60 protein-coding genes, 1 tRNA gene and 1 pseudogene are annotated in these 54,602 nt (G+C 66.8%); 36 read left to right on the top strand and 26 right to left on the bottom strand.

The window, feature by feature from the left end; translation table 11 throughout:
• On the top strand, nt 1-270 hold a 270-nt coding region (locus Q0316_RS07975), incomplete at its 5' end, for a tyrosine-type recombinase/integrase (protein ID WP_298671129.1).
• Nucleotides 271-564: 294 nt separating this feature from the next.
• Here the strand turns inward: Q0316_RS07975 and gshB are convergent.
• From gshB to rsmI, 3 genes are all read right to left on the bottom strand, one after another.
• Nucleotides 565-1,515, bottom strand: a complete 951-nt coding sequence (gene gshB / locus Q0316_RS07970) for a glutathione synthase (RefSeq protein WP_298671128.1) — start codon at nt 1,513-1,515, stop codon at nt 565-567.
• 180 nt (nt 1,516-1,695) lie between these two features.
• Nucleotides 1,696-2,052: a YraN family protein gene (locus Q0316_RS07965; RefSeq protein ID WP_298671126.1), complete on the bottom strand. Its 357-nt coding sequence runs from the start codon at nt 2,050-2,052 to the stop codon at nt 1,696-1,698.
• Entirely contained in the window at nt 2,049-2,891 is an 843-nt protein-coding gene (rsmI, locus tag Q0316_RS07960; RefSeq protein WP_298671124.1) for a 16S rRNA (cytidine(1402)-2'-O)-methyltransferase, read from the bottom strand. Before rsmI ends, Q0316_RS07965 begins: the two co-directional genes overlap by 4 nt.
• Here rsmI and Q0316_RS07955 point away from each other — a divergent pair.
• Nucleotides 2,890-4,080, top strand: a complete 1,191-nt coding sequence (locus Q0316_RS07955; protein ID WP_298671122.1) for a penicillin-binding protein activator — start codon at nt 2,890-2,892, stop codon at nt 4,078-4,080. The two genes, rsmI and Q0316_RS07955, sit on opposite strands and share 2 nt — an antisense overlap.
• 243 nt (nt 4,081-4,323) lie before the next feature.
• Here the strand turns inward: Q0316_RS07955 and hemW are convergent, their stop codons facing one another.
• Nucleotides 4,324-5,475 (bottom strand): radical SAM family heme chaperone HemW, encoded by a 1,152-nt coding sequence (gene hemW / locus Q0316_RS07950; protein WP_298671120.1) that lies wholly within the window; start codon nt 5,473-5,475, stop codon nt 4,324-4,326.
• 18 nt (nt 5,476-5,493) lie between these two features.
• Here hemW and Q0316_RS07945 point away from each other — a divergent pair, with 18 nt between their 5' ends.
• The 6 genes from Q0316_RS07945 (at nt 5,494) to pdeM (ending at nt 12,807) form a co-directional block, all read left to right on the top strand.
• Complete coding sequence (locus Q0316_RS07945; protein ID WP_298671119.1) at nt 5,494-6,063, top strand: CAP domain-containing protein; 570 nt, start codon at nt 5,494-5,496, stop codon at nt 6,061-6,063.
• A 50-nt stretch (nt 6,064-6,113) separates the two neighbouring features.
• The gene (locus Q0316_RS07940) at nt 6,114-7,034 is read left to right on the top strand and encodes a helix-turn-helix domain-containing protein (protein WP_298671117.1); all 921 of its coding nucleotides are present in this window, start codon (nt 6,114-6,116) and stop codon (nt 7,032-7,034) included.
• A 154-nt stretch (nt 7,035-7,188) separates the two neighbouring features.
• The gene (locus Q0316_RS07935; RefSeq protein ID WP_298671115.1) at nt 7,189-9,606 is read left to right on the top strand and encodes a ligase-associated DNA damage response DEXH box helicase; all 2,418 of its coding nucleotides are present in this window, start codon (nt 7,189-7,191) and stop codon (nt 9,604-9,606) included.
• A gap of 42 nt (nt 9,607-9,648) precedes the next feature.
• Nucleotides 9,649-10,587 carry an aspartyl protease family protein gene (locus Q0316_RS07930; protein WP_298671113.1) on the top strand — a complete coding sequence of 313 codons (939 nt, stop codon included), beginning with the start codon at nt 9,649-9,651 and terminating at the stop codon, nt 10,585-10,587.
• Between the two features lie 62 nt (nt 10,588-10,649).
• The gene (locus Q0316_RS07925; RefSeq protein ID WP_298671112.1) at nt 10,650-12,047 is read left to right on the top strand and encodes a M20/M25/M40 family metallo-hydrolase; all 1,398 of its coding nucleotides are present in this window, start codon (nt 10,650-10,652) and stop codon (nt 12,045-12,047) included.
• A gap of 97 nt (nt 12,048-12,144) precedes the next feature.
• On the top strand, nt 12,145-12,807 hold the full coding sequence (gene pdeM / locus Q0316_RS07920) for a ligase-associated DNA damage response endonuclease PdeM (RefSeq protein ID WP_298671110.1): 663 nt from the start codon (nt 12,145-12,147) through the stop codon (nt 12,805-12,807).
• A gap of 7 nt (nt 12,808-12,814) precedes the next feature.
• Here the strand turns inward: pdeM and Q0316_RS07915 are convergent, their stop codons facing one another.
• Complete coding sequence (locus Q0316_RS07915; RefSeq protein WP_298671109.1) at nt 12,815-14,029, bottom strand: UbiH/UbiF/VisC/COQ6 family ubiquinone biosynthesis hydroxylase; 1,215 nt, start codon at nt 14,027-14,029, stop codon at nt 12,815-12,817.
• Nucleotides 14,030-14,148: 119 nt separating this feature from the next.
• Here Q0316_RS07915 and Q0316_RS07910 point away from each other — a divergent pair, with 119 nt between their 5' ends.
• Entirely contained in the window at nt 14,149-16,422 is a 2,274-nt protein-coding gene (locus Q0316_RS07910) for a DNA translocase FtsK (RefSeq protein ID WP_298671107.1), read from the top strand.
• 8 nt (nt 16,423-16,430) lie between these two features.
• Here Q0316_RS07910 and Q0316_RS07905 read toward each other — a convergent pair whose 3' ends face one another.
• Together Q0316_RS07905 and Q0316_RS07900 are read right to left on the bottom strand one after the other, a co-directional pair.
• The gene (locus tag Q0316_RS07905) at nt 16,431-17,132 is read right to left on the bottom strand and encodes a dienelactone hydrolase family protein (protein ID WP_298671105.1); all 702 of its coding nucleotides are present in this window, start codon (nt 17,130-17,132) and stop codon (nt 16,431-16,433) included.
• A gap of 2 nt (nt 17,133-17,134) precedes the next feature.
• Nucleotides 17,135-17,587, bottom strand: a complete 453-nt coding sequence (locus Q0316_RS07900) for a methylated-DNA--[protein]-cysteine S-methyltransferase (RefSeq protein WP_298671103.1) — start codon at nt 17,585-17,587, stop codon at nt 17,135-17,137.
• A gap of 51 nt (nt 17,588-17,638) precedes the next feature.
• Here Q0316_RS07900 and Q0316_RS07895 point away from each other — a divergent pair, with 51 nt between their 5' ends.
• Genes Q0316_RS07895 through Q0316_RS07870 form a run of 6 tightly spaced genes read left to right on the top strand, consistent with a single transcriptional unit; the run spans nt 17,639 to nt 23,153 of the window.
• Entirely contained in the window at nt 17,639-17,872 is a 234-nt protein-coding gene (locus Q0316_RS07895) for a DUF6489 family protein (RefSeq protein ID WP_298671102.1), read from the top strand.
• The gene (gene mnmE / locus Q0316_RS07890; protein ID WP_298671101.1) at nt 17,872-19,149 is read left to right on the top strand and encodes a tRNA uridine-5-carboxymethylaminomethyl(34) synthesis GTPase MnmE; all 1,278 of its coding nucleotides are present in this window, start codon (nt 17,872-17,874) and stop codon (nt 19,147-19,149) included. Before Q0316_RS07895 ends, mnmE begins: the two co-directional genes overlap by 1 nt.
• Nucleotides 19,149-20,870 carry a tRNA uridine-5-carboxymethylaminomethyl(34) synthesis enzyme MnmG gene (mnmG, locus tag Q0316_RS07885; RefSeq protein ID WP_298671100.1) on the top strand — a complete coding sequence of 574 codons (1,722 nt, stop codon included), beginning with the start codon at nt 19,149-19,151 and terminating at the stop codon, nt 20,868-20,870. Before mnmE ends, mnmG begins: the two co-directional genes overlap by 1 nt.
• On the top strand, nt 20,867-21,481 hold the full coding sequence (locus Q0316_RS07880) for an RsmG family class I SAM-dependent methyltransferase (protein WP_298671098.1): 615 nt from the start codon (nt 20,867-20,869) through the stop codon (nt 21,479-21,481). Before mnmG ends, Q0316_RS07880 begins: the two co-directional genes overlap by 4 nt.
• Complete coding sequence (locus Q0316_RS07875; RefSeq protein WP_298671097.1) at nt 21,478-22,260, top strand: AAA family ATPase; 783 nt, start codon at nt 21,478-21,480, stop codon at nt 22,258-22,260. Before Q0316_RS07880 ends, Q0316_RS07875 begins: the two co-directional genes overlap by 4 nt.
• Nucleotides 22,257-23,153: a ParB/RepB/Spo0J family partition protein gene (locus Q0316_RS07870; protein ID WP_298671096.1), complete on the top strand. Its 897-nt coding sequence runs from the start codon at nt 22,257-22,259 to the stop codon at nt 23,151-23,153. Before Q0316_RS07875 ends, Q0316_RS07870 begins: the two co-directional genes overlap by 4 nt.
• Before the next feature lie 4 nt (nt 23,154-23,157).
• Here the strand turns inward: Q0316_RS07870 and holA are convergent, their stop codons facing one another.
• Genes holA through Q0316_RS07850 form a run of 4 tightly spaced genes read right to left on the bottom strand, consistent with a single transcriptional unit; the run spans nt 23,158 to nt 27,658 of the window.
• Nucleotides 23,158-24,183 (bottom strand): DNA polymerase III subunit delta, encoded by a 1,026-nt coding sequence (gene holA / locus Q0316_RS07865; RefSeq protein WP_298671094.1) that lies wholly within the window; start codon nt 24,181-24,183, stop codon nt 23,158-23,160.
• Complete coding sequence (gene lptE / locus Q0316_RS07860; RefSeq protein ID WP_298671092.1) at nt 24,180-24,680, bottom strand: LPS assembly lipoprotein LptE; 501 nt, start codon at nt 24,678-24,680, stop codon at nt 24,180-24,182. Before lptE ends, holA begins: the two co-directional genes overlap by 4 nt.
• The gene (leuS, locus tag Q0316_RS07855) at nt 24,677-27,181 is read right to left on the bottom strand and encodes a leucine--tRNA ligase (RefSeq protein WP_298671091.1); all 2,505 of its coding nucleotides are present in this window, start codon (nt 27,179-27,181) and stop codon (nt 24,677-24,679) included. The genes lptE and leuS overlap by 4 nt, the downstream gene beginning before the upstream one ends.
• A gap of 42 nt (nt 27,182-27,223) precedes the next feature.
• A complete protein-coding gene (locus tag Q0316_RS07850) occupies nt 27,224-27,658 on the bottom strand; it encodes a DUF3576 domain-containing protein (RefSeq protein WP_298671089.1) in 435 nt (144 codons plus the stop codon).
• Between the two features lie 216 nt (nt 27,659-27,874).
• Between Q0316_RS07850 and Q0316_RS07845 the strand changes: the two genes are divergently transcribed.
• Nucleotides 27,875-28,573: a hypothetical protein gene (locus Q0316_RS07845; protein ID WP_298671087.1), complete on the top strand. Its 699-nt coding sequence runs from the start codon at nt 27,875-27,877 to the stop codon at nt 28,571-28,573.
• Between the two features lie 72 nt (nt 28,574-28,645).
• On the opposite strand, the gene Q0316_RS07840 is transcribed toward Q0316_RS07845, so the two are convergent.
• Entirely contained in the window at nt 28,646-29,119 is a 474-nt protein-coding gene (locus Q0316_RS07840) for a thiamine phosphate synthase (RefSeq protein WP_298671085.1), read from the bottom strand.
• Between the two features lie 58 nt (nt 29,120-29,177).
• On the opposite strand from Q0316_RS07840, the gene Q0316_RS07835 reads away from it, so the two are divergent.
• The 4 genes from Q0316_RS07835 to ribA are packed head-to-tail and all read left to right on the top strand — an operon-like array spanning nt 29,178 to nt 32,374.
• Nucleotides 29,178-29,858 (top strand): YggS family pyridoxal phosphate-dependent enzyme, encoded by a 681-nt coding sequence (locus tag Q0316_RS07835; protein WP_298671083.1) that lies wholly within the window; start codon nt 29,178-29,180, stop codon nt 29,856-29,858.
• The gene (locus tag Q0316_RS07830) at nt 29,855-30,517 is read left to right on the top strand and encodes an HAD family phosphatase (protein ID WP_298671080.1); all 663 of its coding nucleotides are present in this window, start codon (nt 29,855-29,857) and stop codon (nt 30,515-30,517) included. The genes Q0316_RS07835 and Q0316_RS07830 overlap by 4 nt, the downstream gene beginning before the upstream one ends.
• A gap of 28 nt (nt 30,518-30,545) precedes the next feature.
• Nucleotides 30,546-31,328, top strand: coding sequence for an exodeoxyribonuclease III (locus Q0316_RS07825; protein WP_298671078.1), 783 nt, complete (start codon nt 30,546-30,548; stop codon nt 31,326-31,328).
• The gene (gene ribA / locus Q0316_RS07820) at nt 31,325-32,374 is read left to right on the top strand and encodes a GTP cyclohydrolase II (RefSeq protein WP_298671076.1); all 1,050 of its coding nucleotides are present in this window, start codon (nt 31,325-31,327) and stop codon (nt 32,372-32,374) included. The genes Q0316_RS07825 and ribA overlap by 4 nt, the downstream gene beginning before the upstream one ends.
• A gap of 174 nt (nt 32,375-32,548) precedes the next feature.
• Here ribA and Q0316_RS07815 read toward each other — a convergent pair whose 3' ends face one another.
• The 6 genes from Q0316_RS07815 to hemE form a co-directional block, all read right to left on the bottom strand.
• Nucleotides 32,549-33,151: an outer membrane lipoprotein carrier protein LolA gene (locus tag Q0316_RS07815; protein ID WP_298671074.1), complete on the bottom strand. Its 603-nt coding sequence runs from the start codon at nt 33,149-33,151 to the stop codon at nt 32,549-32,551.
• Between the two features lie 68 nt (nt 33,152-33,219).
• Entirely contained in the window at nt 33,220-33,936 is a 717-nt protein-coding gene (locus tag Q0316_RS07810; protein WP_298671131.1) for a TerC family protein, read from the bottom strand.
• Between the two features lie 91 nt (nt 33,937-34,027).
• Nucleotides 34,028-35,179 carry a CoA transferase gene (locus Q0316_RS07805; RefSeq protein ID WP_298671072.1) on the bottom strand — a complete coding sequence of 384 codons (1,152 nt, stop codon included), beginning with the start codon at nt 35,177-35,179 and terminating at the stop codon, nt 34,028-34,030.
• Nucleotides 35,180-35,387: 208 nt separating this feature from the next.
• On the bottom strand, nt 35,388-36,644 hold the full coding sequence (gene rho, locus Q0316_RS07800) for a transcription termination factor Rho (RefSeq protein ID WP_298671070.1): 1,257 nt from the start codon (nt 36,642-36,644) through the stop codon (nt 35,388-35,390).
• A 163-nt stretch (nt 36,645-36,807) separates the two neighbouring features.
• Nucleotides 36,808-37,266 carry a CopD family protein gene (locus Q0316_RS07795; protein ID WP_298671068.1) on the bottom strand — a complete coding sequence of 153 codons (459 nt, stop codon included), beginning with the start codon at nt 37,264-37,266 and terminating at the stop codon, nt 36,808-36,810.
• Nucleotides 37,266-38,285: a uroporphyrinogen decarboxylase gene (hemE, locus tag Q0316_RS07790; RefSeq protein ID WP_298671066.1), complete on the bottom strand. Its 1,020-nt coding sequence runs from the start codon at nt 38,283-38,285 to the stop codon at nt 37,266-37,268. The genes Q0316_RS07795 and hemE overlap by 1 nt, the downstream gene beginning before the upstream one ends.
• Nucleotides 38,286-38,591: 306 nt before the next feature.
• Here hemE and Q0316_RS07785 point away from each other — a divergent pair, with 306 nt between their 5' ends.
• From Q0316_RS07785 to Q0316_RS07735, 11 genes are all read left to right on the top strand, one after another.
• Nucleotides 38,592-39,422: a pyruvate, water dikinase regulatory protein gene (locus tag Q0316_RS07785; protein ID WP_298671064.1), complete on the top strand. Its 831-nt coding sequence runs from the start codon at nt 38,592-38,594 to the stop codon at nt 39,420-39,422.
• Nucleotides 39,419-40,009, top strand: a complete 591-nt coding sequence (locus Q0316_RS07780; protein WP_298671062.1) for a nucleoside triphosphate pyrophosphatase — start codon at nt 39,419-39,421, stop codon at nt 40,007-40,009. Before Q0316_RS07785 ends, Q0316_RS07780 begins: the two co-directional genes overlap by 4 nt.
• The gene (aroE, locus tag Q0316_RS07775) at nt 40,006-40,818 is read left to right on the top strand and encodes a shikimate dehydrogenase (protein ID WP_298671060.1); all 813 of its coding nucleotides are present in this window, start codon (nt 40,006-40,008) and stop codon (nt 40,816-40,818) included. The genes Q0316_RS07780 and aroE overlap by 4 nt, the downstream gene beginning before the upstream one ends.
• On the top strand, nt 40,815-41,399 hold the full coding sequence (gene coaE / locus Q0316_RS07770; protein ID WP_298671058.1) for a dephospho-CoA kinase: 585 nt from the start codon (nt 40,815-40,817) through the stop codon (nt 41,397-41,399). Before aroE ends, coaE begins: the two co-directional genes overlap by 4 nt.
• Nucleotides 41,400-41,415: 16 nt before the next feature.
• Nucleotides 41,416-42,108 (top strand): DNA polymerase III subunit epsilon, encoded by a 693-nt coding sequence (dnaQ, locus tag Q0316_RS07765; RefSeq protein ID WP_298671056.1) that lies wholly within the window; start codon nt 41,416-41,418, stop codon nt 42,106-42,108.
• A gap of 56 nt (nt 42,109-42,164) precedes the next feature.
• On the top strand, nt 42,165-42,749 hold the full coding sequence (raiA, locus tag Q0316_RS07760; protein ID WP_298671130.1) for a ribosome-associated translation inhibitor RaiA: 585 nt from the start codon (nt 42,165-42,167) through the stop codon (nt 42,747-42,749).
• Nucleotides 42,750-42,768: 19 nt separating this feature from the next.
• Nucleotides 42,769-43,239 carry a PTS sugar transporter subunit IIA gene (locus Q0316_RS07755; RefSeq protein ID WP_298671054.1) on the top strand — a complete coding sequence of 157 codons (471 nt, stop codon included), beginning with the start codon at nt 42,769-42,771 and terminating at the stop codon, nt 43,237-43,239.
• On the top strand, nt 43,217-43,681 hold the full coding sequence (locus Q0316_RS07750) for a PaaI family thioesterase (RefSeq protein WP_298671052.1): 465 nt from the start codon (nt 43,217-43,219) through the stop codon (nt 43,679-43,681). Before Q0316_RS07755 ends, Q0316_RS07750 begins: the two co-directional genes overlap by 23 nt.
• On the top strand, nt 43,678-44,007 hold the full coding sequence (locus Q0316_RS07745) for a DUF1491 family protein (protein WP_298671050.1): 330 nt from the start codon (nt 43,678-43,680) through the stop codon (nt 44,005-44,007). Before Q0316_RS07750 ends, Q0316_RS07745 begins: the two co-directional genes overlap by 4 nt.
• 240 nt (nt 44,008-44,247) lie before the next feature.
• Nucleotides 44,248-44,808 carry a cell wall hydrolase gene (locus Q0316_RS07740; protein WP_367179660.1) on the top strand — a complete coding sequence of 187 codons (561 nt, stop codon included), beginning with the start codon at nt 44,248-44,250 and terminating at the stop codon, nt 44,806-44,808.
• Between the two features lie 37 nt (nt 44,809-44,845).
• Nucleotides 44,846-45,340 carry an MmcB family DNA repair protein gene (locus Q0316_RS07735; protein WP_298671046.1) on the top strand — a complete coding sequence of 165 codons (495 nt, stop codon included), beginning with the start codon at nt 44,846-44,848 and terminating at the stop codon, nt 45,338-45,340.
• Between the two features lie 24 nt (nt 45,341-45,364).
• Here Q0316_RS07735 and Q0316_RS07730 read toward each other — a convergent pair whose 3' ends face one another.
• Nucleotides 45,365-45,961 carry an ankyrin repeat domain-containing protein gene (locus Q0316_RS07730; protein WP_298671044.1) on the bottom strand — a complete coding sequence of 199 codons (597 nt, stop codon included), beginning with the start codon at nt 45,959-45,961 and terminating at the stop codon, nt 45,365-45,367.
• A gap of 62 nt (nt 45,962-46,023) precedes the next feature.
• Here Q0316_RS07730 and Q0316_RS07725 point away from each other — a divergent pair, with 62 nt between their 5' ends.
• From Q0316_RS07725 to Q0316_RS07715, 3 genes are read left to right on the top strand one after another with little or no spacing between them, the layout of a single operon-like run.
• The gene (locus Q0316_RS07725; RefSeq protein ID WP_298671042.1) at nt 46,024-46,602 is read left to right on the top strand and encodes an SCO family protein; all 579 of its coding nucleotides are present in this window, start codon (nt 46,024-46,026) and stop codon (nt 46,600-46,602) included.
• Complete coding sequence (locus Q0316_RS07720) at nt 46,599-47,030, top strand: YcgN family cysteine cluster protein (RefSeq protein WP_298671040.1); 432 nt, start codon at nt 46,599-46,601, stop codon at nt 47,028-47,030. The genes Q0316_RS07725 and Q0316_RS07720 overlap by 4 nt, the downstream gene beginning before the upstream one ends.
• Nucleotides 47,027-47,743: a YgjP-like metallopeptidase domain-containing protein gene (locus tag Q0316_RS07715; RefSeq protein WP_298671039.1), complete on the top strand. Its 717-nt coding sequence runs from the start codon at nt 47,027-47,029 to the stop codon at nt 47,741-47,743. The genes Q0316_RS07720 and Q0316_RS07715 overlap by 4 nt, the downstream gene beginning before the upstream one ends.
• Here the strand turns inward: Q0316_RS07715 and Q0316_RS07710 are convergent.
• From Q0316_RS07710 to Q0316_RS07680, 7 genes are all read right to left on the bottom strand, one after another.
• The gene (locus Q0316_RS07710; protein WP_298671037.1) at nt 47,677-49,824 is read right to left on the bottom strand and encodes a transglycosylase domain-containing protein; all 2,148 of its coding nucleotides are present in this window, start codon (nt 49,822-49,824) and stop codon (nt 47,677-47,679) included. The two genes, Q0316_RS07715 and Q0316_RS07710, sit on opposite strands and share 67 nt — an antisense overlap.
• 65 nt (nt 49,825-49,889) lie before the next feature.
• The gene (gene msrB / locus Q0316_RS07705; protein ID WP_298671035.1) at nt 49,890-50,285 is read right to left on the bottom strand and encodes a peptide-methionine (R)-S-oxide reductase MsrB; all 396 of its coding nucleotides are present in this window, start codon (nt 50,283-50,285) and stop codon (nt 49,890-49,892) included.
• A 37-nt stretch (nt 50,286-50,322) separates the two neighbouring features.
• Nucleotides 50,323-50,847 carry a CAP domain-containing protein gene (locus tag Q0316_RS07700; RefSeq protein ID WP_298671033.1) on the bottom strand — a complete coding sequence of 175 codons (525 nt, stop codon included), beginning with the start codon at nt 50,845-50,847 and terminating at the stop codon, nt 50,323-50,325.
• A gap of 84 nt (nt 50,848-50,931) precedes the next feature.
• On the bottom strand, nt 50,932-51,537 hold the full coding sequence (locus tag Q0316_RS07695; protein WP_298671031.1) for a L,D-transpeptidase family protein: 606 nt from the start codon (nt 51,535-51,537) through the stop codon (nt 50,932-50,934).
• Between the two features lie 43 nt (nt 51,538-51,580).
• Nucleotides 51,581-52,210, bottom strand: a complete 630-nt coding sequence (locus Q0316_RS07690) for a PEPxxWA-CTERM sorting domain-containing protein (RefSeq protein ID WP_298671029.1) — start codon at nt 52,208-52,210, stop codon at nt 51,581-51,583.
• 298 nt (nt 52,211-52,508) lie between these two features.
• Nucleotides 52,509-52,595, bottom strand: a tRNA-Leu gene (locus Q0316_RS07685).
• A 94-nt stretch (nt 52,596-52,689) separates the two neighbouring features.
• Nucleotides 52,690-53,466 (bottom strand): zinc-ribbon domain-containing protein, encoded by a 777-nt coding sequence (locus tag Q0316_RS07680; RefSeq protein ID WP_298671027.1) that lies wholly within the window; start codon nt 53,464-53,466, stop codon nt 52,690-52,692.
• A 194-nt stretch (nt 53,467-53,660) separates the two neighbouring features.
• Here Q0316_RS07680 and ftsE point away from each other — a divergent pair, with 194 nt between their 5' ends.
• Both ftsE and Q0316_RS07670 read left to right on the top strand, forming a co-directional pair.
• Nucleotides 53,661-54,368, top strand: a complete 708-nt coding sequence (gene ftsE / locus Q0316_RS07675) for a cell division ATP-binding protein FtsE (RefSeq protein ID WP_298671025.1) — start codon at nt 53,661-53,663, stop codon at nt 54,366-54,368.
• 2 nt (nt 54,369-54,370) lie between these two features.
• A pseudogene (locus Q0316_RS07670) lies at nt 54,371-54,602 on the top strand (permease); the annotation flags it as partial.

Below are 54,602 nucleotides of genomic sequence, written 5' to 3'. Positions count from 1 at the left end.
GTCGTCCGCGTCGCGGTGCGCGCGGCGCGCGGGCGGCTCGGGCTGTCGGAACGCACCACGCCGCACGCGCTGCGCCACAGCTTCGCGACGCATCTGCTCGGGCGCGGCGCCGATCTGCGCGCGCTGCAGGAGCTGCTCGGCCACGCGAGCCTAAGTTCGACGCAGGTTTATACCGCCGTGGATGCCGCGCATCTGCTCGATGTGTACCGGAATGCGCACCCACGGGCGGACGCAGGCCTGGTCGTTAACGACCGGGCCGATGCGCCCTAGGCGCAGCGTCCGCCCCGGCCGGCGGGCGTCCCGCGCCCGTCCGACGGCGCGGCTTCGCCGCGGCGGGCCAAGGCTCCGCCGTCATTCCCGCGAAGGCGGGAATCCAGATGCGCTATCGCGGCGACTCTATCGCCAGGGCCAGTATGAATGGATTCCCGCCTTCGCGGGAATGACGGTGAAGGGGCGTGGCGGTCTGGCGGTGGCCCGACGCGGCCAAGCCCGTGTCGTCGGACGGGTTCGCTCGCGCGACCCGCCGTCCGGATCGAGCGCCGCGATCGAGCACCAGCTCGCGCTTCAGCGGGCGAGCCTGCGCTCGATCGCGTCCCAGATCATCGCGCTCACGTCCGTCCCGTCGAATCGCTCGATCGCGACGATCCCGGTCGGCGAGGTGACGTTGATCTCGGTCAGCCATTCGCCGCCGATCACGTCGATGCCGACGAAGATCAGCCCGCGCTTCTTCAGCTCCGGCCCGAGCGCGGCGCAGATCTCGCGCTCGCGCGGTGTCAGTTCGGTCCGCGCCGCGGTGCCCCCGGCGGCAAGGTTCGAGCGGAACTCGCCCGCGCCCGGCAGCCGGTTGATCGCGCCCGCGACTTCGCCATCGACCAGCACGATCCGCTTGTCGCCCCCCGAAACCGCCGGGAGGAACGCCTGCACGATGAACGGCTCGCGCCAGCTTTGCCCGAACAATTCGACCAATGCGGCGAGATTGCCCGCGTCGCGCCCGATGCGGAACACCGCCGATCCGGCGAAGCCATGGACCGGCTTGATGACGATCTCGCCATGTTCGGCAAGGAAGGCGCGCGCCTCATCCAGGCTGCGCGTCACCAGCGTCGGCGGCATGAATTGCGGATAATCGAGCACGAACAGCTTTTCGGGCGCATTGCGCACGCTCGCCGGATCGTTGACCACCAAGGTGCGCCCGGCGATCCGATCGAGCAGATGCGTCGCGGTGATATAGCCAAGGTCGAACGGCGGATCCTGCCGCATCAGCACCACATCCGCCTCCTCCCCCAGATCGAGCCGCACAGGCTCGCCGAAGCGGAAATGATCGCCCACCACGCGCTGCACCGTCACCGGGCGGGCGCGCGTCCACAAATGCCCGTCGGACCAGTTGAGATCGCCCGGCGCATAATGAAACACACGGTGCCCGCGCGCCTGCGCGGCGAGCATCAGCGCGAAGCTCGAATCGCCCGCGATATTGATCGTTTCAATGGGGTCCATCTGGACGGCGACGGTGAGGGTCATGCGATTATCCCAATGAGCTGCGGGCGAAGGGCGATGTAGGCAGTCTGATCCTCTGCGTCACCCCGCATGGCGCCCCGCCGCGGGCGAAGCCCGCGTCGTCGGACGGGTTCGCTGGCGCGATCCGCCGGCCGGGCTGGGCGGTCTCGCGGATAGCCTTGCTATCCGCGTGCCGCCTGCGCCTCACCCGATCCACGCATTCTCGATATGCCGTGGCCGTTGCCCCGGCGCGAGGAGGATCACGTCGACGCGGATATCCTCGCCATCGGTGGCATAGGCCGGCATCAGATATTCCGCCGCCGCCGCCACCCGCGCCAGCCGCCGTGCGTCGATCGCGAAATCGAGATCGGCGGCGTGCGCCCGCATCTTCACCTCAACGAAGGCGACAAGGCCCGCGCGCTTCGCCACCAGATCGACCTCCCCCGCCGGGGTGCGCACGCGCCGCGCCACCACTTTCCAGCCCTTGAGGCGAAGCCACCACGCCGCCAGCCGCTCCCCACGCCGCCCGGCGGCCTCGGCGGCGGCGCGCGTGTCGCTCACCCTTTAAGCTCCATCGCCCGCGCATAAAGCGCCTTGCGATCCAGCCCGAGCCGCTTCGCCACTTCCCCCGCCGCCTTCGATACCGGCAGGCGGGTCAGCGCCTCGGCCAGCGCGGCATCGGCATCTTCGGCGCTCGCGGGCGGCGCCTCGCCCGGCGGGCCGACGACGATGACGATCTCGCCCTTGGGCGGGGCATCGGCATAACGCGCGGCGAGCGTGGCGAGCGTGCCCGTCACCGCTTCCTCGAATTTCTTGGTGATCTCGCGCGTCACCGCCGCCTCGCGATCGCCCAATCCGTCGGCCAGCGCGGCGAGCGTCGCGGCGAGGCGCGGCCCGCTTTCGTAGAACACCAAGGTCGCGCGGATCGCCGCCACCTCCGCGATCGCCGCCGCCTTCGCGCCCTGTTTGGCGGGGAGGAAGCCCATGAACAGGAAGCGATCGGTCGGCAGCCCGGCCAGCGTCAGCGCGGCGATCGCGGCGCACGGGCCGGGGATCGTCACCACCTGATGCCCCGCCGCGCGCGCATCGCGCACCAATTTGTATCCCGGATCGGAAATCAACGGCGTCCCCGCGTCGGAAACCAGCGCGATCGCCTCGCGCCCCATCCGCGCGATCAGCGCGGGGCGCACCGCATCGGCATTGTGATCGTGATAGGCCTGCATCGGGCGCTTCGCCGCGATATGGCGCAACAGCGTGGCGGTGACGCGGGTATCCTCCACCGCGATCAGATCGGCCTGCGCCAGCACCTGCGCGGCGCGCGGGGATAGGTCAGCAAGATTGCCGATCGGGGTCGCGACGATGTAGAGGCCGGGGGATAGTGAATTCACGAGGGGTTTCATGGCAGAAGCGATGACCATGCCGCAACGGGCACGCGGCATATTCCGCGTGGCGGCGATTGCCGGCGCGCTGCTGCTCGGCGCGTGCCAGACGGTGGTGCCGCGCGGCCCCGCCCCGCCGCCGGTGCAAAAGGCCCCGCCGCCGCCTGCCGAAACCGAGGTGCAGGCCGGGCTTCCGCATGACACCGCGCGCAATCGCGTCGCGCTGCTCGTGCCGCTCACCGGCACCAACGCGGGCGTGGGCAAGAGCCTTGCCAACGCCACCCAGCTCGCCCTGCTCGATTCGCGCAACGACAAGGTGCGGATCACCAGTTACGATACCGCGACCGGCGCCGCCAATGCCGCCAGGCGCGCGATCGCCGATGGCGCGCAGCTCATCCTCGGCCCGCTGCTGGCGGAGGATGTGCGCGCGATCACCCCGATCGCGCGCGCGGCGAAAATCCCCGTGCTGTCCTATTCCAACGATGTCTCGGTGGCGGGCGATGGCGTCTATCTGATGGGCTATACACCGGGCCAGTCGATCGAGCGCGTCGTCGCTTATGCGCGCAGCCGCGGCGTCACCAATTTCGGCGGGCTGATCCCCAATTCGCTTTACGGCACGCGCGCTTCCACCACCTTCCTGCGCGCGGTGGAGAGCAGCGGCGGCAAGGTGCTCTCGCTGCAAACCTATGATCGCTCGGGCGCGGCGATGACGGCGGCGGTGGGGCGGATGGCGAAGGATGCGCCGTTCGATGCGGTGCTGATCGCCGACAGCGGCAACGCCGCCGCCGCCGGTGCGCCGCTGGTGCGCCGGCAAAGCCCGTCGGTGCGCATCCTCGGCACCGAATTGTGGAATTCCGACAATGGCCTCGCCGGGCGCGGCGGGCTGGATGGCGCGTGGTTCGCCAGCGTGTCGAACGGGCTGTATCGCCAATATGCCACCAAATATCGCGCGCGCTTCGGCACCGCGCCGTATCGCCTGTCGAGCCTTGGCTATGATTCGGTGCTGCTCACGGTGCGGATCGCGCGGGATTGGCGGATCGGCGCGCCCTTCCCCGAAGCGCGGCTGCGCTCGGGCGAGGGCTATGCCGGGATCGACGGCGCCTTCCGCTTCGGGCGCGATGGCGTGGCGGATCGCGCGCTTGAGGTGCAGGAGATCAAGGACGGCGGCACGATCGTCGTCTCGCCCGCGCCCACCGGCTTCGACAAATAAGCGCACCGATCCGCGCCACCCGCTTCCTCTGGCCTAGGGCCGGTGCCGCCGGGCGGGGCAGGCACCGCGTCTGCGGCGCGCGGCACAAGGCCGGGGGCAATTCGCCCGACCCCTGGGGCCGGTCGCGTTCGGGCCGGATCGCGCCGAAAGCGGTGGCTTCTCGCGGCCCCGGTTCGCGACACATCAGAAACACGAAAAGCCGCCATTTGCGGGCTGGCACGGGTCCAATGGCGAGGCGCGCGCTCAGGCCTCCCCCGCGCGCACGATCGCGGGCAGGATCGCGTCGAGCAGCAACATGCCCGCCGGCAGCACGGCCAGCCGGTCGCCCTCATGCGCCACCATCCCCGCCAGCCGCGCCACCGCGTCCAGATCGACCAGTTCCGCGATCGGTCGCCCGCCCAGCCGCGCGATGCGGGCGAGGTCCACCCCTTCCGCCAGCCGCAGCCCCATCAGCAGCGCCTCCTGCGCCTGGATCGCGGGGGGGAGCGCCTCCTCCTGTTCGATGCCATGGCCGTTGCGCGCGATCGCGGTGAGCCAGTTCTCGGGCTTGCGCCGCCGCTGCGTCGCGGTGCCCAGTCGCCGCCCGTGCGCGCCCGGCCCGATTCCCGCGTAATCGCGATAGCGCCAGTAAGCGAGATTGTGGCGGCTCTCAGCCCCGGCGCGCGCGTGGTTCGAGATTTCGTAAGGGGGCTGCCCGGCGGCGGAGGTCAGCGCGCGGGTGAGGTCATAAAGGTCCGCCGCCGCATCGCCATCGGGGATCGTCAGCCGCCCTGCCGCCGCTTCGGTCGCGAAGCGCGTCCCCGGCTCGATCGTGAGCTGATAGAGCGAGAGATGCTCGGTGCCGAAGGCGAGCGCACGGGCCAGTTCGCGCGCCCATTCGTCCATCCCCTGCCCCGGCCGGGCATAGATCAGATCGAAGCTCACCCGCGCGAACGCGCGCTGCGCGGTATCGAGTGCGTTGAGGCCTTCGTCCACGTCATGCGCCCGTCCGAGGAAACGCAGCGCCGCATCATCGAGCGCCTGCAGCCCGAGCGAGACGCGATTGACCCCGGCGCGCGCGATATCGCCGAACCGCGCCGCCTCCACCGATGAGGGGTTCGCCTCCAGCGTGATCTCCGCGTCGGCCTCCAGCCCCCATGCCGCGTCCGCCGCGTCGATCACCGCCGCCACCGTTTCGGGCGGCATCAGCGATGGCGTGCCCCCGCCGAAGAAGATCGAGCTGACGCGCCGCCCCGGCAATGCCGCCGCCTCATGCGCGAGATCGGCGAGCAGCGCCGCGCGCCATGCCGCCTGATCCACGCGTGCGCGGACATGGCTGTTGAAATCGCAATAAGGGCATTTGGAAACGCAGAACGGCCAGTGGACGTAAAGCGCGAGGGAGTTGTCGTCGGCCATGCGCGGGGCGATATGGCGATGATGCCAGCCAAAGGCCACCTTTTCGCGCTCCCCCTGCTGCTCGCCCTCGCGCTCGCCGCCTGCGATCATCGCCCGCCGCGCATCGTGGAGCCGCGCATTTCCGACGTTCCCGCCGAGCGCGGGCCGGCGCTGCTCAAATCCGTGATGCTGGGCGGGCACAATCGGGAACGCGCCGCGCTTCGCCTGCCGCCATTGGTGTGGGACGACGATCTCGCCGCCGCCGCGCGCGGCTATGCCAATGAAATGGCGGCCACCGGGCGCTTCGCCCATGCCGAACAGCCGCAGGGGCCGGGGCGGCAGGGCGAGAATCTGTGGACCGGCACGCGCGCGGCCTATCGCTATGACGAGATGCTCGGCCATTGGCTGGGCGAGCGCCGTTACTACGTCAACGCCGCCACCCCCGGCTTCAGCACCACCGGGCGCTGGCAGGACGCATCGCACTACAGCCAGATCGTCTGGCGCGGGACACGCCGGATCGGCTGCGCCATGGCGTCAAACCGCCGCGATGATTTCCTCGCCTGCCGCTATTGGCCGCCCGGCAATGTGGTGGGGCAGACGGCTTATTGAGCGCGCGCACCCGATTGCCGCACACGGGAAAAAAGCATAGTGATTGAAGCATGGGTCGCAACCCGCGCACCGCCACTTCGCATGACGGGCATCCGCTGTTGCTCAGCCGGACCCCGCCCGCCGATCTCGCCCGGTTCGTCGCGCGGTTTTTCCTGCTCATCATCGAGCGCGCGGACGATTCGCCATTCGAAAGCTTCCTGCTCCAGGAAACCGGCTATATCCGCGTGCCGGTGGTCGGCCGGTGGGAAAGCCAGGCCGGCGGCCAATGGACCCCGTGCGAAGGCCCGCTGATCTTCGGGGCGCAGCGCCGGTGTTTGCCGGTGCGCTGCACCGGCCCGATCATCGTCGCGGGCTTCGCGATGCGCCCGGCGGCATGGTTCGCCTTTTCGGACGTGCCCGCGCATTGCGTCGCGGATCGGCTCGATCCGATCGACGGCGCCTGGGGCGAGGCGCTGCGCTGGGCGTGCGAGGACATTTACCAGACCGAGCAGACATTCGCGCGGCTCGAACAGGTGGTGCGCGATCGCATCCGTGAACGCGCGGTGACGATCGACCCCGCGCTTGAGCGGTTCGAGGCGATCAGCCGGCTCGATCCGTCTCGCGCGGTCAACGATATCGCGTGCGAACTGGGGATGCTCCCGCGCCGGCTCGATCGCCACGTCCGCGCGCATTTCGGCCACCCGCCCAAGACGATCCTGCGCCGTGGCCGCTTTCTCGACATGGCCGCGATGCTGCGCGGCCTGTGCCCGGCGGCGGACGGCGAACAGGCGCTGCTGCGCTTCTACGACGCCTCGCATCTCAACCGCGAGTTCCGCACGTTCCTCGATATGCCGCCCAGCCGCTTTCGCGACACCCCGACGATGCTGTTCACGCTGGGGCTGGAGGTGCGCGAACAACGCAAGCACGCCGAGCGCGCCGCGGGCCATGCGCTGCCGTGGATGCCATTGGAGGCGCCACGCGCGGCGGAGTGAGCGCCGCGCCGCAGGCCACCCCGTTTCAGGCGTAGCGAAGCGCCGTCCGCCGCCGCCGATATCGCATCCCCGCGCCGATCATGCCGAACCTCGCCCAACCGCTTCGCCCTCCCCTCTGGCGCTCGCTGTCCGGTCGGCGCCATATTGCGGCTTCGTGGTCGATTCCCCCGCCCTCCCCGCCCCGCTCGCCTTATGGTTCGCCCGTCGTGGCTGGGCGCCGCGCCGGCATCAGCGCGCGATGCTGGCGGCGGCGCGCGCCGGGCGCCATGCGCTGCTCGTCGCGGCGACCGGCGCGGGCAAGACGCTCGCGGGGTTCCTGCCGACGCTCGCCGAGCTGATCGAGCATCCGGCGGACGGGCTGCACACGCTCTATGTCTCCCCGCTGAAGGCGCTCGCGGTCGATATCCAGCGTAATCTCATGACGCCAATCGACGAAATGGGGCTGGATATCCGCGTCGAAACGCGCACCGGGGATACGCCGTCGGATCGCAAGGCGCGGCAGCGCGTGCGCCCGCCGCAAATTCTGCTGACGACGCCCGAATCGCTCTCGCTCCTGCTCTCCTATCCAGACAGTTTCCTGATGTTCGCCGGGCTGAAGACGATCGTGATCGACGAGGTTCACGCCTTCGCCAGCGGCAAGCGCGGCGATCTGCTCGCGCTGGCGATGGCGCGGCTGCAACGGATCGCGCCCGATTGCCGCCGCGTCGCGCTCTCCGCCACGGTGGCGGCGCCGGATGATTATCGCGCGTGGCTCGCCCCCGATGGCGATATCGGCGCGGTGGCGCTGGTGAAGGGCGATATGGGCGCCGATCCCGATATCGCGATCCTGCTGCCCGAGGATGAGGTGCCATGGGCGGGGCATTCGGGCCGCTATGCCGCGCGGCAGGTGATGGCCGAGATCGAAACGCACCGCACCACGATCGTCTTCTGCAACACGCGCAGCCTCGCCGAACTCATCTTTCAGGATCTGTGGAAGGAAAATGCGCTCCGGCTGCCGATCGGCATCCACCACGGCAGCCTTGAGAAAGAGGCGCGCGCGAAGGTGGAGGGGGCGATGGCCGCCGGGCGGCTGCGCGCGCTCGTCGCCACCGCCAGCCTCGATCTCGGGGTCGATTGGGGCGATGTCGATTGCGTGATCCAGATGGGGGCGCCCAAGGGCTCGTCGCGGCTGCTCCAGCGGATCGGGCGCAGCAACCACCGGCTCGATGAGCCGTCGGAGGCGATCATCGTTCCGGGCAATCGCTTCGAATATCTTGAGGCGCGCGCCGCGATCGACGCGGTGGCGGCGGGGGAACTGGATGGCGAGCCGTTCCGCGCGGGTGGGCTCGACGTGCTGGCGCAGCATATCATGGCCTGCGCCTGCGCCGCGCCGTTCGATGAGGCGGCGTTGCTCGATGAGGTGCGCTCGGCATTGCCCTATGCCGCGCTCGATGCCGACGCCTTCGCGCGGGTGATCGCGTTCGTCAGCGATGGCGGCTATGCGCTGCGCGCTTATGATCGTTTCCGCCGGCTGGCGAAGGAGCCGGGCGGGCGCTGGCGGGTCGCGCATCCGAAATTCGTCGCGCAGCATCGCCTGAACGCCGGGATCATCGTCGAGGCGACGATGCTCAGCGTGCGATTCAGGAACGGGCGCGCGCTCGGGCGGGTGGAGGAAGGGTTCGCCGCCACGCTCTCGCCGGGGGATACGTTCTTCTTCGCGGGGTTGAGCCTTGAGGTGGAGAAGATCGAGGGCGAGGATCTCGTCGTGCGCGCCACCGCGCGGCCCGCGCGCATCCCCACTTACGGGGGCAGCCGGATGCCATTGTCCACGAACCTCGCTGAACGGGTCCGTGCGCTGCTCGCGACGCGCGATGAATGGCACCGTTTCCCTGAAGATGTTCGGACGTGGCTCGAAATCCAAGCCCGCCGCTCCGCGCTTCCCCGCCCCGATCAGCTCCTCGTCGAAACCTTCCCGCATGAAGGGCGGCATTATCTGGTCGCTTATGGTTTCGAAGGGTGGAACGCGCACCAGTCGCTTGGGATGCTCGTCACGCGGCGGATGGAGAGCGCGGGGCTTAAGCCATTGGGATTCGTGGCTTCCGATTATGCGCTGGCGTGCTATTCGCTCGATCCGGTCGCCGATCCGGCGGCGCTGTTCTCGCCCGATATCCTCGAACATGAATTCGCCGAATGGGTCTCGCGATCGCACATGCTGAAGCGCGCCTTCCGCGAAGTCGCGGTGATCGGCGGGCTGGTCGAGCGCCAGCATCCCGGCAAGCGAAAGACCGGAAAACAGGTAACTTTTTCCACAGACCTGATCTACGACGTGCTCCGCCGCTACGAGCCGGAACATGTCCTGCTGGAAGCCGCCTGGGCCGACGCCCGCACCCGAATGTCCGATATAGGCCGCCTCGCCGCACTCCTAAATCGCACCCCCACCACGATGCTCCATGTCCAATTGCCCCACGTCTCCCCCCTCGCCGTACCAGTGCTCGTGCTGATCGGACGCGAACTGGTGGCGACGGGCCATGCCGACGACGCGCTGCTGCTGGAGGCGGAAACGCTTGCGCGGGATGCGATGCGGATCGCGTGAATTCGCTTGCGAAAGGCCCGAATCGGGCGCACCCTCCCTCTTATGAAACGCATGTTCGCCATGCCGTTCCTGCTGCTCCTCGCGGCGCAATCCCCGGTGCAGCAGCCGGCTCCCGCCACCCCCCCGGCGGAAACGGTTCCGCCGCTGGGCGATCTGCTCAGCTTTGGCGCGAACGGGGAACGCATGACGGTTCCCGTCCATATCGCCGGCGCCGGCCCGTATCGCTTCATCATCGACACCGGGGCGCAGCGCACCGTGGTCAGCCGCGAACTTGCGGGCCTCCTGCGGCTTACCGCCGGGCCGATCGTGCGCGTTACGGCGATGACCGGGGTGAGCGAGGTTTCCACCGTCGTCATCCCTTCGATCACGGTCGGCGCGCTGGGCGGCGAACGGATCGAGGCCCCCGCGCTCGAAGGGCGGTTCCTTGGCGCGCCCGGAATGCTCGGGATCGATTCGCTGCAGGGACACACGCTCGCGATTGATTTCGACAAACAGTCGATGGTCGTCTCGCCTGCGCGGCGACGCCCTTCGTTCGAATCGCGCGACCCCGATGAGATCGTCGTCCGGGCACGTAGCCTGCTGGGGCAGCTTGTCGTGACCGAGGCCGCCGTCGGGAGGGAACGTGTGCGCGTAATCATTGATACCGGATCGGCGGTGACGATGGGCAATCATGCGCTGCAACGCGCCGTGATGCGCCATGGAAAGCAGGGCATTCCGATCACGCTGACCGGCGTGACGGGCGAGACGCTGACGGTGAATTATACCGCGCTCAACACGATCAAGCTCGGCTCCATGACGATCAACGACATGCCGATCGCTTATGCCGAGAATGACGCGCCGCCGTTCAAGGCGTTCGGGCTGGATAAGCGCCCGGCGCTGATGCTGGGCATGGACGCGCTCAGGCTGTTCCGGCGGATTGATATCGACTTCGCCAACCGCGAGGTGCGTTTCATCATGCCGCGTAACGCGCAGCCGAGTTGAAACAGTTGCGCGACGCAACTTTCGCTGCAACGATCGGCTTCTGATCGTTGTGGAGAGAATGAATGCGGGCTGTGCTGTTGGCTGGAATCGCGGCGCTGGGTTTTGCCCCGGCTATTGCTGAAGCGCAGGATCGCCCCGATCAGAAGACGTTCTTCTCACTCTACAAGGAACTGGTCGAAACCAACACGGTCGTTGGCGTCGGAAGTTGCACCAAGGCCGCCAGCCAGATCGCGACGCGGCTGAAGGCCGCCGGTTACAGCGATGCCGATATCACCTTGTTCTCGGTTCCCGAGCACCCCGAAGACGGCGGCGTGGTCGCGATCCTCAAGGGATCGGACGCGAAAGCCAAGCCAATGTTGCTGCTCGGCCATATCGACGTTGTCGCCGCCAAGCGTGAGGACTGGAAGCGCGATCCGTTCAAGCTGATCGAAGAAAACGGCTTTTACTACGGGCGCGGCACGGTTGACGACAAGGCGATGTCATCGGTGTGGGCGGATTCGATGATCCGCTTCAAGCAACAGGGTTTTCACCCCAAGCGCACGATCAAGATGGCGCTGACCTGCGGCGAGGAAACCACCTATGCCTTCAACGGCGCGCAATGGCTGACGGACAATCGCCCCGATCTGGTGAGCGGCGAATTCGGGCTCAACGAGGGCGGTGGCGGGCGCTTCGGCGCCAACGGCAAGCCGGAACTGCTCGCGGTGCAGGTCGGCGAGAAAGCGGCGCAGAACTTCACCTTCACCGCCACCAACCCCGGCGGCCACAGCTCCGCGCCGACGCCGGACAACGCGATCTACGAACTCGATGACGCGCTACGCGCGGTGCAGGGTTATGATTTTCCGGTGAAGTTCACCGATACGACCCGCGCCTTCTTCACCGCGACCAAGCAGGCGGTGCCCGCGCCGGTTGCGGATGCGATCACCCGCTTGCTCGCCAACCCCGCGGACAAGCAGGCCGATGCGATCGTCAGCCAGGACAAGCTGCTGCACTCCACGCTGCGCACCACCTGCGTCGCCACATTGGTCAATGCCGGCCATGCCGAGAATGCGCTCCCGCAACGCGCCACCGCCAACGTCAACTGCCGCATTTTCCCCGGCGAGACCGTGGATGGCACGCTCGCCAAGCTGAAGGAACTGGCCGGGCCAAAGGTAACCGTCACCGCCAACCAGCCTATCCGTCCCGTCGCGGTGCCCCCGGTGCTCGATCCGAAGATCGTCGGCCCGATGAAGGCGATCGCGGCGAAATATTTTCCCGGCACGCCGATGCTGCCGATGATGTCGACCGGCGCGACCGACGCTGTATTCTTCGGCAAGATCGGGATGCCGATCTATGGCGCGCCGGGCATCGTCCTCGAACCGGATATGAACGGCATCCACGGGCTGGACGAACGGATTCGCGCATCCGCGCTCTATCAGGGGCGTGATTACCTGTTCGATCTGGTCAAGGCCTATGCCGGCTAGGACGGGAGATGCGGCGGGCCGCCATTTGCGGTCCGCCGGAGCCAGACGTTGATCCACCCCGGTTGATCGCGCCGCCGGCTTGCGGCATTGCGGCGCAATGGTTCCCTTTTCGTTCGCAGGCCATGAGCTGATCGCGCTGCCCGAGGGCGCGCTGTTCTGGCCCGCGCGACAGGCGTTGCTCATCGCGGACCTGCATCTGGAGAAAGCGAGCTTTTTCGCCGGCACCGGCCAGATGCTGCCGCCCTATGATTCGATCGCGACGCTCAGCGATCTCACCGCGCTGGCGAACGCGACCGATGCGCGGGAGATCTGGTGCCTTGGCGACAGCTTCCATGATATCACCGGCAGCGAGCGTCTCCCGGCACCGGCGCAGGGGTTGCTGGCGGCGCTGGTGGCGCGGGTGCGCTGGACATGGATCACCGGCAATCACGATCGCATCTATGCCGATCGCTGCGGTGGCGCGGTGATGGACGAGGCATCGGTTGACGGGCTGATCCTGCGCCACGAAGCCGATCCCGCCGAACAGCGCCCCGAACTTTCAGGCCATTTCCACCCCCGATTGCGCGTCCGGGTACGCGATCGGCTGGTATCGCGGCGCTGTTTCGTCGCGAGCCGGCGCAAGCTGATATTGCCGGCGTTCGGCGCACTGACCGGCGGGCTGGACGCGACCCACCGGGAAATCGCGCGGGCGATGGGCGATGCGGCGGAGGCGCTGGTGCCGCTCGACGATCGCCTGTTGCGCTTTCCGCTCGCGGCGTGAAGCGCTCTTAAACGGTCAGGCCCTGCAACAGCTTGGGGAGCGCCCCGCTCTCGCCGCGGGCTTCGGCCATGAAACGCTCTTTCAGCGGCCCGATGCGATCGACAGCGGATATCCCGAACCGCCGTATCGCGCTCGCCGCACGACCGGGCACGCCAAACAATCGCGTGAGCGTATCGGTCGCGCCCGCCACCATCAGCGTGTCGAGGCCGCGCCAGCGTTGATAGCGATCGAGCAATTGCGCATCGCCCGCCTCCAGCCCAAGCCGCCGGCCTTCGACCAGCACCTCGACCAGCGCGGCGACATCACGGAAGCCGAGATTGAGCCCCTGCCCCGCGATCGGGTGAATGCCATGCGCCGCATCGCCGACCAGCGCGAGCCGTTCGGCGGTGATCGTCGCCGCGTGATGAAAGCCCAGCGGATAGCTCGATCGCGCGCTGGCGGCAGAGAGCGGCCCGAGGAAGCCGCCCATCCGCTTTTCCGCCTCCGCGAGGAAGGCGCGATCCCCGAGCTTCAGCATCGCGGGCGCGTCAGCCCCCTTCACCGTCCAGACGATCGCGGAACGGTGGCCGATCTCGTCATCGACCAGCGGCAGCAGCGCGAAGGGGCCAGCAGGGTAGAAGATTTCATACGCCGTCGCCCCGTGCGACCGCTCGTGATGAAAGGCGGAGATGATCGCGCTGTGATCGTAGCTCCAGCGCGCGACCTCAATGCCCGCCGCCGCGCGAGTTGGCGAATTGCGCCCCTCCGCCGCGACGAGCAGCGACGCGGTAACCGTCTCGCCCGACGATAGTGTCGCGGTAACGCCGCGCGGGCCGCGCTCGACCCGGGTTGCGCGCGTCTTCATCCGCAGATCGACGGTCGATTCGCCCAGCGCCTCACCCAGCGCGAGCCGCAAACGCCGGTTCTCGTACATCGTGCCGAGCGGGCCATCTTCCGGATCCGGGATGAAATCGAGCTTCCCCGGCGCAAGGCCGTCGCTCACCCGGATATGCCGGATCTCGCAGCCATGCCCCGCAAGGCCGTTTGCCACGCCGATCGCCTCCAGCATCCGGTGGCTCGCACTGGCGATGGCGGAGGCGCGCCCGTCGAAGCCGACGGAAAGCGTGATCGTCGGATCGGCGGGATCGACAACGATCGTGCGCAGGCCATGGCGATCCAGCGCCAGCGCCAGCGTCGCGCCAACCAGCCCGCCGCCAAGGATTAGAACATCAGCGTGATCCATCCGCCACGCTCTATCCGCGTTCCGGCGCGCTGCCAATCGCCGCGACTTGACGCGGGACCGAGGCAGGCAGATGATTCCACCGGGCAGATTTCATGAAATCGTTGGGGGATTTTAAGGCAATGGCGAGCCGGGCGGACGCATCGCTGTGGCGCGAGACGGTGAAGGCAGGCGCTGTGCGCAGCGGCGCACTGGTCATCGCGCTCGCCTTGTTGATGGCAACCGTGCTGATGGCGCTGGCGCTGGGAAGCTATTCGCCAGGCGATGCCGCGCTCAACACCGCCGCGGGTGACGGGCTACACAATCTCGCCGGCGCGCCGGGGGCGTGGTTCGCCGATATCGCCCTTACGATATTCGGTCCCGCGGTAGCGTTGCTGCTCCCGATCGCGCCGATCGTCGCGCTGCGGCTGTGGCGCGATCAGCCGGCGGGCGAATGGGGGCGGATGCTGCGCAATGCCGCGCTTGGCGTATCCCTGATGGCGACCGCGCTGGGCTGCGTCGCCAATGGCGCGGTGCCGGCGTTGCCATTTGGCTGGGGCGGCGCGATCGGGCTCGGCATCGTCGCGGCGGCGCGCTGGGCGCTATCTTTCGCGGGCAATCCGGCGATCAGCTATTGGGCGGTGATCGCGCTCGGCATCGTCACAGGGATCGCCGGCGCGGCGCTATGGGGGCGCAGCATCGACATCGCCCTGCCGCGCGCTTGGCGCAGTCGCCGCGAGCGCCCCGCGGCGATCGACGATGAAGATATCCCGCTGGAACTGGTGCGCCGCCCGGTTCCCCCGCGTCCGGTGGCGCAGCCCGATCCGCGCCCCGGCCCGGTAATCAGCGAACGCGCGCTCGCGCCGTCCGCCGCGCGCACCAAATCGCAACAGCAACTCGATCTGCGTGACAATTATGTGCTGCCGCCGCTCGATCTGCTCACGCCCGCGCCGCCATCGCAGAACAACGTGATCGATAAGGCCGGGCTGGAGCGCAACGCGCGGCTGCTCGAAACCGTGCTCGACGATTTCAACGTGCGCGGTGAGATCAAGGAGGTCCGCCCCGGCCCGGTCGTCACCATGTACGAACTGGAGCCCGCGCCCGGCATCAAGGCCACCCGCGTCGTCAGCCTTGCCGACGATATCGCGCGCAACATGTCCGCCGTCTCGGCGCGCGTCGCGACGATTCCGGGGCGCACCGTGATCGGCATCGAACTGCCCAACGCCAAACGCGAAACAGTATCGCTCCACGAACTCGTGGGATCGCAATCATTTGACGATCAATCGGCGCAGCTTCCGGTGATCCTCGGCAAGAATATCGCGGGCGATCCGGTGATCGCCGATCTCGCGCCCATGCCGCACCTGCTCGTCGCGGGCACCACCGGATCGGGCAAGTCGGTCGGGCTCAACGGCATGATCCTGTCGCTGCTTTACCGGCTGACGCCCGATCAGTGCCGCATGATTATGATCGATCCCAAGATGCTGGAATTGTCGATGTACGACGATATCCCGCATCTGCTCTCCCCCGTCGTCACCGATCCGGCAAAGGCGGTCCGCGCGCTCAAATGGGCGGTCGAGCAGATGGAGGATCGCTATCGCCAGATGTCCTCGCTCGGCGTCCGCTCGCTCGGCAGCTTCAACGACAAGGTGCGCGCCGCGCGCGCCAAGGGCACGCCGCTCGGCCGCCGCGTGCAGACCGGGTTCGGCGAGAACGGCCAGCCGGTCTATGAGGAGGAGCAACTCGATTATCAGGTGTTGCCGCAGATCGTCGTGATCGTCGATGAGCTGGCCGATCTGATGATGACCGCGGGCAAGGAGGTCGAGTTCCTCATCCAGCGACTGGCGCAAAAGGCACGCGCCGCCGGTATCCACCTCATCATGGCGACACAGCGCCCGTCGGTCGATGTCATCACCGGCGTTATCAAGGCGAATCTGCCGACCCGCATTTCCTTCCACGTCACCTCGAAGATTGATTCGCGCACCATCCTGGGCGAGCAAGGCGCGGAGCAACTGCTGGGCAAGGGCGATATGCTCTACATGCCCGGCGGCAAGGGCATCGTCCGCGTCCACGGCCCGTTCGTGTCGGATGATGAGGTACGCGCCGTCACCGATCACTGGCGCGCGCAGGGAACGCCCGATTACATCACCTCGGTCACCGAGGAGCCGGAACAGAGCTTCGATCTCGAAGGCGCGCCGACGGGCGAGGATTCGGCGGAAGATCAGCAATATCGCGCCGCGATCCAATTGGTGTGCGAGAGCCAGAAGGCATCGACCTCCTGGCTCCAGCGGCAGTTGCGCATCGGCTACAACAGCGCCGCGCGCCTGATCGAACGGATGGAAAAAGACGGCATCGTCGGCCGCCCGGATCACGTCGGTCGCCGCGAAGTGCTGCGCGACGCCGACGGACATCCTATTTAAGCCATTATTTAAGCAAGATTTTCCTTGAAGAAAGCCGCCGTCCGCTCATCCGCGAGATCGGCGGCTTTCTCGGACCGGCGTTCGCCCATCTCGGTCGCGAAGCCATGATCCTCGCCGGGATAATCGTGGATCGTCACGCGCGGCAGATCGCCCAGCCCTTCGTGCATCCGCTGCTGCGTCGCCTTGTCGACAAAGCCGTCCTCGCCCGCGACGTGGAGCATCACCGGGCGCGCGATCGCGTGTTTCTCGCCAAGCAGCCCGTCGATCCCGACGCCATAATATCCAACCGATGCGTCGATATCGGTGCGGCACGCGGTCATGAATGCGAGCCGCCCGCCGAGGCAATAGCCGACGCAGCCGATCTTGCCGCCATTGCCGAGCAGTTCGCGTGCCTTGCGGATCGTCGCCTCGATATCGCGAATCCCGGCGTCCTGGTTGAATTTCCCGAACAGTTCCAGGCCGCGCTGCAATTCAGCGGGAACGTCGGGGTCAAGCTCGATTCCCGGCTCCATCCGCCAGAACAGGTCCGGCGCGATCGCGAGGTAACCCTGTTCGGCGAGCCGATCGCATTTGCGGCGAATGCCCTTGTTCACACCGAACACTTCCTGAATCACGATGATCGCCGCGCTCGGCGCTCCCGCCGGTTTCGCGACATAGGCGCCAAAGCTCCCATTATGGTCCAGCGTTTCGACGTCGATCATCTCACCCATTTTCAACTCCAGTCACGTTCATGGTTCAGCAGCCAGTTCTTGGTCGAAAGCCCGTCCCCGGCAGAATAATGCCCCGCTCCACCGATGATTCTGTGGCACGGGACGACGATCGGAAACGGATTCCGGCGACAGGCCTGGCCAAGCGCGCGTGCGCTCGATCCGATCGCACGCGCAACCTCGCCATAGCTCGCGGTCTTGCCATAGCCCACCGCCTCGATCGCCGCGCGCAGTACGCCGCCGCGCTGAGTCGACGCGGGCGCGAGCAACAGGTCGAAATCGCGGCGCTCACCGGCGAAATAGGCCTCAAGTTGTTCCGCCGCGGCACGTAGTATATCCGCATTCGCGCGCCGTGGCGCATCATCGACACCGATCGTGATCCCCGTCACGACCTCTGCCCCTTCGATCAGGACATGGCCGACTGGCGTTGCGATAACGGTGGAATCGCGGGCATACATCTCGGCGGGACGCTATCGCGCGATGTCGCGCCGCTCAAGGAGTGCTTCGAAATGAAAGTGAACGTCGAGGTCGATTGCACCCCGGAGGAGGCGCGGCGGCTGATGGGGCTACCCGATCTCACCTCGATCCACGAAGCCTATATCGCCAGGATGAAAGAAGCGATGGATGCCGGGGTCAGGCCTGAGATGGTGGAGAATATGGTGAAGAACTGGACGCCGATAGGGGAAGCCGGCCTTTCCTTCTGGCAGCGCCTGTTCGAAGCGGGGACAAAGCCGGGCGGCTGATGGATACGATTTTCGCCGTTTCAAGCGGCCAGCCGCCGGCGGCCATCGCGGTGCTGCGGATCAGCGGCGCGCAAACCCGCGCCACGATCGAAGCGCTGGCTGGCGCGCTGCCTCCCCCTCGCCGCGCCACATTGCGCCGATTGCGCGATCACGATGGCGCGTTGCTCGATGACGCGCTGGTGCTCTGGTTCCCCGGTCCGAACAGCGCGAGCGGCGAGGATCTGGCCGAGTTTCACCTCCACGGCGGCATCGCGACCGTCGCCGCGGTGGAACGGGCGCTCGCATCGCGACCCGGATTGCGCCGCGCGCGTGGCGGTGAGTTTACGCAGCGCGCGCTTGAGAATGGGCGGATTGATCTGGCGCAGGCGCAAGGCCTTGCCGATCTGCTCGAAGCCGAAACCGAGATGCAGCGCCGCGCCGCGATAGCGAGCGTCGACGGCGAGATCAGCCGCGCCGTCGCGCGCTGGCTGGCGACACTCGCCACGATCGCCGCGCGAATCGAGGCGATGATAGATTTCAGCGATGAGGATGATGTCGACGCCGCCGACGCCGCGATGCTCGATGAAACCATCCGTGCGTGGCTTGGCGATCTCGACGCCATTCTCGCGCGCCCAACCGTGGAGCGGCTGCGCGAAGGGCACCGGATCGTGCTCGCCGGATCGCCAAACGCGGGGAAATCTTCTCTTTTCAACGCGATGATTGAGCGCGACGCGGCGATCGTAACGCCGATCGCGGGCACCACGCGGGACGTTCTCGAAACCCGTGTCGTTCGCAACGGCCAGTTGTTCACCCTGGTCGATACCGCGGGCCTCGCCAGCGCTACCACCGATCCGGTCGAACTGATCGGCATCGAGCGCGCCCGCCGCGCCGCCGATACCGCCGATATCGTGCTGTGGCTGGACGACACCCCCGCACCGCCCGGCTGGCCGGCCATCGCGCTTCATCCGCGGTGCGATCTGCCCGAACGGACATCGCCGCCGCCTGGCCGTATCGCCGTATCGCGCGACGATCTCGCCACGCTAGATCGGGTCTGGCGCGAGATCGAGGCTCGGACCGGATCATTGCTCGCCACCGATGGTGCGTCGCTGCGCGAGCAACAGCGCGCGGCGATCATCGCGGCGCGCGATGCAGTGGCGAGCGACGGGCTTGCGATTGATCTCTTGGTGCGCGCGGAGGGAGTGCGCTATGCGATGCGGCAATTGGCGGGCATCGTTGGCGCGGACGCGACCGAGGCGATGCTCGATGCGCTGTTCGCGCGCTTCTGCATCGGGAAGTGATGTTTCACGTGGAACAAGTTTATGACGTGATCGTGATCGGCGGCGGCCATGCCGGCACCGAAGCCGCCGCCGCCGCCGCAAGACGCGGCGCGCGCACCGCGCTGCTTTCACACCGCCGCGATCGCATCGGCGTGATGTCGTGCAATCCGTCGATCGGCGGGCTCGGCAAGGGGCATCTCGTCCGCGAGATTGACGCGTTCGACGGCTTGATGGCACGCGCCGCGGACGCTGCGGCGATCCATCATCGGATGCTCAACCGGAGCAAGGGGCTCGCGGTGCAAGGCCCCCGCATCCAGGCAGACCGCACGCGATACGCGCGATCAATACAAGCCCAGCTCAGCCAGCAACCGCAACTCGCGATCATCGAAGGCGAAGCGGTTGCGCTGATCGTCGAATCGGGAGCGGTCGCGGGTGTCGTCCTGGCCGACGCAAGCGAAATTCGCGCGCGTTCAATCGTTATCGCGACCGGGACTTTTCTCGGCGGGCGGATTTTTCGCGGTGACGAACAGGAGGAAGGCGGCCGTATCGGCGAGGCCGGCGCGACAAAGCTCGCCCGGCAGCTTCGCGCGCTGGACCTGCCGATCCGGCGCCTGAAGACCGGGACTCCCCCGCGCCTCGATGGGCGAACGATCGACTGGGCCGCCCTCACCCCCCAGCCATCGGATGTCGATGAATGGACGATGTCGCCGATGTCGCGTGGCCGCCCGCTCCCCCAGCTCGCCTGCGCGATTTCCCGCACCACCGAGCGAACCCACGCGATCATCCGCGATAACCTGCATCGCTCCCCACTGCACACCGGCGCGATCGAGGCGGGTGGCCCGCGCTATTGCCCCTCGATCGAAGACAAGATTCGCCGCTTCGGCGATCGCGACGGGCATCAGGTTTTCCTTGAGCCTGAGGGGCTGGATGATCCGCTGGTCTATCCCAACGGCATCTCCACCTCACTGCCAACGGACGTTCAGATCGCGCTCGTGCGCTCGATCCCCGGCCTGGCCGACGCCGTGATCGTCACCCCCGGCTATGCGGTGGAATACGATCATGTCGATCCACGCGCGCTCGATCATCGGCTCGCGCTCGGGGCGATGCCGGGGCTGTTTCTCGCCGGGCAGATCAATGGCACCACCGGCTATGAGGAAGCGGGCGCGCAAGGGCTCGTCGCGGGCGCGAACGCCGCCGCCCATGCACTCGATCTCGCGCCGCTGCTGCTCGATCGCGCAACCAGTTACCTCGCGGTGATGATCGACGATCTCGTTCTTCAGGGCGTGACCGAACCTTATCGGATGCTCACCGCGCGCGCCGAATATCGGCTGGCGTTGCGCGCCGACAATGCGGAGACGCGACTATCCACGATCGCAGATGAACACGCCCTGCTCGGCGCGGCGCGGCGCGCGCATGTCGCCGCCAGAGCGCGTCAGCGCGAGGCCATCGCGCGCGGCGAGCATTGCGGCGTCGATGCCGATCTGCTGCGCGAGGCCGAGGAGGACGCGCGTTACGCCCCGTATCTGGAGCGGCAAGCGGACGAGATCGAGCGAATGCGGCGTGACGCGACGATCGCAATTCCGCGCGGCGATGCGCTGGTCCACGTCAACGGGCTGTCGAACGAAATGCGTGAACGACTGCAAATCGCCAATCCCCATACGCTCGACGAAGCTTCCCGGGTGCGCGGCGTCACCCCCGCCGCGCTCACCGCGTTATGGCTCTACGCGAAGGCCAGTGCATGACCGAATCTGACGCACGCGCGTGGATCGAGCAGCGCTTTGGCTTGGAGGCTACCGCGCGGGTCGCGCGCTTTGCGGAGCAGGTGATCCGCGAAAGCGAGCGGCAGAATCTGATCGCACGATCGACGCTCGACACAATCTGGTCGCGCCACCTGCTCGATTCCGCACAACTCATCCCGCTTGCCGGTACGATCGGCGCTGACACGCGCTGGCTCGATATTGGTTCAGGCGCTGGATTCCCCGGCGTGATCGTGGCGCTGCTGACCGATGCCAGAGTAACTTTGGTCGAGCCCCGTCGGCGCCGCGCTGATTTTCTCGCCGAAGCACTCGCCGATGCGGCGAATGCCGTCGTCCTCACCGCAAAAGTCGAGGCGATATCGGTCGAGCCGCAACGGATCGTCACCGCGCGCGCGGTTGCCCCCGTCTATGATCTGTTCCGCGCCACGCGGCATGTTGCCGACATATCCACACGTTATATCCTGCCGCGCGGACGATCGGTGCACGTCGAGCTTGAAAGCGCGCGTCAGGGCTGGCACGGATTGTTCCACGTGGAACCAAGTATCACCGATGCGGAATCGGGGATTCTCATCGCAGAAAAGGTTCGCATCCGATGATCTGTATCGCGGTGGCCAACCAGAAGGGCGGCGTTGGCAAGACGACCAGCGCGATCAACCTCGCGACCGCGCTCGCCGCGACCGGCAAGCGCGTGTTGCTGATCGATCTCGATCCACAGGGCAATGCTTCCACCGGGCTGGGGATCGAACACGGGCTGCGCACCGTGTCGAGTTATCACGTGCTGGTTGATGGCACTCCGATCGAACATGGTGTGATCGGCAGCGGCATTCCCCGGCTGGAGATCCTGCCCGCGACAGTGGATCTGTCCGGCGCGGAAATCGAGCTTGTCGAGCTAGAGGCGCGCACGCACCGTCTGCTTCGCGCGATCGAAGCATGTGGCCCGCGCTGGGATATCGTGCTGATAGATTGCCCGCCCTCGCTCGGGCTGCTGACGATCAACGCGATGGTCGCTGCGGATTCGCTGCTCGTCCCGCTGCAATGCGAATTTTTCGCGCTCGAAGGGTTGAGCCAGTTGCTGAGCACGGTCGAGCGGATTCGCGCGCGCTTCAATCCGTCTCTGTCGATCATGGGCGTCGCGCTCACCATGTATGATCGCCGCAATCGGTTGACCGAACAGGTCGCGACTGATGTTCGCGCGGTGCTGGGCCGTGTCGTGTTCGACACCGTTATCCCGCGCAACGTCAGGCTTTCCGAAGCGCCGAGCCACGGCCTGCCCGCGCTGATCTACGATCATCGCTGCAGCGGATCGGAAGCGTATATCGCGCTGGCACGGGAATTGATCGCGCGGCTTCCCCGCATGAAAGAGGCCGCCGCATGACCGATCGTCGCCCCCGCCCCGGCCTTGGCCGCGGGCTCAACGCTTTGCTCGGCGATTTCGCGCGCGACGAGGCGGAAACCGCGAACGAGGGGCATTCGGCCACCGGCGTGCGGCTGATCCCGGTCAGCTCGATCGCCCCTCACCCCGGCCAGCCGCGGCGGCATTTCGATGAAGCCGCGCTGGCCGAGCTTGCCGCGTCGATCGCTGAACGCGGGTTGATCCAGCCGATCATCGTCCGTCCGCACGGCCATGATTACCAGATCGTCGCGGGCGAGCGCCGCTGGCGCGCGGCGCAACGCGCGCGGCTGCACGAAGTGCCCGTCGTCGTCCGCGATTATAGCGATAGCGACACGTTGCAGATCGCGTTGCTGGAAAACATCCAGCGCCAGGATCTAAATGCGATCGAGGAGGCCGAAGCCTATCACCGGCTCGCCGAGGAATTCGGCCATACCCAGGAAGCGCTGGCGAAGATCGTCCACAAATCGCGCAGTCATATCGCCAACTTGCTGAGATTGCTTGATCTTCCTCACGACGTTCAGGCGCTCGTCGTCGATGGCAAGCTGTCGATGGGCCATGCCCGCGCGTTGATCGGTGCGCCCAGCCCGGCGGCGCTGGCGCAGGAAGTGATCGAAAAGGGGTTGTCCGTCCGGCAGACCGAGCGGCTGGCGAGCGCGGCCAAGCCCGATACGCAGCGTGGCTCGCGCGGAATGGCGGCTTATCGGCAGGATTCGCCGGATGCCGATATCATGGCGCTGCAACGGCAATTGTCCGATCTGCTCGGCCTCAATGTGCGCATCCAGCACGGTGAGCGTGGCGGGTCCATCACGCTGGATTATTCGACGCTCGATCAACTCGATATGGTGTGTCAGCGGCTGAGCGGGGAACGAATCTGATCGCTCAGCGCCGCTCCTGGCGGCGCGCGCGCTCCGCTATTCCCAGCATCCCCTGATCGGCAAGCACCACCCCCGCCGTTCCGCCCGCCATCAGCGCGCGCTCTATCCGCCGCACGCGCCGCTGCGCCTCCACCAGCGCCTCGGGCGTCCAGCGACGCAGCGCGGCGGCGGTGGCCGCTTCCTCACGGAAAAACACGCGGTGACGCTTGATAACCGCGCCGATATCGCCGCCCGCCGCAACGTCGGCGCGCATCTCCGCCAGCCCGCCCAGCCGCCGCGCAAGCTGGCGCAACCACGGGATCGGCGACCCGCCGCCCTCGCTCATCCTACATAACCCGGCACCCAGCTCCGCAGTACGCCCGGCAATCACTCCCTCTACGATCTCGGACATTTCCGATTCGCCCAGATCCGCGCCCACCGCGTCAAGCGCCGCGTCGTCCAGTTGCTGCGGACGATCCAGGCCAGCATCAAGAAAAAGCGCCAGCTTCTCCAGTTCACGCGCCATCACCGCGCGATCGCCGCCAGCCGCCTGCACGAGCCGCCGCGCAGCACCGCCCATCATGCGCAACCCGTGTTCGCGTGCGAGTTGCGCCGCCAGCGCCTCCGCGCTCTCGCCCACCGGGGCGTAGCAGGCCGCCGCCAGCGCCGTATCCGCCTCCAGCGCGCGCTTCACCAGCCGGCTGGTCGCCTTGAGCGACGGCGCGATCATCACGACCGGGTTTCCGGCGCGCTCGGCGCTTAGCAATGCTTCAACCGCTGCGGTGGTTTCATCGCCCGCGCCGGTCACCCGAATATAGCGCGCACCACCGAACAGCGAGAGCGACGCCGCCTCGTCAGCGAGGCGCGCCGAATCCGCCTTGAGCGCCGCGCCATCGAAATCCACCCGCTCAGCCTCTGGCCCCATCGCGCGGCCAAGCCGGTCAGCGAGCGCGGTCGCGCCGGATTCGTCAGGACCGTAGAGCAGGTATAGCCGGATATCCGCCGATGGCCGATCGAGCGCTGCCTTGATCCGCGTCTCGCTGGCCTTCATTTCGGCGCCGTCTCATTCCTCGCATAGAGCGCGACACGCGCGACGATCTGATCGGCGACGATATCGCTCAGCCGCTCCAGCGCGGTGCTCTCCGCCGCGATCGTGGCATATTCGGAGGTGACGACATCAATGCCGGCATCCGATCCGGCGGTGGCGTCGAGCACCACCGTGCCCGTATCGAGCGCGACAAGCTGATAGCGCGCGCGCAACGTCCGCCGCTCTCGCGTGACGCTGTTGTCGCTGCGCACCGCAAGGCCGATGATCTTGTCGTCGAGCTTCACGTCGAGCCGATAGCGCGCGGTTTGCGCACCGCTTTCACCGAACCGATCGCGGAGCGCATTGGCGACGAGCCAGCCCGATTTGCCCTCGATCGGCGCCACCTCGACCTGACCGAGCGCCTGCGCCACCGGCCCCGAGCCTCCCGCCGTGTAGAGCGGCTGAAGCCCGCATCCGCCGAGCGAGAGCGCCAGCGCGAGCAAGGCGGCGAGCCGCGTCATGCGACGATATTCACCAATCGGTCCGGCACGACGATCACCTTCTTCGGCGATTTGCCCTCAAGGATACGGAGCACCTTGTCGCTCGCCAGCGCCGCGGCCTCGATCGCGTCCTTCGGCTGCCCCTTGGGCAAGGTGAGCGTATCGCGCAGCTTGCCGTTGACCTGGATCGCGATCACAACCTCGGCATCGACCAGCAGTTCGGGATCGACCGCAGGCCATGCGGCATCGGCGATCAGCCCCTCACGCCCCGCCTTTTGCCACGCCTCCTCCGCGAGATGGGGGGCCATCGGTGCGACGAGGAGCATCAGCGTTTCGATCGCGATACTGCGCGACGAGGAAGGCGCCGCTTTCTCGATCGCATTGGTGAGTTCGTAAAGCTTCGCCACCGCCTTGTTGAACGATAGCGCCTCGATATCGGCAGCGATGCCGGCGATCGTCTGGTGAAGCTTGCGTGTCAGCGCAGCATCCGCCCCCTCGCCCACCACCGGCGCCTCGAACAGCCGCCACAGCCGCTGGGTGAAGCGCCACGCGCCCTCGATCCCCGCCTCGCTCCACGGCAGATCGCGCTCGGGCGGCGAATCGGAGAGCATGAACCAGCGCACCGCGTCCGCACCATATTGATCGACGATGCCGGTAGGATCGACGGTGTTCTTCTTCGATTTCGACATCTTCTCGACGCGGCCGAGCGTGATCGGCGCGCCTGAGGAAATCTCGATGCCGTCGCGCACCTCGTCCGGCGCCAGCCAGCGGCCATCGGCGGATTTATACGTCTCGTGCGTCACCATGCCTTGCGTGAACAGGCCGGTGAACGGCTCGGCCACGTCGATCATCCCGACATGGTTGAGCGCGCGCGTCCAGAAGCGCGCATAGAGCAGGTGAAGGATCGCATGTTCGACCCCGCCGATATACTGCCCGACCGGCAGCCAGCTTTCCGCCACCGCCCGATCGAACGGCTTGTCTTTCGGCTGGCTGGCGAAGCGGATGAAATACCACGATGAATCCGCGAAGGTATCGAGCGTGTCAGTCTCGCGCGTCGCATCCGCGCCGCATTTCGGGCAGGCGACATGCTTCCACGTCGGATGGCGATCGAGCGGGTTGCCGGGCGTGGCGAAGCTCACATCCTCCGGCAACACCACCGGAAGCTGATCCGCCGGCACCGGCACCGCGCCACATGCGGCGCAATGGATGATCGGGATCGGCGTGCCCCAGTAACGCTGGCGGCTCACGCCCCAATCGCGCAGGCGATAGACGGTGGAGCCGCTGCCCCAGCCCCCTGCCTCGGCGCGGGTGATGACCTCGCGCTTGGCATCCTCCACGTCCATCCCGTCGAGGAAGTGCGAATTCACCAGCGTGCCCGGCCCGTTATAGGCCTCATCCTCGTGGAATTCGGGCGCGTCCTTCGCGCCATCGGAGACCACGCGACGGATCGGCAAATGATATTTGGTGGCGAATTCGAAATCGCGCTGATCGTGCGCCGGCACGCCGAAAACCGCGCCGACGCCATAATCCATGAGCACGAAATTGGCGATATAGACCGGCAATTGCCACGCCGGATCAAAGGGATGCGTCGCGGTCAACCCGGTATCGAAGCCCAGCTTTTCCTGCGTTTCCAGCTCGGCAGCAGTCGTGCCACCCTGCTTGCAGCGCGCGACGAACGCCGCTGCCTCGGCATTTTCCGCCGCGATCGCCTGGGCGATCGGATGGTCCGCCGCAACCGCGACGAAGCTGGCGCCGAAGATGGTATCGGGGCGTGTGGTGAACACCTCGACCTGATTCTGCGCGCCACCCGACAAGGCGAAGCAGAAGGTCAACCCCTGGCTCTTGCCGATCCAGTTCTCCTGCATCAGCCGGACCTTTTCCGGCCATTGTTCCAACGCCTTGAGGCCGGAGAGCAGATCGTCCGCGAACGCGGTGATCTTGAGGAACCACTGGTTGAGCTTGCGCTTTTCCACCAGCGCGCCGGAACGCCAGCCGCGCCCGTCGATCACCTGCTCATTGGCGAGCACGGTCATGTCGACCGGATCCCAGTTCACCGCGCTTTCCTTGCGGTAAATCAGGCCGTGTTCGAGAAACTTGAGGAACAGCGCCTGTTCGTGGCCGTAATATTCCGGCTCACAGGTGGCGAGTTCGCGCGTCCAATCCAGCGCGAAGCCCAGCCGTTTGAGCTGCGCCTTCATCGTCGCGATATTGTCACGCGTCCAGCCGCCGGGGTGGACGCCCTTTTCCATCGCGGCGTTTTCCGCCGGCATACCAAATGCGTCCCACCCCATCGGATGGAGCACTTCCATGCCCCGCATACGGCGGAAACGCGCCAGCACGTCGCCCATGGTATAATTGCGCACGTGCCCCATGTGGATGCGCCCCGATGGATAGGGGAACATCTCCAGCACATAGCTTTTGGGTTTGGGGCTGTCGTCGCGGGCGGCGAAGGTGGCACGGTCGTCCCACACCTTCTGCCAATGGGCGTCAGCCTTCAGCGCGTTGAAACGGGTGTTGCTCATTTATCTCTTGTCGGTCGGGCGGCGCACGGGATCACCCGCGCGTCAGCCGGTGATCGAAGCGCGCCGCAGATCGCGCGCACGGGTCAGGATGATGTCTTCCAGCTTCTGCGTGGTAGATGCCGCGACCGGCGCGGATACCCACTGGCCGCCGCGATTCACCTCGCGCAGCGCAGCGACGCGCAGCGCATCCGCGCGCAAATCCTGATCGAGGATCGAGACGGTCACCTTCATCCGCTCGGTCGGCACCTGCGGGTTGACGTACCAGTCGGTCACGACGACGCCGCCGTTCGAATCCGTCTGGAGCAGCGGCATGAACGACAAGGTGTCGAGCGTCGCGCGCCACAGATAGGAATTGACGCCGATCGTGGTGATCTTCGACGCGGCGAGATCGGCCTCGGGGCGGGCACGATTGTGCCCGCACGCGGTAAGGGCGAGGGCAGCGCCAACGGCTAGCGCGAGACGCAACGGGCGGAACATCGGCATCGTCCTGAAAGCGAGGGAAACAGCAGCCGCAACCTCTACAGACGCACCCCGCCGCCCGCAAGCGGGGCCGGTATGTGGGCCTGATGCAACACTTAGCAATAAAGCGACTCTATAGATGGTGCGTCCGGATCGAATCATGTTAGGCGCATTTTCGATCCGGTTTGGGTTGTGGAGAAACTCGTGGTCGCTGCACGCGCGATTGCTGGCGGAATGATCGTGGCGCTCGTCGCCGCGGCTGCCGCCGTCGCGCCCGCGATCGGGGCCACCGAAGTGGGTCAACGCACGGCGAAGAAAGTGGCTGCCGCAGCCGCAACCGCCCGCTTTTCCAGCAGCTTCACGCCGTCCGCCGCTGATCCCAGGCTCGCCGCCGTATTCGCGCGCGGCGGGCTCGATGGCGCCGATGTCGGCGAGTTCCGCTTCACGCCGGCGGAAACACGGCAGGGGAATCGCGCTGTCACCGTCGCGGTACGCGCCCGTTCGACTCGCACGGGTGACGGAACGACTCGCTTCGCCGCCAATGCGGCCACCGTGGGAATCGCGCCGATCGCCTATAATCTCGGCGCGGCGATCGGCTGGCAGCGCTTCGCCGTCTCGGGCGATATCTCACGCGTCGATGTCGGGCCGCAGCCAGGCAGCCGCGAATCGGCGGATGTTGCGGTCAGCTATTCGCTCAATCGCTTCACGGGTCGCGTGAAGGCCACCGCCGATCGCCCGCTGGCCGGCGCACCCAAGGCGATCGACAATAATTCGAGCTATGCGATTGATGTCGGCGGCTCCTATTCGCTGACCCGTAACATAGATCTGACCGCAGGCGTTCGGTACAAGAGCGAGCGGGAGCGGCTGACGCAGTTCACCGACGATCGCCGCGACAGCCAGGCGGTTTATGTGGGCACCGCCTTCCGTTTCTGACGCGCGGGCGTCTTTTCGTATCGTTTGAACGTGCCGTGTGATCGGCGCTTTCGAACCTCACCAAATTCATTGTCACAGCCAGGCGTCGATCGCCGCCCAACCATCGAATCCGGTAAGGCGGGTGAAGCGCGCGCAATCCATCCCGCCAAGCGCGATGCACCGTGCGGGCATCCCGCGCGCGATCGCCGCCGCCCGCCGCGACCCAAGCACGACCGCGCCGGGATGCGAGCGCGTGGCAAATACCGGCGAAATGAACAGCACCGCCGCCCCGTGACGAACGCCTGTTGCCGCCTCGCGTCGGGAGTGCGCCGGCCAGGTGGTTAGCCCCGCCCCGCGCCGGCCATGCGTCCCCATCTCACCCGCGAACCGCGTCGGCCCGGCGCGCACCAGCACCAGTTCACGCCGTCGCGCGATCCGCAACAGCCGCGCGAACAACCGCCGCCGCTCGGCCTCGGGCGTGACATAGTGGCGAAAGACGATCCCCGAACCGCGCGGCAGACGCCGCACCGCCACCCACAGCCGATCGCCGACGCGCTCGTCGGTCATCAGCCAAAGGCGCGGGACGGGGTGGCGGGGAGGCATCGCGCTTCCTATAGCGCGGCACATGCCTTCCGCCGAGATGTCTCCGCCCGCGCGCCTCGCCTCGATTCAGGAGCGCGTCGCACATGCCGCCAAACCAGCGCGCCGCTCACCCGCCGATGTCACGCTGATCGCCGTATCCAAAACGCACCCCGCCCATGCGATCACCCCGCTGCTCGCCGCCGGCCAGCGCGATTTCGGCGAAAATCGCGTGCAGGAAGCGCAGGAGAAATGGCCGGCGCTGCGCGAACAATGGCCTGAGACGCGGCTGCACCTGATCGGCCAGCTCCAATCGAACAAGGCGGCGGAAGCCGTTACGCTCGCTGATGCGATCCATGCCGTGGATCGCCCGTCGCTGGTCTCCGCGCTGGCAAAAGCGATGGACACGCAAGGCAAGCGCCCGGCGTGCTTCATCCAGGTCAATATCGGCGCCGAGCCGCAAAAAGGCGGCTGCGCGATCGAGGAATTGCCCGCGCTGCTCGCCGCAGCGCGCGTGGCGGAGCTGCCGCTCGCCGGGCTGATGTGCCTGCCCCCCGCCGATGTGGAGCCGGCACCCTATTTCGCGTTGCTCGCCAAGCTGGCACGCGATCATGGCCTTGCCGGGCTCAGCATGGGCATGTCCGGCGATTTCGAAACCGCCGTGCTGCTCGGCGCGACCCACATCCGTGTCGGCAGCGCATTGTTCGGCGCGCGAGCCTCGAAATGAAGTTCGACGCGATCCTTTTCGATTTCGACGGGGTGCTGATCGAGAGCGAAGCGGTCGGCAACCGCCAGATCGCCGACTATCTCACCTCGATCGGCCACCCGACGACCCCCGCGCAATCCATGGCAAATTTCATGGGCTTGTCCGGCGCCGATTTTCTGAAGCGGATCGAAAAGTGGATCGGCCGCCCGATCCCGGACGATTTTTACGCGGCACGCGAGGCGGAGGATGCGCGCGTGATGGCCGAGGGGATAGAGGCGGTGGCCGGCGCGGTCGCGTTCGTTGAATCGCTTCCCGCCGATCTGCCGCGCGCGATCGTCTCCTCCAGTTCGACACGGTGGATTCGCCGCCACCTCGATCATATCGGGCTGGCCGGCGCGTTCGGCGACCACGTTTATTCCGGTCGCGAACATGTCGCCAACGGCAAGCCCGCCCCCGATCTGTATCTCTATGGCGCAGATCGTTTGGGGGTGCCGATCGAACGCTGCGCGATTATCGAGGATTCGCCCGTCGGCGCGACCGGGGCGGTGGCCTCGGGCGGCCATGTCATCGGGCTTTGCGCGGGTAGCCATTGCGCGCCGGATCATGCCCAACGGCTCCGCGCGCTTGGCGTGCAGGCAATCGCCCATGATTTTGGTGAGGTAGCGCGCCTGCTCGACTGACGCCTTCGTGGCGGTTACACGCGATCGCGTGAAAATCGTCAGCTGGAACATCAATTCGGTGCGGTTCCGCATCGCCATCGTCGAACAATTCCTGCGTGAGGCGGCGCCCGATATCCTGTGCCTGCAGGAAACCAAGGTGATCGACGCCGATTTCCCGGCAGATGCGTTCCGCGCGCTCGGCTATGAGCACATCCTCGTCCACGGCCAGCGGATGCACCACGGCGTCGCGATCATCAGCCGCGTGCCGCTGGTGGAGGACGACCGGCTCGATTGGCAGGCCAATCGCGAGGCCCGGCATATCGGCGTGCGGCTCGCCAATGGCGTGCGGCTGGAAAATGTCTATGTCCCCGCCGGCGGCGACGTGCCCGATCGCGCGGTGAACGCGAAATTCGGGCAGAAGCTCGATTTCGTCCAGCGCATGACCGACTGGTCGGAAAAGCTCGATCGCCCGACGATCCTGACCGGCGATTTCAACATCGCCCCGCTGCCCAGCGACGTTTGGAGCCACAAGGCGCTGCTCAAGGTCGTCAGCCACACGCCGATCGAGGTGGAGTCGCTGGATCGACTGAAGGCGTCGAACGACTGGGTCGATCTCGGGCGACATTTCCATCCCGCCCCGGCGCGACTCCATACCTGGTGGAGCTATCGTTCACCCGATTGGACCAAGAACGATCGCGGCCGCCGGCTCGATCATATGTGGGCGACCGGCGAGGTGGCGAAAACGGCTCGGTCGCACCATGTGTTCGAGGCATGTCGCAATTGGGAAAAGCCATCGGACCATGTGCCGATCATGACCGAGTTCGATTTTTGAGCGATCCGCGCCAGGCCGCGCGGGCGATCGACGCACTGCGGCGCGGCTGGCCGATCCGCATCGGCGCGCTGGCGCTGTTGCCGATCGAGACGGCGGACGCGGTGCGGCTCGCGGCGTTCGATGCGGCGGACAACGCGCCCGTATTGCTGTCGGCGGGGCGGGCGGTGACGCTGAAACTCGCCAACCAACTCGAAGCGGCGGTCCCCGACGCGCCGGTGCTGGTCGATCGCGCGCCCTGGCTCGATTTCGCGGCGGCGACCGCGCTGGCCGATCCGCAACTCGATCTCGCGACTCCGCTCAAGGGGCCGTTCCGCGCTATCCATCTCGATCACCCGCAAGACGCCGCGGCGGCACTGCGGCTCGCGCGGATCGCGGGGCTGCTCCCCGCCTTTTTCGTGCTGCCCGATGGCGCGGGTGAAGTGACGATCACCCCCGCCGATATCGACGCGCACGAGGATGCGATCCGGCTGACGATCGCGGCACGCGCGCGCCTGCCCGTCGCGCACGCCGAGGATGCGGAGATCGTCGCCTTCCGCACGCCCGAATCGCCCGGCGAGCATGTCGCACTGGTGATCGGCGCACCGAACGGCCAGCCGCCGCTGGTAAGGCTGCACAGCGAATGCCTGACCGGGGACGCGCTGGGCAGCCTGAAATGCGATTGCGGCCCACAGCTCGACGCGGCGATCAGGACGATCGAGGCGAGTGGCTGGGGCATCCTGCTCTATCTGCGGCAGGAGGGGCGTGGAATCGGGCTGGTCAACAAGCTGCGTGCCTACGCCCTCCAGGATCAGGGGCATGATACGGTGGACGCCAACACCCGGCTCGGCTTTGCGATCGACGCGCGCGATTTCGGGGTGGCGGCGCGGATGCTGGCGCTGCTCGGCCAGCATCGGGTGCGGCTGATGACCAACAACCCCGCGAAGGTCGCCGGGCTCGAAGCCGCCGGAATCAGCGTCACCGAGCGTGTGGCGCACGCACTGCCGCCCAATCCGCACAACGCGCGCTATCTCGCCACCAAGCGCGATCGCACCGGCCACCAGCTCTAGAAATGCTAAGGCCCCCGCTCCGGGGGCTTGGAGCGAGGGCCAGCCTGACGTTCGTCACGCAGGGGGAGCAGGGTTGTCCGAGCAACAGGGGGAAAATCCCGGAGCCCCGCGTCCACCTTGATCTTCTACACGCGTAAACCTGTCGCTGCGGTGAACGATTGTAAGAAAACGCCGCTAGCTGTGCGCCGGGTTCCTCCGCGGGTCGTTCCAGCGGAACGTTCCGTCGTCCACCGGCATGTTGAAGCGTTGATCCGACAGGCGGATCGTCGTGCGGTTGCCCTGGCTGTCGAGCATCACCCAGCCTTGCAGCATCAGCCCGCCCGGCGCGGAATCGTCGCGCGCGAACACCAATGTGATCCGGCCATATTCCGGATGCTTCGGATCATAGCCTTCCACCGACAGCACGCGCGGATCGGCGGAGGGCACGATTTTGGCATAGCCGCTGATATCCTTGTTCGGATTTATCAGCACGCCAAGCGGGGTGTTGCCGATCGGCCAACGCTGCACCTGTTTCACTGAATAATCTATGAAAGTCAGCGCCTTGCCATCGCCGACGATCAGGATCGGCACGCCCTTTTCATATTGGAAGCGGATCTTTCCGGGCTTCTTCAAGGTCAATGTGCCGTTGAGCACCTTGCCGTTGCGATCCGTCTGGCTGAACGCGGCGGTCATGCTTGTCACCGCCGCGAGATGCCGCTGCACCTGCGCCAGATCGCCGGTCTGCGCGAGGGCCGGGGCGGCGGTCACGATGGCCGCGAGCGGCAGGAGGAATTTCACGCCGATTCTCCAATGTCCATGATTACGGTTATCTTCAACGCGCGTTGAATGCACCGTGAACCCACGGTTCAGAACAATGACATCAACCCCAGCGTACTTTCCGTGCCGATCCAGCCTTCATACATCATCTTGAGCGCGACAAAGAGGATCACCGCTAGCCCGACATAGGCGATCCAGCGATAGCGATCGATGATCCGCGCGATCCAGTTGGCCGCCAGCCCCATCAGCGCGACCGACAGGATCAGGCCGACGACCAGAATCCCCGGATGCTCGCGCGCCGCGCCCGCCACCGCCAGCACGTTATCAAGGCTCATCGACACATCGGCCACCGCGACCGCCCAGGCGGCGCCAGCGAAGCTCCGCGCGGGCGACAGGCCCGATTGCTGGCTGTCGTCGGCAAGGTCCGCCCCGTGCCCGCCGCTCCTGATCTCGCGCCAGAACTTCCAGCTGACCCACAAGAGCAGCAGGCCGCCGGCGAAGATCAGCCCGACGATCCCCATCAGCCAGGTGACCATCAGCGCGAAGATGATGCGCAGCACCAGCGCCGCGACGATGCCGATCAGGATCACCTTCTTGCGCTGATCGGCTGGCAGCCCGGCGGCCAGCGCCCCGACGACGATCGCATTGTCGCCCGCCAGCACCAGATCAATCATCAACACCTGCCCGAACGCGGCCAGCGCCGCCGGCTCGGTGATATTCGAGAAATCGGCGACGATATGCTGCCAGATATCGCCAAGCGATCCGGGGCCGGCAACGGCGGCCACAGCGGCAAGTAATGTAAGAATCAACGCGATAACTCCCGGCGTTAGACCGAAGCGAACGACCGGGCCGCCGTCTCGGTTGCGTTCGCGTGTTACAAGCCCGCGCCGCCGGCGGCTATAGCGGGCGGCGCGCGCCAAGCATTTCGCGGATCGCCGCGCCATCGGCATCGAGCGCGGGGGCGCGGCGCGGCGCGGCCACCGGAACGCCGAAATCGAGCGGCGGGGCGGGCAATAGCGCCGCCTCCCCCGCGAACGGCGCATAGCAGCCGGCGGCGATCGCCTGCGGATCGCGCGTGGCATCCGCGACGCTCTGCACGGCGGCGAAGATCAGATCCTCCGCCGCCAGCGCCGTGCGCGCCTCATCCCATGTCATCGCGCCGAAACCGGCATCGAGCAGCGCGACCAATATCCCGACATGCTCGCGCCGCGCCCGCACCCCGGCAAAGCGCGGATCATCGAGCAGCTCGGGCCGCCGCGCGGCGCGGGCGATCGCCGGCCAATCCCCATCCCCGCCCGAACGCGGCACGATGATGAACCATTGCCCGTCGCCAGAGCGGAAGAAATTGCTGAGCGGATTGATCGCCTGCTGGCGCGGGCGGGGTGAGGCAAGGCGGCCAAGCTGGAGCTGGATGGCATGTTCCGCCCCGCCGATGAACACGCCGACGCGCAGCAGCGATCCCTCGATCTTCTGCCCTTCCCCGGTGCGCTCGCGATGAAACAATGCCGCCATGATCCCCGAGGTGAGCGCGAGCGAGGCGCTGTGATCGCCGATCCCGGTGCGCAACAGCGGCGGCTCCCCACCCTTCACCGTGGCGAGCGAACACAACCCCGAACGCGCCCAGAAAGCGGTGAGATCGAAGCCCGGCTTGGCCGCATCCGGCCCGCTGGCGCCATAGCCGCTGAAATGGACGTAGATCAGATCGGGGCGGATCGCCTTCAGCTCCTCCCACCCCAGCCCCAGCCGCGCGAGGCTTGCCGCACGCGTGTTGGTGACGAACACGTCGGCGGTGGCGATCAGTTCGCGCAGCGTGGCGCGCTCGTCTTCCCGTTCCAGATCGAGGACGATGGATTGCTTGCCGCGATTTTCGAGATCGAACACGCGGTTTTCCGCGATCTCATCGCCGGTGAATCCGAAAAACTGGCGGTATGGATCGCCCCCCGGCGCCTCGACCTTGATTACCTCCGCCCCCCAATCGGCAAGCTGGGCGCACGCGCCGGGCGCGGCGACATAGGTGGCAAGCTCGACGACGCGGATGCCTTGCAGCAACGAACCTCTCCCTCGTTTTGGGGAAGGGGATAGGGGTTGTGCGGGGAAAGGCAAACGGCACGGCTGGGCCTATCCTTCGCTTCGGGAAAGGAGATACCGCTGAGAAGCAAACGGCGCGGCAAAGCCGCGCCGTCGGTCGGTGCGCCGGTGCGCACCGCCGGCCGAACCTGTGCGAGTCCTGCCGCGATGCGCGGCAGGCCGCACTTGGTTATTGATTCATGCTCTCGAAGAAATCCTCGTTGGTCTTCGAATCCTTCATCTTGCCGAGCAGGAATTCCATCGCGTCGACGGTGCCCATCTGCATCAGGATGCGGCGCAGCACCCACATCTTGGAAAGCGTGCCCTTCTCGACCAGCAGCTCCTCCTTGCGGGTGCCCGATTTGCCCACGTCGATCGCCGGGAAGATGCGCTTGTCCGCCACCTTGCGATCGAGCACGATCTCGGCGTTGCCGGTGCCCTTGAACTCCTCGAAGATCACCTCGTCCATGCGGCTGCCGGTGTCGATCAGCGAGGTGGAGATGATGGTGAGGCTCCCGCCTTCCTCGATGTTGCGCGCGGCGCCGAAGAAACGTTTCGGGCGCTGCAACGCATTGGCATCGACGCCGCCCGTCAGCACCTTGCCCGACGAGGGGACGACGGTGTTATAGGCGCGGCCAAGGCGGGTGATGTTGTCGAGCAGGATCACCACATCCTTCTTGTGCTCGACCAGCCGCTTGGCCTTTTCGATCACCATTTCGGCAACCTGCACGTGGCGCGTCGCCGGCTCGTCGAAGGTGGAGGAGACAACCTCGCCGTTCACCGTGCGCTGCATGTCGGTGACTTCTTCGGGCCGCTCGTCGATCAGCAGCACGATCAGGAACACTTCCGGGTGATTGATGCTGATCGCGCGCGCGATATTCTGCATCATGATCGTCTTGCCGACGCGCGGCGGGGCGACGATCAGGCAGCGCTGGCCCTTGCCGATCGGGGTGACGACATCGAGCACGCGGCCCGACTTGTCCTTGATCGTCGGATCCTCGATTTCCATCTTCAGCCGCTCATCGGGATAGAGCGGGGTGAGATTGTCGAAGTTCACGCGGTGGCGGACGCGATCGGGGTCTTCGAAATTGACGCTGATGAGCTTGGTCAGCGCGAAATAGCGTTCGCCGTCCTTGGGCGCGCGAATCTCGCCTTCCACCGTATCGCCGGTGCGCAGGCCGAATTTGCGCACCTGATTGGGTGACACATAGATATCGTCGGGGCCGGCGAGATAATTGGCCTGTGGCGAGCGGAGGAAGCCGAAGCCGTCGGGCAGCACCTCGATCGTGCCTTCGCCCATGATCTGATCGCCGTTCTCCGCCTGAACCTTCAGGATGGCGAACATCAGATCCTGCTTGCGCAGCGTGGATGCGCCCTCGACGCCAAGCTCCTCGGCAAGCTGGACGAGTTCCGCCGGAGCCTTTTTCTTCAAATCTTTCAGATGCATATCTGTCGTGTCCCGATGGGATCGGTAAGGGAGTTCAGCTCGGACGGCGGATAACGCTGGCGAACAAAGCTGTAAGGAGGCGATGGCGCAGAATAAGCCCCACCGTTGTGCCGACCTAGAAAGCGCGCCGCGCCAAGTCAAGCGCGCGCACGCCGGCCAGGCCTCAGAACGGCCGCACGATCACCAGAATCACCGCCAAGGTGGCGGCGAGCGCGGGAATCTCGTTCATCATCCGCAAGGCGCGGTTGCTGACCGTCACCTGCCCGCGCGCGAGCTTCTTCGAATAGCCCACCGCCCAGCCGTGATAGGCCGAAAGAAGCACCACCACCGCAAGCTTCACATGGAGCCAGCCCAGCCCCGGCGTTCCCGCCAGCAAGCCGATATTGACCGCGAGCAGCAGCCCCATCACCCACACCAGAATCATCGACGGCGTCAGGATGATGTGGCGCAGCCGGCGTTCGCGCTCCACCCAGCGCGCGGCATCGGCGGGATCGCCCAGCCCTTCCTGGTGATAGACCAGATAGCGCGGCAGCATGAACATCCCCGCCATCCAGAAGATGACGAAGATCACATGCGCCGCCTTCACCCAGCCATAAGCGACGCCCAGGAATCCCGGCTCCATCAGTTCCTCCTCACCCGCGCCACCAGTTGCTCGACATGCGCGATCGGCGTGTGCTGGCCGATGCCGTGCCCGAGGTTGAAGATGTGCGGCCGATCGCGGAACGCCGCAAGCACCCTGTCCGCGCCGCGCGCCAGCGCATCGCCGCCGGCCTCCAGCGCGAGCGGATCGAGATTGCCCTGCACCGGCATCCCCTTGGGCAGCACCGCATCGGCCCACACCGGATCGACAGTTTCGTCCAGCCCGATCGCATCGACCCCGGTTTGCGTGGCGTAAGCGGCAAGTTTGCCGCCCGCGCCCTTCGGAAAGCCGATCACCGGCACGTGCGGATGCCGCGCCTTCAGCGCCTTCACGATCCGCGTATTGGGCGCGATCACCCAGCGATCGAACTGTTCGGGCGAAAGGCTGCCCGCCCAGCTATCGAACAATTGCACCGCCTCCACCCCCGCCTCGATCTGGCCGGAGAGGTAATCGACCGTCATCGCCGCGATCGCCTCGACGATCGCCTCGAATGCGGCGGGGGAGCGATAGGCGAAACCGCGCGTCTCGCCCTGATCGCGGCTGCCATGCCCTGCGACCATATAGGTGGCGACCGTCCACGGGCTGCCCGCGAAACCGAGGAAGGTCACGTCCGCGGGCAGATCGGCCTTCACCCGGCGCACCGTGGCATAGACCGGATCGAGCCGATCCGCCGCGCGCCGCAAGTCGCCCAGCGGATGATCGACCAGCGGCGGCGACAGGCGCGGCCCCTCGCCCGGCCCGAACGTCAGCTCCTGCCCCAGCGCCCAGGGCACCATCAGGATATCGGAAAACAGGATCGCGCCATCGAAGCCGAAGCGGCGGATCGGCTGCAACGTCACCTCGGCGGCGGCGTGCGGGTCGGTCGCGAGCGCGAGGAATCCGCCCTTTTCCGCTCTCAGCGCGCGATATTCGGGGAGATAGCGCCCGGCCTGCCGCATGAGCCACATCGGCGGGGTGGCGGGGCGATCGCCGTTCAGGACGTTGAGCAGGGCCTTGGTCATCAGGGTTGCGCGTCCTTCTACCAGAATAAGAGATTCAAGAATGTTGTTGATGTGGTTGGCGCGTGGGTTGCGGGGCTTATGCATGGTTGCCGGAAATGCCAACAGCTTGACCGCGCGGCATTCGGGGGAATCGCGACGATTCGGGAATCCTTGTCCACGTTATCCACAGCCTGTGGAGGAACTTCGCGATCGTGGACGGGTTTGTGGACGAATCAGACGTTATCCACGCCGCCCGATCCGGGTTGGCGTGCGGGCGGCGTTACGCTAGCGCTTGTCCACATGATATCCACAGGCTTGTCCCGCTGAATGGTGAGGCTTCACCTGCACCTTTTGTCGGATTCGACCGGCGAGACGTTGGAGAATATCGCCAAGGCCGCGCTCGCGCAGTTCGATGATGTCGAAACGGTGCGCCATTTCTGGCCGATGGTGCGCACCGAGGCGCATCTTGACCGCATCCTTCAGGAAATCGCGCAGAATCCGGGGCTGGTGATCTATACGCTGGTGAATGCCGCGACGCGCGGCGCGCTGGAGCAACGCTGCCAGCAACTCGGGCTGCCGATGGTCGCGCCGCTCGATCGCGTCACCGATGCATTGTCCGATCTGCTGGGGCAACAGGCCAAGGGGCGGCCGGGCCGCCAGCACGCGCTCGACGCGGCCTATTTCGAGCGGGTCGATGCAATCCAGTTCACCATCGCGCATGACGACGGCATCGGGCACGAGGATTGGGAGAAGGCCGATATCGTGCTGGCCGGGGTGAGCCGTTCATCGAAGACGCCGACCTCCATCTATATCGCCAATCGCGGCTTCAAGGTCGCCAATATCCCGATCGTGGTGGAAAGCCCGCCGCCGCCATCGCTCTATACGCTGAAAAATCCGCTGATCGTCGGCCTCACCACCAGCGCGGACCGGCTGATCCAGGTGCGGCGCAACCGGCTGCTCTCGCTCAATCAGGCGCCCGCGACCGCTTATGTCGATCAGGATTCGGTATCGAAGGAGATCGCGTTCGCGCGGCGCATGTTCACCGACCATGGCTGGCCGGTGATCGACGTGACGCGGCGCTCGATCGAGGAAACCGCGGCGGCGATCATCTCCTTATACCATGAACGGCGCGGTAATCCGGGGGGCGGCGAGGCATGAAGCTGATCCTCGCCTCGCAATCCGCCTCGCGCCGCGCGATGCTGGAGGCGGCGGGCGTGCCGTTCACCGCGCAGCCGGCCCATGTCGACGAGGCGGCGGCAAAGGCGGCGCTGGCCGGGCGACACCCGCGCGATCTCGCCGATGCGCTGGCCGAACTGAAGGCGCTGAAAGTGTCGCAGCGCGATCCGCAGGCGCTGGTGCTGGGATCGGATTCGCTCGCGGTGCTGGAAGACGGCACGATCCTCGACAAGCCCGAAACGCGCGAACAGGCCGCCGAGCATCTGACGCTGATGGCGGGCAAGCGCCACGATCTGGTGAGCGCGGCGGTGATCGCCGAAGGTGGCCGCCCGGTGTGGCGGCAGGTGGATCGCGCGCGGATGTTCGTCCGCCCGCTGACGGCGGCGTTTATCGAGGCCTATCTCGACGTGGAATGGCCGGCGATCGCCGGCTGCGTCGGCTGTTACCGGGTCGAGGGGCCGGGGGTGCAATTGTTCAGCCGGATCGAGGGCAGCCAGTTCACCGTGCTCGGGATGCCGCTGCTGCCGGTGCTTTCCTATCTGCGCGAACGCGGGGTGTTGCTGGTATGAATCGTCCCTATGCCGAGGTGATCGGCGATCCGATCGCGCATTCCAAATCGCCGGCGATCCATGGATTCTGGCTGGAGAAGCTGGGCATCGCCGCCGATTACCGCGCCACGCATGTGATGCCGGACGATCTCGCGCGGTTTATCGCCGAGCGGCGTGATGATCCCGCGTGGCGCGGGTGCAACGTGACGATCCCGCACAAGATCGCGATGCTCGATCTGGTCGACGATCCGGGCGATGTGCGCAACTCGATCGGCGCGATGAACACGATCGTGCGCGACGCGGAAGGCCGCGTTTTCGGCACCAACACCGATGCGGCAGGATTCTACGCCCCGCTCAGCGAGGTCGATCTGGCGGGCGCCCCGGCGGTGGTGATCGGGGCGGGCGGCGCGGCGCGCGCGGTGCTGTTCGCGCTTGCCCGCGCCGGCGTCGGGCGGGTGACGATCCTCAACCGCAGCCCGTTGAAGGGCGCCGCACTGCTCGCGCGGTTCGGGCTGAAGGGCGATGCGCTGCCGCTCACCGCCCCGCTCCCCCCGGCGGCGCTCGTCGTCAATACCAGCGCGCTCGGCATGAAGGGGCAGCCGCCGCTTGAGGTGGATCTCACGCCGCTGCCCGAGGACGCGATCGTCTATGACATCGTTTATGCCCCGCTGGAGACCGCGCTGTTGCGACAGGCCGAGGCGCGCGGGCTGGAGACGATCGACGGGTTGGAGATGCTGATCGGCCAGGCGGCGATGGCGTTCGAGCTGTTCTTCGGCCAGCCCGCCCCGCGCGAGCATGATGAGGCGCTGCGCGCGTTGCTGACGCGATGATCCGCCTCGGCCTCACCGGCTCGATCGGGATGGGCAAATCAACCGTGGCGGCGATGTTCGCCGCAGAGGGCGTGCCGGTGTTCGATGCCGATGCCGCCGTTCATCGCTTGCAAGGGCCGGGCGGCGCGGTGGTTCCCGCGATCGAGGCGCGCTTTCCCGGCACGACCGGGGCCGGCGGGGTCGATCGGCAGAAGCTTGGCGCGGCGGTGCTGGGCGACGATGCGGCGATGAAGGCGCTGGAAGCGATCGTCCACCCCGCCGTCAGGGCGGAACGCGCGCGTTTCCTTGCCGATCATGCCGATGCGCAAATCGTGCTGTTCGATATCCCCTTGCTGTTCGAAACCGGCGGGGAGCGCGCGGTGGACAAGGTGGCGGTGGTATCCGCCGCGAGCGATGTGCAGCGCGCGCGCACGCTCGAGCGGGCGGGGATGACGCCCGCGAAGTTCGACGCGATCCTCGCCCGGCAGACGCCCGACGCGGAAAAGCGCGCGCGCGCCGATTTCATCATCCCCACCGATGTCCCGCTGGAGGAAACCCGCGCCGCGGTGCGTGCTGTCATCGCTTGCCTGTCGCGCGCGTAAGGCCGATAACGGCCTTATGCGGGAGATAGTGTTCGATACCGAAACCACCGGGCTCAGCTTTTCCGGTGGGGATCGCATGGTCGAGATCGGATGCGTCGAGATCGTCAACCGGGTCGAGACCGGGCGCACCTTCCACGCTTATTACAATCCCGATCGCGCGATGCCGGCGGAGGCGTTCGCGGTGCATGGCCTGTCCGATGCCTTTCTGTCGGATAAGCCGCGCTTCGCCGATAATGTGGAGGCGCTGCTCGAATTCATCGGCGATGCGCCACTCGTCGCGCACAATGCGGGATTCGACTTCGGCTTCCTCAACGGCGAACTGAAGCAATGCGGGCGCGCGATCGTGAACACCGCGCGGATGGTCGATACGCTGACGATCGCGCGATCGCGCCATCCCGGCGCCAAGCATACGCTCGATGCGCTCTGCTCGCGCTTCGGCATAGATCGTTCGCATCGCGTGCTGCACGGCGCGCTGCTCGACGCGCAATTGCTGGCGCAGGTCTATGTCGAATTGTGCGGCGGGCGCCAGATCGGGCTGGGGCTGGTGAGCGACGGCGGGGCGGAGGTTGCCCGGCCCGCGCACGCGCAGGCGCCCGCCACCGTGCGCCCGGCGCGGATTTTTTCTGCAAGCGAGGCGGAACTAGCCGCCCATGCTGCGTTCATGGAGAAGGTGAAGAATCCGGTTTGGGGGAGCGATGCATCCGCGTGATGCAGTTTCGGCGCGTGGGGATCAGGCCCGCCGCCGATTTAAGTGGAGAGAAGACGATGGATATCCGCGTTTCTGGTCACCAGGTAGCCACCGGCGAAGCGCTCACCAATCGCGTCGAGGATCGCCTCCAGAGTATTGCGGACAAATATTTCTCACGCGCGCTCTCCGCGGAAGTGACCTTCGGCAAAGGCCCGCGCGAAATCGGGTTCAAATGCGATATCGTCGCGCATGTGATGCGCGGGCTGGTGCTGAAAGGGCGGCATGACGCGCAGGATGCGCATCTGGCGTTCGACGGGGCGGCGGGCCGGATCGAAAAGCAGTTGCGCCGCTATATGCGCCGGCTGAAGGATCGCCAGGCCGACAAGGCACTCGAAATCGCCGAGGCCAATGGCTATGACAATGCCGGCTATACGTTGTTCGCCGAAATCGCGGTGGAGGACGAAGTTGTTGATGCGCCGCTGATCGTTGCGGAAACGCGGGTCGATGTGCCCGATGCCAGCGTTTCCGATGCGGTGATGATGCTCGATCTGCGCGATACCCAGGCGCTGTTGTTCCGGAATTCGGGGACGGGCGCGTATAATATGGTCTATCGTCGCGGAGACGGCACGATCGGCTGGGTGGAGCCGCAGCGAGCGCGCTGAGGGGAAGTATTATTTCGACATGACCAGTGATCTGAGCGACCTGTTGTCGCACGACCTGATATTGGTCGACGTCGTCGCGTCGAGCAAGAAGGCCCTGTTCCAGCATATCGCCGCCGTGATGGGGGAAGCGCTTTCGCTCGATCCCGCCGCGCTGGCCGCCGCGCTTTCCGAGCGCGAGCGGCTCGGCTCGACGGGATTCGGCGGCGGCGTCGCCATTCCACACGCACGGGTGAGCCATGTGCCGCGCATCGCGGTGCTGATCGCGCGGCTGGCGAAGCCGATCGACTTCGCCGCGGTGGATGACGTGCCGGTGGATATCGTCGTCGCGATGGTATCGCCGTTCGACGCTGGCGCGGAGCATCTGAAGGCGCTGGCGCGCGTATCCCGCCGGTTCCGCGATCGCGCGTTCGTCGAAAAGCTGCGCGGCGCCGGGTCGCTCGACGCCTTTTACGCCTTGCTCGCGGCGGATGAGGCGCGTGAAGCATCCTGAGGGCGCGGCGGCGCATTTCCGCGCGCTGGAATCGCTCTATGCGGCCGCGCCGATCAACCGTTTCTTCGATTCGGCGCTGGAGATTCCCGAAGCCGGGGTGGCGCGAATCCGCTTCACGGTGGATCAGCGGCATTTCCACGCCGGCGGGGCGACCCACGGCACGGCATATTTCAAGATGCTCGACGATGCCGCTTTCTATGCCTGCAACAGCCTGGTGACCGATCGTTTCCTGCTCACCACGCAATTCAGCCTGTTGTTCACCCGCCCGCTGCCCGAAGGGCCGGTGGTGGCGGAGGGGCGCTGGATCAGCGGGCACCGCCGCGTCTTCGTCGGCGACGCGCGGCTGATCGACGCGCATGGCGAGGAGGTGGCGCGCGGCACCGGCACCTTCATGCGCAGCCGCATCGCGCTCGCCGGGCTGCCGGGATATCGCGCGCCATGAGCGCGCGGTTGCCGGCGCACATCCTGGTCGGCGCGTTGCTGCAACGCGTGAACGATGCCGGGGGAATCGCCGTGGTGCGCGCGCGCGGCGATCGCCAGGCGGGCGCGATCCTGCTGCTCGACGAGCGGGAATCGTTGGTGCTGGAGCGTGGAATCGGCCCCGACGGCAGGCCCGCGCTGATCGAGTCGGGGCCGGCGGCGGGGCGCGCGGAATCGCTCGATGATTACTGGCAGCGCCGGCGCCAGCGCGATCCCGATCTGTGGGTGGTGGCTCTGGATATCCCGCAGGCGAAACGGTTCGCCGCTGAAACGATCTGCGACGATTGACTCTGTTGCGCTGCAAAAACAGTAAACCCACGTTCATATTTTAGCGTTGTGCCGAGTGCGGGTGCGATCCGTTCGGTGACGCAGTCGGGGGGGAACCCGGCCGGTCGTGTAACTCTACGATCGCGCATCCGCGTCCCAACCGCCCATGTCTGATGTTGAATGTCGTTTTCTTCCCGGGTCGCGGCTGCCGCGGCTGTGACCTTTTCGATCGTCGGTTTCGCTGCTGGAAGCAGCGCCGGTATGGCCGCTGAAACAGCGCCAGCCACGATCGCCGCGATCCAGCCGGTTTCCGTGCCGGCGATGCCGAATTCCGTGCCAAATTCCCTTCCCGCCCCCGCGCCGACCCAGGCCGCGCCCGCCGAAGCGCAGCAGGACGATGTCGTCGCCTATCCCACGCTCGCCGCCGCCGTGGCCGCGCAGCAGACCAGGGGCGAGATCGACGAGAATCTGCGCTGCCTGGCCGGCGCGATCTATTACGAATCCAAGGGCGAGCCGCTCGCGGGCCAGCTCGCGGTGGCGGAAGTGATCCTCAACCGCGCCGACAATGGCCGCTTCGGCCAGTCGATCTGCGAAGTCGTCACCCAGCCGGGCCAGTTCTCGTTCGTTCGCGGTGGTCGCGTGCCCGGCGTCGATCAGTCGCGCCCGGCGTGGCGCACCGCGCTTGCGGTCGCCAAGGTGGCGCTGAACGACGAATGGGACGGCTCGGTCGGCGACGCGCTCTATTTCCACGCCCGCCGCGCCGCGCCGGGCTGGGGCCGGGTGAAGGTGGCGGCGATCGGCAACCACGTTTTCTATCGCTGATCTTTTTTTCGTTCACTAGATGTTCTAAGCGGGCGGGGTGAGCATCACCTCGCCCGTTTCGCATCCGGCGGATTCGCCGTCGCCGCTGGTGGCGCTGGACGTGGCGCGCGGCGTGACGCGGATGCTGTTGCGGCATGAGCTGGTCGCGATTCCCGAAGTGCCGCTGGAAGGCGGGCGCCGCGCCGATCTGATGGCGCTCGATGCGCGCGGGCGGATCACGATCGTCGAGATCAAGGTGTCGCGCGCCGATCTGCTGGGCGACGCCAAATGGCGCGATTATCTCGATCATTGCGACCGATTCTTCTGGGCGGTGCCGGCGGGATTCGATGTCTCGCCGATCGAGACCGAGGCGTTCCTGCCGGAGCGGACCGGGCTGATCGTCGCCGACCGTTATGACGCGGCGGTGCTGCGCGAGGCGCGGAGCGATCCGCTTTCCAGCCATGCGCGCAAACGCTGCACGCTGGCGTTCGCGCGGCGCGCGGCGCGGCGGCTGATCGCGGCGAGCGATCCGGAAGCCGGGCCGGCGTTCTGAACGCAAGCCCGGCCGGATGCTACATCACATCTTCGGGCCGGCGACGGCGCGCGGCGCGGTCTTGGGCTTTTCGTCGATCACCTTGGCGATCGCGGGCGATCGCGAATCGGCATGGGCATAATCGCGCGCGGACATGCCGGCGATATTGTCGGTGAGATCGGGATCGGCCCCGGCGTTGAGCAGCACGCGCACCAGCGGCAGATCGCGGCGCTGCACCGCGCGGATCAGCGGCGTCTCCCCAGCCGAATTGGCGAGATTGGGATTGGCCTTCACCAGCAGCAGCGTATCGACCAGATTGTTCTGCCCGAGCTGGACCGCCATCAGCAGCGGCGTATCGCCCTTGCCGTTGCGCAGATTGGGATCGGCTCCGCGCGACAGCAGATAGCGCAGATAGCTATCGTCGCCGCGCCTGATGACGATGTGCAGCGCGCCGTCGCCGGTCGTCACGTCGCGGGTGTTGATGATCCGCTGGCCGGGCTGGTCGAGGATCTTGGTCACCTCGTCGCCCTTGGCGTCCTTCACGGCCTGAAGGAATTTGTAGCTCTGGGATTGCTGCTGCGCATGAGCGGGCAGCGCGGATGCGCCGGCAAGGATCGCGGCGGCGAAAAGGAAACGCTTCATCGGCGGTCGAAATTCCACACAGGTTGCGATTGCGGCTCTAACAGATCATCTCTGGCGGCACCATGAATCTGCGCATCGCCTTTCTCGTCCCCGTCGCGCTCGCGGCCTGCTCGCCCTCCAAGCCGGCGGAGCGCCCGCCGCTGGAAGGCGCGCGCATCGGCGGCCCGTTCACGCTGACCGACCAGAACGGCAAATCCGTGACCGAGCGGGATTTCGCGGGCAAATATCGCATCATGTATTTCGGTTATACATTCTGCCCCGATGTCTGCCCGCTCGACGTGCAGCATATCGGCGCGGCGCTGAAGATCGTCGAGAAGGAGCAGCCGGCGCTTGGCGCCCGCGTCGTGCCGGTGTTCGTGACGATTGATCCGGCGCGGGACAATCCGGCGGTGCTCAAACAGTTCGTCAGCGCGTTTCACCCGCGCATGGTGGGGCTGACCGGAACCCCGGCGCAGATCGCGGCGATCGCGAAGGAATATGGCGTCTATTATGCGCGCGGAAAGGGCGGCCCCGGCGGCTATATGATGGATCACAGCCGCGCCGCCTATCTGATGTCGCCGGAGGGCAAGCCGCTGGCGCTGCTGCCGCAGGAAGGGCCGCCGCGCGGCATCGCCGACGATATCGAACGCTGGGCGAAATGACGCGATTCTGGGAAGATACGCCGCTTGAAAAGCTCGATCGCGCGCAATGGGAGGCGTTGTGCGACGGCTGCGGCAAATGCTGCATCCACAAGCTGGAGGATGAGGAGACCGGCGAACTGGTCGCCACCAACGTGGCCTGCCGCCTGCTCGATCGGCGCAGCGGGCGGTGTTCGGATTATCGCCACCGCCACGCCTTTGTCAGCGAATGCGTGCGGCTCACCATCCGCAACGTGCGCCAGATCGACTGGCTGCCCTCGACCTGCGCCTATCGCCTGCGCGCGGCGGGCGAGCCGCTGCCAGAATGGCATTATCTGGTGTGCGGCGATCCCGAGGCGGTGCATCGCGCCGGCCAGTCGGTGCGCGGCTGGACGATCAGCGAGGATGACGCGGGCGAGTTCGAACATCATATCGTTGACCGGGTGTTGTGACCGACGGGATCGAGGTCGTGCGGCATCCGCGCGCGCGGCGGGCGAAGCTGTCGCTCGATCCGGCGAGCGGGCGGGCGCGGCTGGTGATTCCGCCGCGCGCTTCCGCGAAAGCGGCGCTGGCATGGGCCGCGACGCAGGGCGAATGGCTCGCGCGGCAACGCGCCGCGCTTCCGGAGGAGCGACCGTTCGTCGACGGCGCCGCATTGCCGTTCGACGATGCGACGCTGGTTATCTCTTGGGACGAAGCCGCATCGCGCCGCGTGACGCGCCATGGCGACCGGCTGGTTCTGGGCGGCCCGATCGAAACGGTGGGGCGCCGGGTGGAAGCATGGCTCAAACGCGAATCGCTGCGGCTGCTGAGCGAGGATACCGCGCATTATGCCGCACAGGCGGGCGTGAAGGTGATGAAGGTCGCGATCGGCAATGCGCGCGGTCGCTGGGGCAGTTGCGCCGCATCGGGGGTGATCCGCTATAACTGGCGGCTGGCGCTCGCCCCGCGCGCGGTGCGCCGCGCGACCGCCGCGCATGAGGTGGCGCATCGCCTGCACATGAATCACAGCGCGGCGTTTCATGCGCTGGTCGCCGCACTTTATGGCCGCGATCCCGCGCCCGAGCGGGGCTGGCTACGCGCGCATGGCGCGGCGCTTCACTGGTTCGGGCGCGGTTCCGACGAGTGGATCAGCGGCGGCGGCGGCGGGCGGTTGGCTGGCTGATTTGGGGCCGGCGCCGCCGCATTCGGGCGGCGCTGATCGCGACCCGTGACGCGATCAATCCAGTTCTGATCGAGCCGCTCCTGCGGCGGGGGGATGGCATTGCCGTCGTCATCCACCTGTGGCCGGTCAGGGCGCGGCGCCGCGCGATCGGGCGCGGGCGGCTGGCCGGCATCGGGATAGCCGGGGATCGCGCCGATCGGATTGCCATCCGGATCGACGAACATCGCATTGTCCGGCCCGCCATAATAGCTCTCCGCATCCGGCTCCAACTGGGCCTCGGGCAGGGTCACCTGCGTATCGAACTGCTCGATCGGGCGGTTAGCGATGGCGCGGATCATGAAATCGTGGAAGGCGCGCGCCGGGGCGGTGCCGCCGTGCAGCCCGGCGATCGGCCTGGCATCGTCTCGCCCCATCCACACGCCGGTGGTTAGCCCGGAGGAGAAGCCGAGGAACCACCCGTCGCGCGACGAACTGGTCGTGCCGGTCTTCCCCGCGACCGGGCGGCCGATCTGCGCGGCGCGCCCCGTTCCGGTGTTCACCGCAGTCTGCAGCAGGTCGATCATCTGGGCGGCGACCTGCGGGGCCACGAGCACGCGGCTGCGATCCACCTCATGCTGATAGATCGTCTGCCCGTTGGTCGTCACCTTGGTGATGCCATAAGGCGTCACCGCCACGCCCTGATTGGCGACGCTGGCGAAGGCGCGCGTCATGTCGATCAGCCGCACGTCGGACGTGCCGAGCACCATCGAGGGATGGGTGTTGATCGTGGTGGTGATGCCGAAGCGCCGCGCCATATCCGCCACGGTGGCGAAGCCGACCTGCTGGCCAAGCTTGGCGGCGATCGTGTTGAGCGAATAGGCGAAGGCGGTGCGCAACGTCACCTGCCCCGAATTGCGGCGCGAATCGTTGCGCGGGCTCCAGCCGTCGATCGTCACCGGCTCGTCGATCTCGGTCGATTCGGGGGTTTTCCCGGCTTCGAGCGCGGCGAGATAGACGAACAGCTTGAACGCGGAGCCGGGCTGGCGCTCTGCCTGCGTGGCGCGGTTGTAGATCGAGGAAACATAATCCTTGCCGCCGACCATCGCGCGCACCGCGCCATCGCGATCGAGCGCGACGAGCGCCCCTTGCGCGCCGGGCGGGGCGTTCGCCCGGATCGCGGCATCGGCATCGCGCTGCATGTTGAGATCGAGCGTCGTCCACACTTCCAGCGGCTTTTCGGTCTCGTCGATCAGCATTTCGAGCTGGGGCAGCGCCCAATCGGTGAAATAGCGCACGCTGTTCTGCTTCGGCTCCGGCGCGAGCGCGACCGATTTGGGATCGGCGGCGCGCGCCTCCGCCGCGGTAATCACCCCGTTGTTTTCCATCGCCTGAAGCACGACCGACGCGCGGCCCACCGCGGCGGCGGCATCGGCGGTGGGGGAATAATTCGACGGCGCCTTGACCAGCCCGGCGATGATCGCGGCCTCCGCGAGCGACAGGTGATCCGCGCCATGCCCGAAGAATTTGCGCGAGGCCGCGTCGATGCCATAGGCGCCGCCGCCGTAATAAACCTTGTTCAGATAGAGTTCGAGGATCTCGTCCTTGCTGAACTTGCGCTCCATCGCGAGCGCGAGGATCCACTCGCGGAACTTGCGCCCGAACTTCTTCTGATTGTTGAGGAACACGTTGCGGGCAAGCTGCTGCGTGATCGTCGAGCCGCCCTGCACCCAGCGCCCGCGATCGAGCCGCACCTTCACCGATCGCGCCACGCCGATCGGATCGACGCCCAGATGGCTGTAGAAGCGGCGATCCTCGACCGCCACCGTCGCATCACGCATCACCTTTGGAATGCGATCCGCCGACAGCCATTCGCCATAGCTCGGCCCGATCGACACGATCACCGTGCCATCGGCGGCATGGACGCGGATCATCTGGCCGTTGGGCGAGGATTTGAGCTGATCGAAGCTAGGGAGCTGCGCGCGGGTGACGTAAACCGCGGTGACGAGCGCGCCGAGGCCAAGGATCGCGAGCACGACCAGAAGCTTGATCGCAAGCGAGAGGCGGCGGCGCCAGGGCGAACGGGGACGGGGGGCGCGGGCCATCGGATCGGCTTAAGCGAATAGAGGCTTAGCCGGCGCTTAACAAGCCGGCGTTCGCGCCATGCGCATTATCGCCGCGGCTGGAAATCGAGGCTGACCGAATTCATGCAATAACGCGTGCCAAGCGGCGGCGGGCCATCGGGAAAGACATGGCCGAGATGGCTGTCGCAGCGCGCGCAACGCGTTTCGGTGCGCGTCATGCCGTGGCTGGTATCGGTGTGATCGGTCACCGCTTCGGACGACAGCGGGCGGGTGAAGCTCGGCCAGCCCGAGCCCGAATCATATTTGTCCGCCGAATCGAACAGCGCAAGTTCGCACGCCGCGCAGTGATAGATGCCATCGGCCTTGTTGTTATTGTATTTCCCGGCGAAAGCGCGCTCCGTCCCCGCTTCGCGCAGAACATGATATTGCTCGGGCGTCAGCCGCCGGCGCCATTCGGACTCGGATAGATCGAAGCGTTCCATGCGCCCGAATCTCTGCCGAGCCGCGATTGCCGTCAACCTAGAACGGGCGCTCGCCGATATAATTGCCCGCATCGCTGTAGCGGCAGACGAGCACGTCTTCCTCGCGCCCGCGCGCGATCGCGCAGCCGACCTCGCCCGTCTCGCGCCACATCAACTGGGTGTAATGGCCGATATCGCTGACGTTGCCGGTGGAACTGTTGTTGGGGAACAGCCCCGGCGTGAAATAGCGTTTCTCGCGAATCCACGCGTCGACCATCCGCTCCAGCGTGAACGCGCCCCTGGTGCCGGCCCAGAGATTTTCGCCCTCCGGCTCGTCCTGCCGCTCGGGCGCGTGTTCGAAGCGCCCGGTGGCCGCGAGATAATTCGCCCAGCGCTGCGCGCGCCCGGCGAGGCGCTCATCCCATTTGAGCGGGGCGATGCCCATCGCCACCCGCTCGCTGTTGTGGCGGGCAAGCAAACGATCGGCGAAGTTCGACGAGGTATCGGTCGCGCCGACCAGCAACGGAACTGCCGGAAGCAACGCGATACCCGCGAACAGCGATGTCAGTCGTTTGTGCGACATGAGCAGGTCCATTCCGAAGAATGGGCCGATCTTCGCACCAAGCGGTCAGCACGCGATTGAAAGGGCTGGTTAGTTTTAGGCTAACTACGATTTAGTCGCCGGGGGCATGATCGCCACCGTATCGCCGGGTTTCACCGCCGCGAACAGCAGGGCGGCGAAGGATGGCGGCACCCCGATGCAGCCGTGCGTGGCGGAGCCGCGCCGCACGTTGCTGGCGTGGATCGCGACACCATCGCCGGTCAGCCGCAGCATATAGGGCATTTCGGCATCATAGAGCGATGAACGGTGCTCCTCACGTTTTTCCATGATCGGAAAGACGCCGGTTGGCGTGGGTTTGCCGTCGGTGCCGTAGAGGATCACCGCCGAGCCGATTTCATGCCCGCCGCGGAATACCGACAATAACTGGCGCCGGAGATCAATCCGCACCCATATCTCGCCGCCGCCGGGGATATGCTTGTCATCCCACACATAATCGCCGAAGTGCATCGTCTGGCGGACGTTGAGCACGCTTTTCACCGCCTTGTGCTCGCCATCGGGCAGGCTGAGCTGGGGATATTGCCCGACGGGATACCACAGGCGCGGGCCATCCTCGATCTGCCGCGCGGGCGGATCGGGGACATATTGATCGGCGTGATGCCGCGTGACCGCCGCCGCGATGGTGATCGCGGTGGCCGCGAGCGCGAGCGGCAATGCGGCGTGCGAAAGCCCGCGCCTCAGCCGTCGTGCATAGCTCTCAGCGATTGCCGACCGCCGCCGCCAGAGCGCCACGGCGGCGACGCAGCGCTGCCCCGACGGCGAAGAAGCCGATCAGCATCATGCCCCATGTCGCCGGCTCGGGAACGGCGCCGGTGGGCGGGTTGACCGGCGGGTTGATCGGCGGCGTGGGGTTTCCGCCAAGCGGCGGGACGAAAGGCGGGATCGACGGCCCAAACGGCGTTTGCCCCGGCCCCGCGAAATCGACCGGGGGCATGATCGGGCCGGCGCTGTCGGCGAAGGGCAGGCCGCCTTCATCGACGAACGGCGGGCGCTCGCGCACCGAGGTGAGCACGCGTTCGACCGGGGTGAGTGGCTTGGGCGCCGCTTTCGGCTCGGGGCGGCTGCGCTCGTTGCTGGCGACGCGCTCGCGGCGCTCCTTCGTCTGCGTCAGCGCGCCGGCGCCGCGCGCGCCGGGCGAGCGATCGGTGAACATCGCCAGCGGATCGGCCAGCGCGGCCATCACCGCGGCCTTCGCACCGCCGATACCGGCGCCGCTGCGATCAAGCGCGATATAGCCCGAGCCGACGCCAGATGCCGCGAACAACCCCAGAACAACCAGCCTCTTGCCTCTTGCACCGATCTTCATGCGGCTAACTTTCGGAAGCACGGACTCCCCCTTTGCGGAACGCCAATTCTATCACATCGGGAAAACCAATGCTTGTCCCCGATCAAAACCCTTAGCGAAATCTGTCCTGAAAAGCGACACTTTATCGCGGCAGGGCCGCAGCCGCGGCATTGCCAGCGCACCGGGATAGGCCGACGATGGTTAACAAAAACCTTTCGAGCGCGACCGCGCCGCGCGGATCGCGTCGACCGTGCCGCAACAGTCAGGCACACTTTGCAGTGGTTCATCGGGAAAAAACGGGCCGGTGTTTCAGCCGGTCAGGCCCCGCCAGGGGGCTTTATGGTGCGGTCGAGAAGACTCGAACTTCCACGTCCTTTCGGACACAACGACCTCAACGTTGCGCGTCTACCAATTCCGCCACGACCGCACGTGATATCCACCGGGCTGGCCCGGCGATTGGCAGGACGGCGCCCCTAGCAAAGCACTTGCGGGCTGGCAATGCCCCTTGTGCGATGCCCGGCTTATTTCGTGCTTTCGCCCGCGAAGCTCAGTTCCAGCCGCTTGGAATTCGCCGGCACGTCGAGCTTGGCCGAATTGAAGTCGATCGCGCCCTTCGGCCCCAATGAGCGCTGCTGCGGCGTGATCGTCCAGCTATAGACGATCCGCCCCTGCGCATCGCGCAGATCGGCGCGGATATCGGGCACCCGCTGGCGCGTGCTGGAAGGGTTGAGCACCTTGCCCGATACCGCGAACAATTCGCTGCCATTAGCCATCTCGCGCCGCTCGATCGGATTGTCGACCAGCCTGAGCGGCGATTCGGCGGGGCCGAACGAGAGGCCCAGTTGCTGCGCCAGCCCCGGCGCGCTCATCCAGATGATCGCCGCCACCGCGACCAGCATCAGCACCCCGGCGGCCACCGCCGCGATCGTCCAGCGGCGCGATTGATCGCGGCGCGGGCGGAACGGCGGGCGATGCGCGAACGCATCGTAATCCGGCCCGATCGCGGTTTGCGCGGGGCCGTCCGCCAGCGGCTCCGCGTGGACGGGAGCAGGGGCGAGCGGCGTTTCAGTGCGGGGGGCGGGTGCGTTGGGTGGCGCCACCGGCGCAGCGGCGGGCGGCGTTTCCGCCTGGGCCGGCTCGGCGACGAGCGCGGCCCCCACCGGCTCGACGACGCGCGCGTCGGCATCCTGAAACCAGCTATGCCGGCAATTGGCGCAGCGCACCACCCGTCCGTCAGCCCCGATCGCGCTGTCGGGGACGAGATAGCGGGTGCGGCATTCGGGGCATTCAAGGATCATGTCGCAACACACGCTGGCACGAGGCTTTCAGGCGAAGGGCCTGAATCCGTGAATCTAAGCACGCCCGACGCCCGGCTGGCAAGCAGCGAAGTGGCGACCGACTCGCGCCACCCCGCCGCGCCGCCCTTGAAGCGGAGGCCCGGCTCGTGCGATGGCGGGAAACCAAGCGTGGGGTGAAGGCAGCGGCGCCGCCGATGGCGAATATCGTGCAGTTCGAGAATGTGGGGCTGCGCTACGGCACGGGCCAGGAGACGCTATCCGATCTCAGCTTCACGCTGGCGAGCGGCGCCTTCTATTTCCTGACCGGGGCGAGCGGCGCGGGCAAGACATCCCTGCTCAAGCTGCTTTACCTCGCGCAGCGCCCGAGCCGGGGGATCATCCGGCTGTTCGGCGAGGATGCGGTGACGATGCCGCGCGGGCGGCTGCCCGGCTTCCGGCGGCGGATCGGCGTGGTGTTTCAGGATTTCCGGCTGATCCCGCATCTGTCGATCGCCGACAATATCGCGCTGCCGCTGCGCGTGGCGGGGATGCCCGAAGCGGATGTCGCGGGGCCGGTGAACGAGATGCTCGCCTGGGTGGGGCTGGGCGATCGCGGCATGGCGCGCCCCGCGACGCTTTCGGGCGGCGAGCAGCAGCGCGTCGCGATCGCGCGCGCGGTGATCGGGCGCCCGGAGATACTGGTCGCCGACGAGCCGACCGGGAACGTCGATCCCGAAATGGCGGATCGGCTGCTGCTGCTGTTCGATTCGCTCAACCGGCTGGGGACGACCGTGCTGGTCGCGACGCACGACCTTCATCTGCTGAGCCGCGTGCCCGATGCGCAGATGATGCGGCTCGACAAGGGGCGGCTACAGGATCCGACCGGCGCGTTGCGGCATCCGCCGCCCGGAAGGCGGCAATAGCGATGGCGCATTCCACGGCCAGGCTGCTCGACGACGCGCGTGACGGGCGGGCGATGATCTGGGTGATCGCGATCATGCTGTTCCTGACGGTGCTCGCCGCCGCGATGGGGCTGGCGACGCGCAACGCCGCGACGACGCTGGAGCGATCGCTCGCCGGGCGGCTGACCGTGCAGCTAACGAGCGGCGCCCCGGCGGTGCGCGAGGCGCAGGCCGTGCGGCTTGGCGCGCGGCTGC

It is taken from the genome of uncultured Sphingomonas sp. (genome assembly GCF_937871615.1).
GTDB lineage: Bacteria > Pseudomonadota > Alphaproteobacteria > Sphingomonadales > Sphingomonadaceae > Sphingomonas.
This window is presented reverse-complemented; position numbering and strand designations above follow the sequence as displayed.

Coding starts and splice junctions, on each gene's coding strand:
- gshB (WP_298671128.1), bottom strand. CDS start 1,515: ATGACCCTCACCGTCGCCGTCCAGATGGACCCCATTGAAACGATCAAT.
- Q0316_RS07955 (WP_298671122.1), top strand. CDS start 2,890: ATGGCAGAAGCGATGACCATGCCGCAACGGGCACGCGGCATATTCCGC.
- rsmI (WP_298671124.1), bottom strand. CDS start 2,891: ATGAAACCCCTCGTGAATTCACTATCCCCCGGCCTCTACATCGTCGCG.
- hemW (WP_298671120.1), bottom strand. CDS start 5,475: ATGGCCGACGACAACTCCCTCGCGCTTTACGTCCACTGGCCGTTCTGC.
- Q0316_RS07945 (WP_298671119.1), top strand. CDS start 5,494: ATGATGCCAGCCAAAGGCCACCTTTTCGCGCTCCCCCTGCTGCTCGCC.
- Q0316_RS07940 (WP_298671117.1), top strand. CDS start 6,114: ATGGGTCGCAACCCGCGCACCGCCACTTCGCATGACGGGCATCCGCTG.
- Q0316_RS07930 (WP_298671113.1), top strand. CDS start 9,649: ATGAAACGCATGTTCGCCATGCCGTTCCTGCTGCTCCTCGCGGCGCAA.
- Q0316_RS07925 (WP_298671112.1), top strand. CDS start 10,650: ATGCGGGCTGTGCTGTTGGCTGGAATCGCGGCGCTGGGTTTTGCCCCG.
- pdeM (WP_298671110.1), top strand. CDS start 12,145: ATGGTTCCCTTTTCGTTCGCAGGCCATGAGCTGATCGCGCTGCCCGAG.
- Q0316_RS07915 (WP_298671109.1), bottom strand. CDS start 14,029: ATGGATCACGCTGATGTTCTAATCCTTGGCGGCGGGCTGGTTGGCGCG.
- Q0316_RS07910 (WP_298671107.1), top strand. CDS start 14,149: ATGGCGAGCCGGGCGGACGCATCGCTGTGGCGCGAGACGGTGAAGGCA.
- Q0316_RS07905 (WP_298671105.1), bottom strand. CDS start 17,132: ATGGGTGAGATGATCGACGTCGAAACGCTGGACCATAATGGGAGCTTT.
- Q0316_RS07900 (WP_298671103.1), bottom strand. CDS start 17,587: ATGTATGCCCGCGATTCCACCGTTATCGCAACGCCAGTCGGCCATGTC.
- Q0316_RS07895 (WP_298671102.1), top strand. CDS start 17,639: ATGAAAGTGAACGTCGAGGTCGATTGCACCCCGGAGGAGGCGCGGCGG.
- mnmE (WP_298671101.1), top strand. CDS start 17,872: ATGGATACGATTTTCGCCGTTTCAAGCGGCCAGCCGCCGGCGGCCATC.
- mnmG (WP_298671100.1), top strand. CDS start 19,149: ATGTTTCACGTGGAACAAGTTTATGACGTGATCGTGATCGGCGGCGGC.
- Q0316_RS07880 (WP_298671098.1), top strand. CDS start 20,867: ATGACCGAATCTGACGCACGCGCGTGGATCGAGCAGCGCTTTGGCTTG.
- Q0316_RS07875 (WP_298671097.1), top strand. CDS start 21,478: ATGATCTGTATCGCGGTGGCCAACCAGAAGGGCGGCGTTGGCAAGACG.
- Q0316_RS07870 (WP_298671096.1), top strand. CDS start 22,257: ATGACCGATCGTCGCCCCCGCCCCGGCCTTGGCCGCGGGCTCAACGCT.
- holA (WP_298671094.1), bottom strand. CDS start 24,183: ATGAAGGCCAGCGAGACGCGGATCAAGGCAGCGCTCGATCGGCCATCG.
- lptE (WP_298671092.1), bottom strand. CDS start 24,680: ATGACGCGGCTCGCCGCCTTGCTCGCGCTGGCGCTCTCGCTCGGCGGA.
- leuS (WP_298671091.1), bottom strand. CDS start 27,181: ATGAGCAACACCCGTTTCAACGCGCTGAAGGCTGACGCCCATTGGCAG.
- Q0316_RS07850 (WP_298671089.1), bottom strand. CDS start 27,658: ATGTTCCGCCCGTTGCGTCTCGCGCTAGCCGTTGGCGCTGCCCTCGCC.
- Q0316_RS07845 (WP_298671087.1), top strand. CDS start 27,875: ATGATCGTGGCGCTCGTCGCCGCGGCTGCCGCCGTCGCGCCCGCGATC.
- Q0316_RS07840 (WP_298671085.1), bottom strand. CDS start 29,119: ATGACCGACGAGCGCGTCGGCGATCGGCTGTGGGTGGCGGTGCGGCGT.
- Q0316_RS07835 (WP_298671083.1), top strand. CDS start 29,178: ATGCCTTCCGCCGAGATGTCTCCGCCCGCGCGCCTCGCCTCGATTCAG.
- Q0316_RS07830 (WP_298671080.1), top strand. CDS start 29,855: ATGAAGTTCGACGCGATCCTTTTCGATTTCGACGGGGTGCTGATCGAG.
- rho (WP_298671070.1), bottom strand. CDS start 36,644: ATGCATCTGAAAGATTTGAAGAAAAAGGCTCCGGCGGAACTCGTCCAG.
- Q0316_RS07795 (WP_298671068.1), bottom strand. CDS start 37,266: ATGGAGCCGGGATTCCTGGGCGTCGCTTATGGCTGGGTGAAGGCGGCG.
- hemE (WP_298671066.1), bottom strand. CDS start 38,285: ATGACCAAGGCCCTGCTCAACGTCCTGAACGGCGATCGCCCCGCCACC.
- Q0316_RS07785 (WP_298671064.1), top strand. CDS start 38,592: ATGGTGAGGCTTCACCTGCACCTTTTGTCGGATTCGACCGGCGAGACG.
- Q0316_RS07780 (WP_298671062.1), top strand. CDS start 39,419: ATGAAGCTGATCCTCGCCTCGCAATCCGCCTCGCGCCGCGCGATGCTG.
- aroE (WP_298671060.1), top strand. CDS start 40,006: ATGAATCGTCCCTATGCCGAGGTGATCGGCGATCCGATCGCGCATTCC.
- coaE (WP_298671058.1), top strand. CDS start 40,815: ATGATCCGCCTCGGCCTCACCGGCTCGATCGGGATGGGCAAATCAACC.
- dnaQ (WP_298671056.1), top strand. CDS start 41,416: ATGCGGGAGATAGTGTTCGATACCGAAACCACCGGGCTCAGCTTTTCC.
- raiA (WP_298671130.1), top strand. CDS start 42,165: ATGGATATCCGCGTTTCTGGTCACCAGGTAGCCACCGGCGAAGCGCTC.
- Q0316_RS07755 (WP_298671054.1), top strand. CDS start 42,769: ATGACCAGTGATCTGAGCGACCTGTTGTCGCACGACCTGATATTGGTC.
- Q0316_RS07750 (WP_298671052.1), top strand. CDS start 43,217: ATGAGGCGCGTGAAGCATCCTGAGGGCGCGGCGGCGCATTTCCGCGCG.
- Q0316_RS07745 (WP_298671050.1), top strand. CDS start 43,678: ATGAGCGCGCGGTTGCCGGCGCACATCCTGGTCGGCGCGTTGCTGCAA.
- Q0316_RS07740 (WP_367179660.1), top strand. CDS start 44,248: ATGGCCGCTGAAACAGCGCCAGCCACGATCGCCGCGATCCAGCCGGTT.
- Q0316_RS07730 (WP_298671044.1), bottom strand. CDS start 45,961: ATGAAGCGTTTCCTTTTCGCCGCCGCGATCCTTGCCGGCGCATCCGCG.
- Q0316_RS07725 (WP_298671042.1), top strand. CDS start 46,024: ATGAATCTGCGCATCGCCTTTCTCGTCCCCGTCGCGCTCGCGGCCTGC.
- Q0316_RS07720 (WP_298671040.1), top strand. CDS start 46,599: ATGACGCGATTCTGGGAAGATACGCCGCTTGAAAAGCTCGATCGCGCG.
- Q0316_RS07710 (WP_298671037.1), bottom strand. CDS start 49,824: ATGGCCCGCGCCCCCCGTCCCCGTTCGCCCTGGCGCCGCCGCCTCTCG.
- msrB (WP_298671035.1), bottom strand. CDS start 50,285: ATGGAACGCTTCGATCTATCCGAGTCCGAATGGCGCCGGCGGCTGACG.
- Q0316_RS07700 (WP_298671033.1), bottom strand. CDS start 50,847: ATGTCGCACAAACGACTGACATCGCTGTTCGCGGGTATCGCGTTGCTT.
- Q0316_RS07680 (WP_298671027.1), bottom strand. CDS start 53,466: ATGATCCTTGAATGCCCCGAATGCCGCACCCGCTATCTCGTCCCCGAC.
- ftsE (WP_298671025.1), top strand. CDS start 53,661: ATGGCGAATATCGTGCAGTTCGAGAATGTGGGGCTGCGCTACGGCACG.